Origin of the sequence: Streptomyces sp. NPDC001380 (genome assembly GCF_042895785.1) — a bacterium.
In the GTDB taxonomy this organism is placed as follows: Bacteria; Actinomycetota; Actinomycetes; order Streptomycetales; family Streptomycetaceae; genus Peterkaempfera.
Window position 1 is genome coordinate 57672 of record NZ_JBIAWP010000006.1, and the last position, 51708, is coordinate 109379.

Here is a 51708-nt window from a genome sequence, read left to right on the forward strand (position 1 = left end):
ACTGCGTGCGGGCCGCTCGCGTCTCCGCCCCGGGTGCACCGGTGCAGAAGTAACAGACTACCCGCACCCGAACGGGTACTTGTCATCCGTGCCGGGATCGCCGCACCCTGTTTCCATCGGATGCGTGGCGCACCCCGGTGTGCGACGCTGCCCGCACAGCGCTTTCGATCCTCATCGAGGAGGCAGAGCCCATGTCTCATGCCGCCCGCCGCGTGCCGGCGTTCACCCTCAACACCGACGGCCGCCCCCACCCGACGGAGAACGCGCTGACCGCGCTGACCGTCGTCTTCGGCCTCATCGCCTTCATCACCGCCTTCTTCCCCGGCCTGCACCTGCTGACCTCCTGGACCGGTCTGGCGGGCATCATCACCGGGGCCTGGGGCCAGTACGTGTCGGCCACCACCGCGGAGCGGTTCCTCCTGGTGATCTTCCTGGGGGCCAGCGCCGTCGGCTTCTACCTCGGCCTCTCCCACGGCGGGCTCTTCGGCGGGCTCTGGTAGCCGGCCCGGCTCCTCCCCGGGCGGCACCCCCGCACCCCGCACCCCCGCACCCCGGGCTGCCGGCGGTGCGGTCCCGCACGTGCCCCGCCGTCCGCGACGGGGTGCGTGCGGACCTGCGGGCACTAGGCTCTCGGCCCACCGCCGCCGCCCGAGGAGGAGCGACCGAGCCATGAGCCTGCGCCTGGGAACGATCAGCCGGGAGGAGCACCTCGCCTTCGTCAGGAGCCGGCCCTCCGTCAGCCACATGCAGGTCCCGTCGTGGGGCGACGTGAAGTCCGAGTGGCGCTCCGAGTCGGTGGGCTGGACCGACGAGGAGGGCCGCACCGTCGGGGCGGGCCTGGTCCTCTACCGGCAGCTCCCCCGGCTCAGGCGCTTCCTGGCCTACCTCCCCGAGGGGCCCGCCATCGACTGGTTCGACCCCGACCTCGGGCGGTGGCTGGACCCCCTGCTCGCCCACCTGAGGGCGAAGGGCGCCTTCTCGGTCAAGATGGGCCCGCCGGTGGTCGTCAGGCGCTGGGACGCACCCGTGATCAAGGACGCGATAGCCGGCGGCCGCGCCCGGCGGCTGCGGGACGTCGAGCCGAGCTGGTACGAGCCCCGGGCGTTCGACGTGGCCGAGCGGCTGCGCCGGGCGGGCTGGCTGCAGGGCGAGGACGGCGGCGCCGGCTTCGGCGACGTCCAGCCGAGGTACGTCTTCCAGGTGCCGCTGGCCAACCGCTCGCTGGACGACGTGCAGCGCGGCTTCAACCAGCTGTGGCGGCGCAACATCAAGCGGGCGGAGAAGGCGGGCGTCGAGGTCGTCCGGGGCGGCTACGACGACCTGCCCGTCTTCCACGACCTGTACGTGGTCACGGCGGAGCGCGACCGCTTCGTCCCCCGCCCGCTCTCCTACTTCCAGGGCATGTGGAAGGCGCTCACCGCCGAGGACCCCAACCGGATGCGGCTCTACCTGGCGCGCCACGAGGGCGAGGCGCTGGCGGCCACCACCATGCTCACCGTCGGCGAGCACGTCTGGTACTCCTACGGCGCCTCGGCCGACCACCGGCGCGAGGTGCGGCCCTCCAACGCCGTCCAGTGGCGGATGATGCGCGACGCGTACGCCCTGGGCGCCACCGTCTACGACCTGCGCGGCATCAGCGACACCCTGGACGAGAACGACCACCTCTTCGGCCTGATCCAGTTCAAGCTGGGCACCGGCGGCCAGGCCACCGAGTACCTGGGGGAGTGGGACTTCCCCCTCAGCAAGGTCCTCCACAAGGCGCTCGACCTGTACATGTCGCGCCGCTGAACCCGCCCGGCGGCGGGAGGGGCGGCGGCCCGGGTCAGGCGGGCGGCCGCTCCCCGGCGGGCGGGGCGAACCAGTCGCCGTCCCCGCCGTCCGGCGCCCAGGCCGCGTAGGAGGCCTGCTCCCGCGCCCAGCGGGCCTGCCCGAGCACGAAGCGGTCCGGGGCCCCGTCCAGGACGCCGCCGGACGGGTCGTCGCTGCCGTCCCAGCGCACCGGGTCGCGCTCCGGCAGCAGGATGTCCCGGACCACGACCGCGCACAGGTACAGCGTGCCCAGGACGTGCACGACCACCACCAGGTCGTACACGTTGACCGGGATGCCGTGCTGCTTGGAGTCGGAGGTGTACGCCAGGTACATCCACACGCCGAGGAAGTACGCGACCTCGCACGCCTGCCAGATGAGGAAGTCGCGCCACCGGGGCCGGGCGAGGGCGGCGAGCGGGATCAGCCAGAGCACGTACTGCGGCGAGTACACCTTGTTGGTGACGACGAACGCGGCGACGACCAGGAAGGCGAGCTGGGCGAAGCGCGGGCGGTGGGGGGCGGAGAGCGCCAGCCAGCCGATGCCGAGGCAGCACAGGACGAGGAGCACGGCGATCGCGGTGTTGAGCAGGCCCAGGCCGAGCGCCTGGCCGCGGATCTGCTCCGCGACCAGCCAGAGGGAGCCGAAGTCCTCCCCGCGGGACCTGCTGAAGCCGTAGAAGGTGGCCCATCCGTCGAGGTTCCACAGCATCACGGGGACGTTCACCAGCAGCCACGCCGCGACGGCGCCGCCGAGCGTCTGGAGGAAGGCCCGCCACCGGCCCGTCCGCCAGCAGAGCACGAGCAGCGGTCCGAGCAGCAGCACCGGGTAGAGCTTGGCCGCGGTCGCCAGGCCGATCAGGACGCCCGCCGCGACCGGCCGGCGCGCCGACCAGTAGGCCATGCCCACCGCCGTCAGGGCGACGGCCAGCAGGTCCCAGTTGATCGTGGCGTTGAGGGCGAGGGCGGGTGCGAGCGCCAGGAGCAGGGCGTCCCAGGGGCGGCGGCGGTGGGTGCGCATCACGGCGACCACGGCGACCACCGCGCAGACCATCAGCATGCCGGCGTTGACCAGCCAGAACCACTGCTCGCGGTCGGGGACGAGGGCGCCGGAGCGGGGCGTGAGCCAGGCCGCGACCTGCATGAAGAGCCCGGTGAGCACCGGGTACTCCAGGTACTGCATGTGGGGGTCCCGGCTGCCGTCCGCGCCCGCCGGGATCATGTCCCGGTAGGGGAGGAGGCCCTGGGCGAAGCCGCGCCCCGAGAAGAGGTGCGGGATGTCGCTGTAGCAGGCGTGGGTGTACTGCGTGGTGGCGCCGTAGAACCAGCCGCTGGAGTAGCAGGGCGCCTTCTGCACCATGCCCAGCACGAAGACGGCGACGGCGGTCAGCGCGAGGACCCGGCCGGGGGTCCACCAGGAGACGCCGAGCAGGGCGCGGCGGCCGGGCGGGCCGCCCAGCACCTCGCTGCCGGCCGCGGCCACCGGGTCCTCGTCGGCGGGGACGACCACGGTGTCGGCGGGCGGCCCGGACGGCTCGGGCTCCGCGGATTCGTCATGCACGCTCGACCTCATGGCCGCCATACTGCCGCACGATCCGCGGCGCGGACCCGGCTACCCGGCCACGGGTCGCGGGGCGGGGCGGCCGCGGTGCGCTCCGTCCCGGAATGCCCGGTCCCGGACCGCCGCGGCCCGGGGCGGCCGCGGTCGCGGGCGCGCCCCGGGCCGTCGGCGGGGTCCGGCGCCCGGTCCCGGAAGACGCCGCGGCCGCGGCGGACGATGTCCGCCGCGGCCGCTCGTGCGCCTCGGGAGGGGACCCGCCGGCTCAGCCCGTCGGCGTGCTGCTGCCGCCGCCGAGGAGGCCGCCGTTGCCGTTGCCGCCGCCGGGCCTGCCGCCGGTGCTGCTGACGGTGGGCGTGGGGTCCGGGCTCTGCGTGGGCGTGGAGCTCGCGCCGCCGGTGCCGCCGCCGGTGAGCAGGCCGCCGGTCCAGCCGCCGTTCCCGTTGCCGCCGCCCCTCGTCTTGGTGGGCAGGACGGTCGGGGACGCCGTGGGGGAGGAGCTCGGCGGGGCGGTGGACGCGGACGCCGAGGGGCTCGGCGCCTCGGTGGTCGGGGCCGTGGTCGGGACCGCCGTGTTCGGGGCGCCGACCTCGTCGACCTGGATGCCGTCGAGCGTGCCGGGCACCGGGAACGGCACCTCCGGGACGCCGTTGAGGGCGGCCTTCATGTAGCGGGTCCAGATGTCGGTGGGGTAGGAGCCACCGTGCACCGAGTCCTTCGGGTTGCCCGTGCCGAGGCCGTTCATCGACAGGAGGCCGCCCTTGCCCGGCTGTTCGCGCCACATGGCGACCGCGGTGGAGAGCTGCGGGGTGTAGCCGACGAACCAGGCCGAGCGGTTCTCGTCGGTGGTACCGGTCTTGCCCGCGGCCACACGGCCGAGGCCCCTGGCGAGGAATCCGGTGCCGCCGTCCTTCGCGATGACGTCCTTGAGCACGTCGGTCACGGTGTCGGCGACCGCGGGGTCCATGGCCGTCCTGCTCTGCGGCGCCTCGAACCCGGGCTGCTTGACGCCGTCACGGGTCACGGCAATCACCGAGTAGGGGTCCCGCTGGGTTCCGCTGGCGGCGAAGGTGGCGTATGCGTCGGCCATCCGGATGGGGCTCGGGGTGGAGGTGCCGATGGAGAAGGAGGCGTTGAGAGTGGCCAGGCTCTCCTCGCGGAGGCCCATTTTGATCGCCATCTCCTTGACCTTGGCCAGTCCGACGTCCTCGCCGAGCTGCACGAAGGGCGTGTTGATGGAGTAGAGCATCGCCTTGCGGAGGTCGATGTACCCCCACGCCCTGGGGCTCTCGTTGGTCTGGAGGAAGTAGGAGCCGTCCTTGTTCCTGACGTAGTTGCCCTGGGTGTCCCGGATCTTGATCTGGTCGTTGCCGTTGTAGCGGCTCTCGGGGGTGATCCGGGTGGGCCTGCCGTCCGTCAGGCGGGTCTGCACGCCGTACTGCATGGCGGAGGCCAGGACGATCGGCTTCATGGTGGAGCCGATCGGGACACCCGAGGCGTCGGCGTTGTTGAAGGAGTGCGTGATGGCGTCGGGCCCGCCGTAGAGGGCGACGATCATGCCGGTCCTGGGGTCGACGGAGGCGGCGCCGACCTGGACGTGGCGGTCGAACTTGGGGCGCTTCTTCTCGTCGAAGGCGGTCGAGACCTTCTTGACCGCCGCCTCCAGCGCGTCGACCTTCCTGCGGTCGAATGTGGTCTTGATCGTGTAGCCGCCGCGGGCCAGTTGCTGCTCGGAGATGCCGTGGGCCTTGAGGTACTTCGTGGCGGTGGCCACCAGGTAGCCGCGCTGGCCGCTGAGTCCGGCGGCGGCCTGCCGCTTGACCGGCTCGGGGAAGGTCTTGCACTTCTCGCGGTCGGCCTGGGTCAGGTGGTTGAACCGGACCATGTTGTCCAGGATGTCGTTCCACCGCCGCACGGCGCGCGCGTGGTTGGCCGCGTTGAGCGAGGGGTCGTAGTAGCCCGCGCCCTTGAGGAGGGCGGCGAGCATGGCGGCGTGGCAGGCGTCGAGGTCGTTGGCGTCCATGTTGTAGTACGCCTTGGCGGCCGCCTGGACACCGTAGCTGTCGCGGCCGAACCAGCTGGTGTTGAGGTAGCCCTCGAGGATCTCGTTCTTGGTCGTGGTCTTGTCGACCTTGAGCGTGATGAAGAGTTCCTTGATCTTCCGGGTGACCGTCTGATCCTGGCTCAGATAGGCGTTCTTCACGTACTGCTGGGTGATGGTGGAGCCGCCCTGGGTCTCCCCGCCCTTGGCCATGTTCAGGACGGCACGGGCGATGCCCTTGGGGTCGATGCCGTGGTCGCTCCTGAAACTCGCGTTCTCCGCGGAGATCGCGGCGTCCTGCATCGCCGTGCTGATGCGGTCGAGGTGGACGATCTGCCGGTTGGTCGTACCGGTCCGGGCCAGTTCGTGGCCGTCGGCCCACTGGAAGATGTTGTTCTGCTGCTCGACGGCCTTGCCGAGGAGGGGCACCTCGGTGCGCGAGTACGCCACACCGATCGCCGCCATCGAGCAGCCGGAGAAGATCAGGAAGGTGCTGAGCACCTGCTTCCACGAGGGGAGCCAGCGGCGCACGCCGCTCCTGCCCCAGCGCGGGTAGTCGATGAAGCGCTTCGGGGGCGGGGTGCGGCCCGCTCTGCCGGCGGGCGCCGCTGCGGCGGAGCCGGCGCGGCGCCCGCCGCGCTTGGCGGCCTTCCGCATCTCGGCCCGGGTCATCCGGGGCTGCTGCGCGGTGGGCTGGGGGGCGCCGGGCTGACCGCCGCCGGGGCGCGGGGCGGCGCGGCGGGGCGCGCCGGGCCCGCCCGGGGCGCCCGGCCCGCCGGGGGCTCCGGGACCGCCCTGCCGGGGCGGACGCGGGGGGCCGCCTGCGGGACCACCGGCGTGAGGGGGGCGGCCGCCGCCGGCGGAGCCGCCGGGGTACGGGGGGCGGCCGCCGCCGGCGGGCTGACGCCCGCCTCCGGGCTGCGCCCCACGGCGTCCAGGGGCGTTGCCGTCGCCGTGCGGCGGTTTGCGCCGGTGTTCGCTCATGCTCCAGCTACTCCTCGGCCAGGCGCTCAGGCCTGAAGGCGGTAGTCCATGTCGACTCCCCGCAGGCGGTGCGAGCGCCTGCGGGATTCCCCCGAATCACCTGCCGTCCGGACCTGTGCTGCCCGGCACGGCGGAATGCACCGGGGACAATGACGTCCCGTACTCCGCTTCGGTTCCCCGTTCCCCAGTGCACAGCGGACAGCGTACGCAGGCGCCGCACCCCACCGATCGGGCATCGTGTGATATTTCCGGCAAAGCGGTCGCAGAACATTACCCGCCCGTTGCCCTGCCGGGCTCCCGGGGGCCCCGCGCCCGCCTTGTGATCGCTTTCACCCGCCGCTCCCCCCGCCGAGGCTTGCTCTGGGGAGCGCACCGGCCTATGGTGCTCGATATATCGAGCCGATACATCGCGGCGGCATATCGCCCCGATGCACCGGCTCGCGGCACGGGCCCCGGAGGGAGGCGAGGCGGAGATGAGCAGGCGCTCGGGAATCCTGGAGTTCGCCGTGCTCGGCCTGCTGCACGACGCCCCGATGCACGGCTACGAGCTGCGCAAGCGGCTCAACGTCCTGCTGGGCTCCTTCCGCGCCTTCTCGTACGGAACGCTCTACCCCTGCCTGAAGAGCCTGGTGGCCCAGGGCTTCCTGGTGGAGGACAACCCGGACGAGCAGTACGTGCCCGCCACCGCCCTCAACGGCAGGCGGTCGAAGATCGTCTACCGGCTGACCCCGGAAGGGAAGCAGCGCTTCGAGGAGCTGCTCTCCGACTCGGGTCCCGACGCGTGGGAGGACGAGCACTTCGGCGTCCACTTCGCGTTCTTCGGCCGTACCGACAAGGCCGTCCGGATGCGCGTCCTCGAGGGGCGCCGCAGCCGGCTGGAGGAGCGCCTCGAGCGGATGCGCACCTCGCTCGCCCGCACCCGCGAGCGGCTGGACGACTACACCCTCGAACTGCAGCGGCACGGCCTGGAGTCCGTGGAGCGGGAGGTCCGGTGGCTCAACGAGCTCATCGAGACCGAGCGCGCCAACCGGAGCGGCCGGAGCAGCCCCGACCTGCCACCAGACCGGCCGGAGCGCTGACGACGCGACAACGCGACGACCGACGCCGAGGTCGGAGCGCAGGAGCGGCAGGGGGGACTGCCTGCGACTGCAAGGAGGACGGGCCCGAACAGGCCATGCCGCACCGGACCGTCCGTGAAGCAACCAAGCTGAGGACCGCCACAAGGCGGTGGTCCTCTTGAGAACACAGGGAGCAACCGGAATGGGTTCGGTTCGCGTAGCCATCGTCGGCGTGGGGAACTGCGCCGCCTCGCTGGTGCAGGGCGTCGAGTACTACAAGGACGCCGACCCGGCCTCCAAGGTCCCCGGCCTGATGCACGTCCAGTTCGGCGAGTACCACGTCCGCGACGTCGAGTTCGTCGCCGCGTTCGACGTGGACGCCAAGAAGGTCGGCCAGGACCTGGCCCACGCCATCGTCGCCAGCGAGAACAACACCATCAAGATCTGCGACGTGCCGCCGACCGGCGTCACCGTGCAGCGCGGCCACACCCTGGACGGCCTCGGCAAGTACTACCGCGAGACCATCGAGGAGTCCTCCGAGGAGCCCGTGGACGTCGTCCAGGTCCTCAAGGACCAGCAGGTCGACGTGCTGGTGTGCTACCTGCCCGTGGGCTCCGAGGACGCCGCGAAGTTCTACGCGCAGTGCGCCATCGACGCCAAGGTCGCGTTCGTCAACGCCCTCCCGGTCTTCATCGCCGGCACCAAGGAGTGGGCGGACAAGTTCACCGAGGCCGGCGTGCCGATCGTCGGCGACGACATCAAGTCGCAGGTCGGCGCCACCATCACCCACCGCGTGATGGCGAAGCTCTTCGAGGACCGCGGCGTCATCCTCGAGCGCACCATGCAGCTGAACGTCGGCGGCAACATGGACTTCAAGAACATGCTCGAGCGCGACCGCCTCGAGTCGAAGAAGATCTCGAAGACCCAGGCCGTCACCTCGCAGATCAAGGACCGGGACCTGGGCGCCAAGAACGTCCACATCGGCCCGTCCGACTACGTGGCCTGGCTCGACGACCGCAAGTGGGCGTACGTCCGCCTCGAGGGCCGCGCGTTCGGCGACGTCCCGCTGAACCTCGAGTACAAGCTCGAGGTCTGGGACTCCCCGAACTCCGCCGGTGTGATCATCGACGCGCTGCGCGCCGCGAAGATCGCCAAGGACCGCGGCATCGGCGGCCCGATCCTCTCGGCGTCGTCGTACTTCATGAAGTCCCCGCCGGTGCAGTACTTCGACGACGAGGCCCGCGACAACGTGGAGAAGTTCATCCGCGGCGACGTCGAGCGCTGAGCGCAGCGAGGCGTCCGGCCGTGTGCTGAGCGCCGAGCGCAGCGAGGCGTCCGGCCGTGTGCTGAGCGCTGAGCGCAGCGAGGCGTCCGGCCGTGTGCTGAGCGCCGAGCAACGGGCTCTCCCCGAGGGGCCCCCGTCCGTGCAGGTCACGGGCCGGGGGCCCCTCGTTCGCGTCCGGCAGGGCGGCGGCGTGCCACTCTTGGCGGGTGGCGATCACCGACGGGCCCGCCTCCGTGCCCACCCCGCAGCAGGCAGCCGGACCCACCGGACCACCCGGGCAGCAGCCCCGCCGGGCGGGGCCGGCCGCCCTGTTCCGGATGCGGGACTTCCGGCGGCTGCTGACCGTACGGGTCCTGTCGCAGTTGTCGGACGGCGTCTTCCAGGTGTCACTCGCCTCGCATGTGATCTTCTCCCCGGAGCGGCAGGCCACCCCCGCCGCCATCGCCTCGGCGCTGGCCGTCATGCTGCTGCCGTTCTCCCTGGTCGGACCGTTCACCGGGGTCCTGCTGGACCGCTGGCGGCGTCGGCAGGTGCTCTTCCTGGGCAACCTGGGCCGGTTCGTCCTCGGGCTGGCCACCGCCGGGCTGGTGCTGGGCCGGGCGCCGGACGGGCTGTTCTTCGGCGCCGCGCTGCTGGTGACGGCCCTCAACCGGTTCATCCTGGCGGGACTGTCGGCGGCGCTGCCCCGGGTGGTGGACGACCGCCACCTGGTGACCGCGAACGCCGTCTCCCCCACCCTGGGCACCGTGGCCGCGACCGCCGGCGGCGGCGCCGCCTTCCTCGTCAACCTGGTGCTCCCGCACGGCACCGCCTCGGACTCCGTGCTGGTGGTGCTCGCCGCCCTGCTCTACCTGGGCGCGTCGCTGGCGGCCCTCCGCATGGCGCCCGACCTGCTCGGCCCGGAACACCGCCCGGACCGGCCCGCGCTGCGGCAGGCCGTCGGCGAGACGGCCCGCGGCCTGGCGGACGGCGTGCGCCACCTGGTGCGCGACTGCCGCCCCGCGGTCCACGCGCTGGCCGCGGTGACGGTCACCCGCTTCTGCTACGGCGTGCTCATCGTCGTGGTGCTGATGCTCAGCCGCTACACGTTCAACGACCCGGCGGACGAGGCCGGGGGCATGGGCACCCTCGGCGTCGCCGTGGGCGTCTCGGGGGCGGGCTTCTTCCTCGCCGCCGTGGTGAGCCCGGCGGCGACGCGGCGGCTCGGGGTGGCGGGCTGGATGACGGCGTGCCTGGCGGCGGCCGCGCTCTTCGTCCCGGGCCTGGGCCTGTTCTTCGCCCTCGTGCCGACGCACGCGGCGGCGCTGCTGCTGGGGGTGATCACCCAGGGCGCGAAGATCTCCACCGACACCATCGTGCAGAGCTCGGTGGAGGACGACTACCGGGGCCGGGTCTTCGCCGTGTACGACGTGCTCTTCAACGTGGCGTTCGTCGCGGCCGCGGCGCTCACCGCCGCGGTGCTGCCCCTGTCGGGCCGGTCGCCGGCGGTGGTGGCGGGCGTGGGGGTGCTGTACGCGCTGACGGCGGTCCGGTACGCGCGGGCGGCGCGACGCACCCCGCCGCCGCGGCCGCACGGGGAGCACCCCGCCACCGGGTGAACGGGCGGGAACGGGGTCGGAGGCGCTACGGTGCTGGACTCGAACGGCCGCCGCAGCGTGCCGCCAGACGACGGGGGATCCCATGACCGCACCACCGCCACCGCCGCACAACCCGTACGCCGGGCCCGGCGTGCCGCCACCCGGCCCCTACGGCCCTCCGCAGCCGCAGGCCCCTTACGGCTACCCGCCGCAGGCACAGCCGCCGCAGCCGCCGTACGGCGCCCCCCTCCCGCCGGCGTACGGCCAGGGCGGGCCCTTCCCCGCCCCGCCGCAGCCGTACGGCGCCCCCGTCCCGCCGCCGCAGCCGCCGTACGGCGTCCCCGGCGGCCACCCACCGCCGGTTCCGCAGCCCCCCGCGGGGCGGTCCCCGCGCCGTCTGACGGGGGGACTGGTCAAGTTCGGCGTGCTCCTGGTGATCGCGGGCGGCTTCTTCGTCTGGCACCTCGTCACCAAGGACAGCGACCCGGACTACGCGGACGTCGGCGACTGCGTGCACCAGGTCGCGTCGGACGACGTCGAGGTCGTGCCGTGCAGCGATCCCAAGGCCGCGTACAGGGTGCTGGCCCGCTACACCGGGACCTCCCTGACGAGCAGGTGCGACGACGTGCCCGGGACCTCGGCCGCCTTCAGCGGCAGCAAGGGGAGCCGCAGGCACCGCAGCCACTACGTGCTCTGCCTCGGGCCCCGCACGCCCGGGGCCGGAGCAGCCGCACCGGGCGGCTCCTCCTCCGGCGACACGTCCTCCGGGGGGACCGGATCCGGCCTGCCCGGCGTCACCTCCCCGTGAACCGCGCTCCGGACCGGGGATGACGGGTCGTCGCACCGTCACGATTCGGCCACCGGACGCCCTTCCTGCCCGATTCCGCCCACCGCGTGCCGGCACGCACTCCTATCGTTCGGGGCTGCGACCCGCCGCCACGGACACGAGGGATCCATGACCACACCGCCCCCCCTGCAGCCTCCGAGCCCCGTCCCGGCGGGCCAGAACCCCTATGCCTCACCCGTACCGCCGCAGGCCCCCGCGCCCGGGTACGGCTTCCCGCCGCCGGGCGCACCGGCACCCGACCCGGGCTTCACCCCGCCCGCGCCGGCACCGGCGCCCGGGTACGGCTTCCCGCCCCCCGCGGGGGCGCCGATGCCGGGCGCGGGCTTCCCGCCGCCTCCCGGCCAGGGGCCGGTGTGCCGGTTCTGCGGCTCGGTGCCGGCGGTCGACGCCACCGTCCGCGGCCACCAGGGGATGGTGGTCATCATGCGGTTCCTCAAGCTCAGGGGTCCGTTCTGCCGCACCTGCGGCATCGCCGCACACCGGGACATGACCAGCAAGAGCCTCTGGCAGGGCTGGTGGGGCATCGGGTCGATGATCATCAACCCGATCACGATGCTGCTGAACCTGCCCCAGCGGGCAAAGATCAACAAGCTGCCTCCCCCGCTGCCCGGCGCCCCCGGCATGCCGATGAACCCCGGCAGGCCGATCTTCGCGCGCCCCGGCTCGTGGGTGCTGGTGCTCCCGGTGGCCCTGCTGGCCCTCATCCTGCTCGGTGCGGGCCTCGACCTCGCCGACGAGCCCTCGTCGGCGTCGGTCGGCGACTGCATGCACAACAGCGGCTCCGGGGTCAGCCCCGACATGCACATCGTGGACTGCGGCAGCACGCAGGCCGAGTTCCGGATCGTGGGCAAGATCGACGACGCCACGGACATCCAGCGGTGCGAGAAGTTCGCCGACCAGGGCGCCCGGAGCGGCTACTACCAGCAGCAGGGGTCGTCGAAGTTCGTGCTCTGCCTGGCCCCGAACAAGTAGTCCCGGACCCGTGGTCCCGGACGGCCGGCCCCGGACCGTCAGCCCCGCACGGGCGGAGCCGTCCGGGAGGGCCGGTGGGGGAGGGCCCGCCCGGGAGTGCCCGGAGGGCCGGGCCGCGCCTGCACGGCGCGGCCCGGCCCTCCGGCGTGCTCAGGCCTGCCGGCCGGCCCACCACTCCTTGAGCGCGGCGACGGCCGCCTCGTGCTCCATGGGGCCGTTCTCCAGGCGCAGGTCCAGCAGGTGCCGGTAGGCCAGGCCGACCTCCCGGCCCGGTGCGATGCCCAGGATCTCCATGATCTGGTTGCCGTCCAGGTCGGGCCGGATGGCGTCCAGCTCCTCCTGCTCCCGCAGCCGCCCGATGCGCTCCTCCAGCGTGTCGTAGGTGCGGGAGAGGGCGGCGGCCTTCTTGCGGTTGCGGGTGGTGCAGTCGGAGCGGGTCAGCCGGTGCAGGCGCTCCAGCAGCGGCCCGGCGTCGCGGACGTAGCGGCGCACGGCCGAGTCGGTCCACTCACCGCTGCCGTAGCCGTGGAAGCGCAGGTGGAGCTCGACCAGCCGGGAGACGTCCTCGGTCAGCTCCTTGGAGTACTTGAGCTCCCGCATCCGCTTGCGGGTCATCTTGGCGCCGACCACCTCGTGGTGGTGGAAGGAGACCCGGCCGTCGGACTCGAAGCGCCGGGTGCGGGGCTTGCCGATGTCGTGGAGCAGCGCGGCGAGGCGCAGCACCAGGTCGGGCCCGTCCGTCTCCAGGGCGATGGCCTGCTCCAGCACGGTCAGGGTGTGCTCGTAGACGTCCTTGTGGCGGTGGTGCTCGTCCCGCTCCAGGCGCAGGGCCGGGAGCTCCGGCAGCACGTGGTCGGCGAGGCCGGTGTCGACCAGCAGCTTCAGGCCCTTGCGGGGATGGGGCGCGAGGAGCAGCTTGTTGATCTCGCCCTGGACGCGCTCGGCGGAGACGATGGTGATCCGCTCGGCCATGGCGGTCATCGCGGCGACGACCTCGGGTGCCACCTCGAAGTCGAGCTGGGCGGCGAAGCGCGCGGCGCGCAGCATCCGCAGCGGGTCGTCGGAGAAGGACTCCTCCGGGGTGCCCGGGGTGCGCAGCACGCGCGCGGCGAGGTCCTCCAGCCCGTGGTGCGGGTCGACGAACACCCGGTCCGGCAGGTCCAGGGCCATCGCGTTGACGGTGAAGTCGCGCCGGACCAGGTCCTCCCCGATGGTCTCGCCGTAGGTCACCTCGGGCTTGCGCGAGGTGCGGTCGTAGGCCTCGGACCGGTAGGTGGTGATCTCGATCTGGAAGCTGCCCTGCGGGGTGTCCTTGCGGGCGCCGACCGTGCCGAACGCGATGCCGACGTCCCAGACGGCGTCGGCCCAGCCCTTCACGAGCCTCAGCACCTGCTGGGGACGGGCGTCGGTGGTGAAGTCGAGGTCGTTGCCGAGCCTGCCCAGCAGCGCGTCGCGCACGGAGCCGCCGACCAGCGCAAGCCGGAAGCCCGCCTCGGCGAAGCGGCGGGCGATGTCGACGGCGACCGGTGCGACCCGGAGCAGCTCCCGGACACCGCTCTCCTGGGCCTCGGAGAGGGCGCGCGGGGCGGGGGCGGCGGTCGCTGCGGCGGGTTCGGGGCTGCCGGGAATGTTGACGTTAGGCACGACCCACAAGGGTACGTGCCCGCGCCTCCGGCCCGCCGCCGTGTTTCCCCGGCGGGGGCCTCCCGGGCCGCATCACCGGGGCCGCCGGACCGTCGTTACCATGCCAGGGCGCGGCATCGCGCGGCACCCTGGACGGAGCACGGCCCCGCACGGACGGCGCAGGGCCTGTGAGGATGCACGGGGCCCCTGTACGGCGCGCACGGAACCGGCGGCGCACAGGAAGGCCTGCAACGGCACACAGGCCCCGTGCAGCGCGCGCGGGACACGGCACGACAGGCACGGCACAGCACAGCACAGCACGGCACAGCACAGCACGGCACACAGGACACGGCACCGGCGGGGCCCGCAGCAGTGGCAGCGGCGACGGCGAAGAGAACGGCGAGGGCGAGGCGCGTGGGCGAGGCAGCACGGTACGCGGGGAGGTCGGGCCGCGGCCTGCGGCCGGGCAGTGCGGCCGGGCCGCTCCGCCGCGGCGCCGCACTGGCGGGCGCCTGTGCGCTGGCGCTGTTCGGGGGCACCGCGGCGGCCCCCGCCGCGCAGGCCGGCACCGTGCCCGGTGCCGCGCCCGTCCTCGCGCCGCAGGCCGGACCGGCCGCCGCCGTTCCCGCGGCCGCGGCCTCCGGGGCCGGCCGGCTGCCGGGCGCCAGCAGGCCGTCCGCCCGCTACCCGGTGTCCCTCGCGATCGGCTCCGTCTCGCCGTCCCACCTGTCCGGGCGCGACGCGAAGGTCACCGTCAGCGGCACGGTGACCAACGGGGGCAGACGGGTCGTGCACGGCGCCGCCGTCGGGCTGCGCACCGGTACCGGGCAGCCGCTGCGGATCCGCAGCCAGATCGCGATCGTCGCCGGCCGCACCGACCCGGTCATGGGGGACGGGCAGGCGGTCCCCGGGGTCGGCTCCGCCCTCGCCGACCTGGCGCCGGGCGCCACCCGGCCGTTCACCGTCACCGCCAAGGCGTCCCAGCTCGGGCTCTCCGACAACGGGGTGTACGAGCTGGCCGTCGACGTCCACGGCCCCGCCCAGGCGGCGGGCGCCCTCCCGGGCACGCTGGGCATCGCCCGCACGTTCCTGCCGTACTACCCGGCCCCGGGGGACATCCCGCGGACGCGGATCGCCACCGTGTGGCCGGTCACCGGCGCCCCGCAGCTGGTCCCGCAGACCCTCGCGGACACGACGCAGTCGCCGGTACCGGTGCTGCGCGGCGACGGCATGGCGGAGGAGCTGGCGCCCGGCGGCCGGCTGAACGAGCTGGTGACGGCGGGCGGCAGCCTGTCGAAGGTGACCTGGGCGGTCGACGGCGACCTGCTCGACACGGCCGCCGCCATGCAGAAGCCGTACCAGGTGCAGAACAAGGGCACCCAGGGCGAGGCCGCGACCCGGGCGGACACCACCCCCGGCACCGGCGGCGACCGGGCCGCGACCTGGCTGGCCATGCTGCGCAACGCGGTCCGGGGCAACGAGGTGGTGGCCCTCCCGTACGCCGACCCGGACCTGGCGTCGGTCGCGCACCACGGCCGCGGCGTCGCGGGCCTGGACACCGCGCTGAAGCGCTCCGTCGCGGCGGGCGACGTGACCACCGAGTACCAGCTCGCGACGGACGCCCGCAACGACGTGGCCTGGCCCTACCAGGGCCACGTCGACCCGCAGGTGGTCGGGACGGCCCGCACCACCGGGAGCCGCGTGCTGCTGGTGAACGGCGCCGACATGCCCGAGGCCGGGTCGGTGACCCACACCGCCAACGCCGCGCGGCCCATCGGCGGCGGCATGACGGCGGTGGTCTCCGACGCCGCCGCCTCCGGCCTCTTCACGGGGAACCTCGGCACGCAGGCGGCACGGCGGCTGGCGGTGCAGCGGTTCCTCGCCGAGACCCTCACCATCACCCTGGAGCAGCCCAACCTGCAGCGCAGCATCCTCGTGATGCCGCCGCGGGGCATGTCCGCGGACGCGGCCGACACCCTGGCCGAGGCCCTGTCCCAGGCGACCGCCGGCAAGTGGGCGACGCAGGCGACCCTCGGCGCGGTGGCCCGGGCCCCGAAGGACCCGGCCGCCACCACGCGGGTGCCCTCCGCCGCCCGGTACCCGAGGGCAGCGCGCGCGACCGAGCTCTCCCACGCGGCGCTGTCGCAGATCATGGGCACGCAGGGCGGCCTCGACCGGCTGATGGAGGTCCTCACCCAGCCGGAGCGGGTCCGCGGCCCGTTCAACCGGGCGATACTGCGGGCGACGTCCACGGCCTGGCGGACCGACCGCTCCGACGGCCGGGCCTACCGCGACGGCGTCGGGGGCTACCTGGGGACGCTCACCTCCGCGGTGCGCCTGGTGAAGAAGAGCGACACCACCCTCTCCGGCGACTCGGGCATGATCCAGGTCAGCGTCGAGAACGGCCTGACCCAGCCCGTCCGCAACCTGGAGGTCCGGCTCACCGCGGTGCCGTCGACCTACCTGACCGTCTACCGGCCGACGCCCGAGACGCTGGACATCGACAGCGAGGTGAAGAAGTCGGTCCGGTTCCCGGCCAAGGCCTCGGTCAACAGCACCGTCCACATGACCGCCCAGCTGTGGACCACCGGCGACGATCCGCAGGCGTACGGGGACCCGGTCGAGTTCGACCTCAAGGTGACCGACGTCAGCAGCGGCGTGCTCTGGGTCATCGTCGGCGGCGTGGTCCTGGTGCTGCTCGCGGGCGTGCGCATCTACCTCCAGCGGAGGAAGCGCGGCGACGACGGCACGGAGCCCGCCTCCGAGGGCGCCGAGCAGCCCGACGGCGGCGCGGACCCGGCCGGGCCCCGGCCCGGTACCGTCGGGGAGGACTCCCCCCGGGACGACGCCCGCGCCGGGGGCTCCCGCGCCGAGGGCTCGGCGGCCGGCGGCGGCGAAGACGCGGAACACCCGGCCCGCAATGAGAAGGTGGGGCCCTGAACCCCGCAGACAGCCCGACCTGACCAGCGAAGAGGTGGCATGAGCGCGCCGCGCGACGACAGAGCACAGGACCGCGTCCCCCAGGGCCGGCCCGGCGCCGCCGCCCCGGCGCCCGGCGCGGACCCGTACCTGCAGGACACCTACGGCCGGGACCCGTACGCGGCGGACCCGTACGGCCAGGCCGACCCGCTGCAGGACCCGTACGGAGCCGGGGCCCGCGCCGGGGACCCGTACGCGGCCGCGGCGCAGCCCCAGGCCCCGGCCCAGGGGCAGGCCGGGTACGTGCACGGCGGGTACGCCCAGGACGGGTACGGCGGGGCGCCCCGGGCCCAGGGCGGGCACCCGCAGGAGGGGTACGCCCAGGAGGGGTACGCCCAGGACGGGTCCGCGCAGGACGGGTTCGCGCAGGACGGGTACGCGCAGGACGGCCGGGGCGGCTCCGCCTGGGACAGCGAGACCACCGAGTACGTCGGCATGGACGGCCTCCTCGGCGGGCCCGCCGGCCGCGGCAGGGCCCGGGAGGAGTACACCGGGTCCGCCTACGAGGCCGGCGTCGCCGAGGAGTACGCCCCCAACTGGTACGGCGAGGCCTCCGGCGACCTCCACGCGGAGGACAGCGGGACCGTGCCGCTGATCGCCGTCGAACCGCCGCTGGAGGAGGAGGCCGAGGAGGCCCGGGGCGGGGACGGGGCGCCGCGCAAGGGCGGCAAGGTGTCCGGCCTGCTGAACTCCAGCGCCGTCATGGCCGCCGGCACCCTTGTTTCACGTGGAACGGGCTTCCTCCGCACGATGGTCATCGCGGCGGCCATCGGCATGGGCCTCACCGGAAGCTCGTACACCGCCGCCAACACCCTCCCCACGCTGCTGTACATCCTGGTCGGCGGCGGCGCGCTGAACGCCGTCTTCGTCCCCCAGCTCGTGCGGAGCATGAAGAACGACGAGGACGGCGGCACCGCCTACGCCAACCGCCTCCTCACCCTGGTGGTCGTCGGCCTGGCCGGCGTGGTGTTCCTGACCGTCCTCGGCGCCCCGCTGCTGGTGCGGATGGTCTCCAACTCGATGATGCAGAACCCCGCCAGCGCGGAGACGACGGTCGCCCTGGCCCGCTACTGCCTGCCCACCATCTTCTTCATGGGCGTCCACGTGGTGATGGGGCAGATCCTCAACGCCCGCGGCCGCTTCGGCGCGATGATGTGGACCCCGGTCCTCAACAACATCGTGGTGATCTTCACCTTCGGGATGTACATCTGGGCCTTCGGCACCTTCTCCACCACGAAGGTCCAGCCCGGGACCATCTCCCCCGAGGGCATCCGGCTGCTCGGCATCGGCACCCTGCTCGGCCTCGCGGTCCAGGCGCTGGCGATGATCCCCTACCTGCGGGCCGCGGGCTTCCACTACCGCCCCCGGTTCGACTGGCGCGGCCACGGCCTCGGCCACGCCGCCCGGCTCGCCCGCTGGACCTTCCTCTTCGTCCTGGTCAACCAGGCGGGCTTCCTGGTCGTCACCCAGCTCGCCACGGCCGCCGAGAAGGTCGCCAAGAGCCGCGGCTTCGAGAACGTCGGCCTCGCCGCCTTCTCCAACGCCCAGCTGCTGTGGCAGCTCCCGCAGGCCGTCATCACCGTCTCCGTGATGAGCGCCGTCCTGCCCCGCATCTCCCGGGCAGCCTCCGACGGCGACGCGGGCGCCGTCCGCGACGACATCTCCTACGGCCTGCGGACCTCGGCGGTGGCCGTCGTCCCCGCCGCCTTCCTCTTCCTCGCACTCGGGCCCTGGATCGGCTCGGCCATCTACGACATCGGCGGCGACCACGGCGGCCGGTCGGCCGGCTACATGCTCTCCGCCTTCGCCCTCGGCCTGATCCCGTACTCGGCCCAGTACGTGCTGCTGCGCGGCTTCTACGCCTACGAGGACACCCGCACCCCCTTCTCCAACACGGTGTGGGTGGCGGCGACCAACGCCGTGGCGTCCGTCCTCTGCTACCTCCTGCTGCCCAGCCAGTGGGCGGTCACCGGCATGGCCGCCGTCTACGGCCTGGCCTACGTGGTGGGCGTGACCGTGGCCGTGCCCAAGCTGAAGCGCCGGATCGGCGACATCGACGGCAGGCGGGTCGGACGGACCTACAGCCGCCTGATCGCGGCCTGCGTGCCGTCCGCCGCCGCCGCCCTCTGCACGGCCCTCGCCGTCTCCCACCTGCTCTCCGGCTGGGTCGGCAGCGTCGTCGCCCTGCTCGTCGCCGTGGGCGTGCAGCTGGCGGTCTTCGTCGCCGCCGCCCGGGTGCTGCGGGTCGAGGAGGTCAACTCCATGGTCGGCATGGTCCGGGGGCGTCTCGGCCGCTGAGACACGCGCGTGCGGGCCCCGGGACCGGGTAGTCGATCCCGGGGCCCCTTTGCGTGCCGAGGGTCCGGACCGGGATGATCTCCTCCTACCCGGAAGCACCCGGGCCGGAGGTCTTCCGGTCACCCCAGGGCAACGTTCCCGACGTCCCACCGGTCGTACTCGGACAGGGAGACTGGGCACAATTGGCCTGGACGGCTTTGACATCATCCGGGGCGACGCAAGGGGAGGCAGGACGACGGTGGCGGATCGCACCAGGGCCGCCGTCGACGTGGTGGCCGAGGACGGCGCGGACGGTACCGCCGCCGCCCCCGGCAGCGCGGGCGACGGACGGACGGCCCCCGGCAGTCGGCATCAGGAGTCCGCCCGATCGGGCGAGGAGGGCACGGAGGACACCGTCGCGGCCCCGGCGCAGGGCACGCCCGGCACGCCCCGGACGAACGGCACGCCCCGGACGAACGGCGCGGCCCAGGTGAACGGCGCGGCCCGGGTGAACGGCGCGGCCGCCACCGCCGACGACACGCGGACACCGGGGACGGACGGGCCGGACGACCCGGTGCCCACCCTGCGTCCCGCACCCGTGAGGCACAGCGGCGACAAGGTCGCGGGCCGCTACCGGCTGGAGGAGTGCATCTCCCAGGCCGGCGTCTTCACCAGCTGGCGCGCCGTCGACGAGAAGCTGCGCCGCGCCGTCGGCATCCACCTGCTCGCCGCGGGGCACGAGCGGTCCCGCGCCGTGCTCGCCGCCGCCCGCTCCGCCGCGCTCCTGGGCGACCCGCGGTTCGTGCAGGTCCTCGACGCCGTGACCGACGGCGACCTGGTCTACATCGTCCGCGAGTGGCTGCCCGACGCCACCGACCTGGGCACCCTGCTGGCCGCCGGCCCCATGGAGCCCTACGAGGCCTACCGCATGGTGCGCCAGGTGACCGAGGCGGTCGCCGCCGCGCACCGGCGCGGCCAGTGCCACCTGCGGCTCACCCCCAAGTGCGTGCTGCGCACCGACAGCGGCCAGTACCGGATCAACGGCATCGCCGTGGACGCGGCGCTGCACGGCCTGAGCGACGAGGAGGCGGAGCGGGACGACACCCGCGCCGTCGGCGCGCTGCTGTACGCGGCGCTGGCCCACCGCTGGCCGTACCCCGAGGACCGGTACGACCTGCAGGGCATGCCCCGCGAGATCGGCTGCGTGCCACCGGACCAGGTGCGGGCCGGCGTGCACCGGGGCCTGTCCGAGATCGCCGTCCGGGCGGTCTGCGACACCCCGCCGCGCCACCTGGAGCCCATCACCACGCCCGACGAGCTGGCCGCGGCCGTCGCCGCGGTGCCGAAGCCGCGGCCGCCGGACCCGGAGCCGGTGGTGGCCCCCTCCTACCCGTCCACGTACCCGAAGCCCGCAGCCGCCGACCACGTGCGGACGGCCTTCCACGCGCACGCGCCGACCGCTCCGGCGCCCGCGGGGGCGCGGCCGCGGCGGAGCGGCGGGCGCGGCACCCGGGTCGCCACCTGGGGCGCCTTCCTGGTGCTGCTGGCGGCCGTCGGACTCGGCAGCTGGCTGCTGGCCGACCGGATGCGCCACCGGGGCGAGGACTCGGCCGGCACCCGGACCCAGTCCACCGAGGTGCAGAAGGGCGGTGGCGGGACGCAGTCCAAGGCCCCGCCCAGGCCGCTGACGATCGCGGGGGCGACGGAGTTCTCCCCCCTCGGTCCGCCCATATCCGGGGACGAGGTCGGCCTCACCCACGACGGCAGGCCCGGCACCGCGTGGATCACCTCGCACTTCAAGGGGCAGCCGAGGTTCGGCAACATCTCCTACCGCGCCGACGGCAGCGGGATCGTGGTCGACCTCGGCAGCGTGCAGGACGTCTCCGTGGTGAGGGCCACCATGTACGCCGCCGGACAGGAGGTCGACGTCCGCGCGGCCGCGGAGAGCGCCACCGCCGTTCCCGCCACGCTGGACGGCTTCCCCCGGACGCTGCAGAGCACGACCGTCGCGGGCAGGCTGCTGACGGTGCGGACGGCCGCCCCGGTCCGGACGCGCTACGTCCTGATCCACATCACCTCGCTGCCGCCCGAGGGCCCGGGGAGGTACCGGGGCGGCATCGCCGAGATCAAGGTGCTCGGCTGAGCACGGACCGGGGCTGACGGATCCGGCGGCAGGTGGCAGGGTTGGAGCGCAGCCGAGGACAGGGGGAGGTGCCGATGGAGGGCTCCGTGCCGTCCGCCGACGACTCCTCCCCCCGTGTCCCCGCCGCCGCGGCCGCCACCGCCGACGGCGGACCGGGGGCGCTGCGGGGCCTCCCGGACGCCGAGCTCCTCGCCCGCCACGTGGCCGGCGACCCGCACGCCTTCGGCGAACTCGTGCAGCGGCACCGGGACCGCCTGTGGGCGGTGGCCCTGCGCACCCTCGGGGACCGCGAGGAGGCCGCCGACGCCGTGCAGGACGCGCTGATCTCCGCCTTCCGCGCCGCCCACTCCTTCCAGGGGCGCTCCGCCGTCACCACCTGGCTGCACCGCATCGTCGTCAACGCCTGTCTGGACCGCGTGCGCCGCTCGGCGGCCCGCCGCACCACACCGCTGGACGACGACCACCGGCGGATCGACGCCCTGCTCGGTGCGGACGAGGCGGCGGACGCCCCGGTGGTCCGGGGCGAGCTCCGCCGGGAGCTCGCCTCGGCGCTGGCCGAGCTCCCCGCCGAGCAGCGCAGTGCGCTCGTCCTGGTCGACATGCAGGGCTACCCGGTGGCCGAGGCGGCGGAGATGCTCGGTGTGCCGGTCGGCACCGTCAAGAGCCGCTGCGCGCGCGGCCGGGCCCGTCTGCTGCCCCTGCTGAAGCACCTGCGGGACGCGGCCGACGGTCCGCCGGCCGGTGTTTCACGTGAAACAGGCGCCCGTACCGCCCCGGGGCCGGCCTCCCGCGCGGACGGCCCGCCGCCGGACCGGCGCCCCGGGGGTGTCCGCTCCGGCGGGGGAGGGAACCTTCCGGGCGGCGGCCCCGTCCCAGGGAGGACCGCGGCTCTCCCGACCGGAGACGTGACCGCAGGAGGAGGTGCAGCACCCGCATGACGCCGATCGATCCGGGCGACGGCCCGACCGGGCCGCCTCCCCGCAGCGCCGCCGACACCCCCGAACCGGTCTCCCATCCCGCCGTCGAGGAGATCGCGGACCTCACCGAGGACCTTCTCCCGCCGCAGGACGCCGATGCCGTGCGCGCGCACCTGGACGGCTGCGCGGAGTGCGCCGACACCAGGGACGCCCTGCTGGAGATCCGCTCCCTCCTGGGCGACTCCGGAACCCCCCGGATGCCCGCAGACGTCGCGGGCCGCATCGACGCCGCGCTCGCGGCGGAGGCACTGCTCGCGTCCGCCCCCCGCGGCGACGCGGACGCCCGGGCCGCGGCACTCGCAGCGGCGCCCGGAGCCCCCGACGGACCCGCGGGCCGTGACGGCGCGGAGCGCCCTCCGGACGCGGCCGCGCAGGACGGGGAGACCCGTCCGGCACCGGTGCCCGGCATCCCGGCGGCCGCAGGCGCCGCCCGGCCCGCCGGCACCGGTGACGGCGGGACGGCCGCCGGAGGCGGCAGGACCCGGCCGCCCGGCCGCGCCGAGTCCGGACCCGGGTCCGCAACGCCGGGTGCCCCGGGGCCCGGGCGGCGCGCCCGCCGGCGCCCTGCACGCGTCCTGCTCGCCGCCGCCGCGCTGGCCGTGGTCGCCGGATTCGGCGGCCTGCTGCTGAACGGCTTCACCGACGACGGGGGCGGCAGCACCGCCGACTCCGCCGCCTCCGCCGTGCGGGCGGACGGCAAGGCGGGCGCGCCCGCCCGCTCCGCCCCCGGCGGGGCGCACGCCCTGCAGGCCCCGCAGCCCCGGGGGGCCGCTCCCCGCGCCGGCGGCACCGGTACCGGAACCGAGTACACCGAGCAGGACCTCGGGCCGCAGATCATGCAGCTGGTGGGGGCCCGGATCCCGGCCCCGTCCGTCTCGCCCCTGCCCAGCGCCCAGGCGGGCGCCTCCTCCGGACCCCGTCCCCAGGCGGCGGACGGGACCGTCCGGTCCGGGTCCCCCACGGGCCCCGGAGCCGCCGCGGGGGCCGGTCCGGCGCCGGGGTCCCGGGGGGAGGACGCCCCGTCGCTCCCGGTCTGCGTGCTGCAGGCCACCGGCCGCGCCGACGACCGGCCCGTGGCGACCGACCTCGGCACCTTCCGGGGCGACCCGGTCGCCGTCGTCGTGTACCCGGCAGACGGTGACGGGGACCTGGAGGTGTTCCTGGTCGACGCCACCTGCGACCTGCGCGCGCCCGCCGCACCGGGCACGGTCAGGCTGCACCGGACCGTCACCGGGCGCTGAGCGGCGCCGCGCCGCAGGCCGTCCGCGGCGCGGGTGGCCCCGCCTCCTGCGGGAATGCGAGAGGATGGGGGACCGTTGTCCCGGGCGGCGGAGCAGACCGCCCTCCCGCAGACCTCGCGGGCCGCGATGCGAACCAGGAGATGCAGTGAGCGACGTCCGTAACGTGATCATCATCGGCTCCGGGCCGGCCGGCTACACGGCGGCCCTGTACACCGCGCGTGCGTCCCTGAAGCCCCTGGTCTTCGAGGGCGCGGTCTCCGCCGGCGGCGCCCTGATGAACACCACCGAGGTCGAGAACTTCCCCGGCTTCCGCGACGGCATCATGGGCCCGGACCTCATGGACAACATGCGCGCCCAGGCCGAGCGGTTCGGCGCGGAGCTCGTCCCCGACGACATCGTCTCCGTCGACCTCACCGGCGACGTCAAGACCGTCACCGACTCCGCCGGCACCGTCCACCGCGCCCGCGCCGTCATCGTGACCACCGGCTCCCAGCACCGCAAGCTCGGCCTCCCCCGCGAGGACGAGCTCTCCGGCCGCGGCGTCTCCTGGTGCGCCACCTGCGACGGCTTCTTCTTCCGCGACCAGGACATCGCCGTGGTCGGCGGCGGCGACACCGCCCTGGAGGAGGCCACCTTCCTCTCCCGCTTCGCCCGCTCGGTCACCCTGGTCCACCGCCGCGACACCCTGCGCGCCTCCAAGGCGATGCAGGAGCGCGCCTTCGCCGACGAGAAGATCTCCTTCGCCTGGAACAGCGCCGTCGAGGCCATCCACGGCGACCCCAAGCTCTCCGGCCTGACCCTGCGCGACACCGAGACCGGCGAGACCCGCGAGCTGTCCGTGACCGGCCTGTTCATCGCGATCGGCCACGACCCCCGCACCGAGCTGTTCAAGGGCCAGCTGGAGCTGGACGAGGAGGGCTACCTCAAGGTCGAGGCGCCCAGCACCCGCACCAACCTGGCGGGCGTCTTCGCCGCCGGCGACGTCGTGGACCACACCTACCGGCAGGCCATCACCGCCGCCGGCACCGGCTGCTCCGCCGCGCTGGACGCCGAGCGCTACCTCGCCGCCCTCGCGGACAGCGCCCCCGAGCACACCCGCGAGCCCGAGCAGGCCGCCGCCCTCTGACCCCGCCCGGGCAGCGGCCCCTGTTCCACGTGAAACACCGCGCGGCGGTCCCGAAACAGATCGCGACCGCCGCGTGTTGTCCCTGTGAGACCGCGCGATCCTCCCCGCGTCGCGCATCCCCCGACACACCCGAGGAGTCCCTGTGGCCGGCGCCACCATCACCGTGACGGACGACACCTTCGAGACCGAGGTCCTGAAGAGCGACAAGCCCGTACTCGTCGACTTCTGGGCCGCCTGGTGCGGCCCGTGCCGCCAGATCGCCCCGGCGCTGGAGGAGATCGCCGCCGAGTACGGCGACCAGATCACCGTGGCCAAGCTGGACATCGACGCCAACCCGGCGGTGCCCGCCAAGTACGGCGTCCTCTCCATCCCGACCCTCAACGTCTACCAGGGCGGCGAGGTCGTGAAGACCATCGTCGGCGCCAAGCCGAAGGCCCTGCTGCTCAAGGACCTCGCGCCGTTCATCTCCGAGTGACGGCACCCGTCCGCGCGCGATGACACCGGCCCGTACCGGCCGGTGACCGAGGCGGCCGCCCTTCCGGGCGGCCGCCTCCCGCATGTCCGGCAGCCCTCCCGGCCGGTCCGGCCCTCGCGGACACCTGGCCGTCCGGCAGCCCGATGTGGGCCCCAGGCGGTGGGGGGACTCCCTTCCGACGGGCGGGAGCCGTCTCCGGCGGCAGGCGGCACGGCGGCAGACGGCACGGCGGCCCCGGAGGGCGGACCCGCTAGAGCGGTCGCAGTGCCGGCTCCTTGCGGGCCCCGCCGAGGAGCCGCTCCAGGGCGACCTCCACATCGCCCTTCCACGACAGGGCAGACCGGATCTCCAGCCGCAGCCGGGGGTGCCGAGGGTGCGGACGCACCGTCTTGAAGCCGACCGCCAGCAGGTGGTCGGCGGGCAGGATGCAGCCCGGCGCCTCCCACCGCGCGTCGCCGAACGCCTCGACCGCCCGGAAACCGCGCCGCAGCAGGTCCTTGGCGACCGTCTGCACCAGGACCCGGCCCAGCCCCTGCCCCTGGTAGCCGGGCACAATCCGGGCGGTGATGAGCTGCACGGCGTCGGGGGAGACCGGGCTGGTGGGGAAGGCCAGCGACCGGGGCACGTAGGCGGGCGGTGCGTAGAGCACGAAGCCGACCGGCACGTCGTCCACGTGGACGATGCGGCCGCAGGACCCCCAGTCGAGCAGGACCCCCGAGATCCAGGCCTCCTTCTCCAGCTCCGGCCGGCCGCCCTTGACGGCCGCCTCCCCGGTCACCGGGTCGAGCTCCCAGAAGACGCAGGAGCGGCAGGGCAGCGGAAGGTCGGCGAGGTTGTCCAGCGTCAGCGGAGCGATCCTGCGGCCCATGGTTCACACCCTCACGCGGACGCCGCGCGGAGCGCGGGCAGCCACCGCGGCGGCACCGCTCCGGCCGCCGCCCCCGGCGCGCCCGCCCGCCCCGACGGGGTGCGTGGCGGACCGGCCCGCTGACCGGTCGGCGCTCCCGACGGTGCGGCGGAACCGGTCGTCGACAAGGCCGCCGACGAACCCGCCGACACCGCCGATCCCGAATCCGATCGCCACGAGTGCCGTTCTCGACAGGGCGTGCATGTCCCCTCCAGGGAGATGGGCTGAGCTGTCACCCGGTACGGCGTTCTCCGGCGCATCCTACCGAGCGTCCGTGCACCCGGGCAGAGCGTGAACCCCGGTGCCACCCGCCCGGCGGGGGAGGGGAGGACCTCCGGGGAGGCCGGGGCCGGCGGGCGGACGCGCCGCGGCCAAGGGAGGAACGCCGCAACGGAGAGGCGGGGCACGGAGAAACGCGGCACGGAGAGGCGGGGCACGGAGAGGCGCGGCACGGAGAGGCGCGGCACCGAAGGAGCGCGGCACCAGAGACGCGCGGCAACGGAGAGGCCGGCCCGGTTCCACGTGAAACACGTGCACCGGACCGGCCCCGACCGGTCGGACCATCAGACCGACGTCACCGCCACCGCCCTGCGGCGGCTACTCGGCGGAAGCGCCCTGCTCCTCGCCCCGGAGCGACCCCTCGCCCGGCGCCAGGCTGTCGAGGATCCGGTTCAGATCCTCCATCGAGGCGAACTCCACCACGATCTTCCCCTTGCCGATCTTCCCGTTGCGCTGGCCGACCTCGACCTTCACCCGCGTCTCGAAGCGGTCCGAGAGGCGGGTCGCCAGCTCGCCGAAGGCAGGGGAGATGCGGCCGCCGGGGCGGGGGCTGCTCCGCCGGGTGCGCTGCCCCATCGTGCGGACCATCTCCTCGACGGTGCGCACCGACAGCCCCTCGGCATTGATCCGGGACGCCAGCTTCTCCTGCTCCTCCAGGTCGTCGAGCTGCATCAGCGCCCGGGCGTGCCCGGCCGAGATGACACCCGCCGCCAGCTTCCGCTGGACGACGGGGGACGCCTTCAGGAGGCGCAGCGTGTTGGAGACCTGGGGACGGGAGCGGCCGATGCGGTCGGCGAGCTGCTCGTGGGTGCAACCGAAGTCCTTGAGCAGCTGGTCGTAGGCGGCCGCCTCCTCCAGCGCGTTGAGCTCGGCGCGGTGGAGGTTCTCCAGCAGGGCGTCCAGGAGCAGCTTCTCGTCCTCGGTGGCCCGCACGATGGCGGGGATGCGCTCCAGTCCGGCCTCGCGGGAGGCACGCCAGCGGCGCTCACCCATGATGAGCTCGTACCGGTCGGGACCGGTCTGCCGGACCACCACCGGCTGCAGCAGGCCCACCTCCCTGATGGAGGTGACCAGCTCCTGCAGCTTCTCCTCGTCGAAGACCTCTCGGGGCTGACGGGGGTTGGGGGTGATCGCGTCCAGGGGGAGCTCGGCGAACCGGGCCCCGGACACCGGGGCCAGCGCGGAGGCCGGCCCGGGAGCGGCAGCGGGGGCGCCTGCGGCGGGTACGGCCGGTGCGGCGGGACCGCCGCCCGCCGGCTCCGTGCCGCGGGCCGCCTCGGCGGCGGCCTTCGCCGCCACCGTGCCGCGGCCGGCCGGGAACACGGGGACCGCGGTGGGCGACGCGGCCCCGGGGGAGATCAGGGTCCGGCCGTTCGGCAGGGGGTGCCCGACCGCCCCGGCCGCGGCCGGGGCCGGGGCCTCCGGCTGTGCGGGCGGCCGCTCCGTGTCGGCCCCGCCCGCCGCTGGCGGGATCAGTGCTCCGAGCCCTCGGCCCAGACCCCTGCGACCACTCACCGGTTGCCCTCCATCGTGCTCTGCTCGTGCGCCGGCCCGGCCTGCACGCCGGAACCGTACTCCTGGCCCTGCGGTTCTGCCGGTCCGGCCGGCGCGGCGGCGCGGAGCGCCAGCTCCCTCGCCGCCTCCAGGTAGGACAGCGCCCCGCTGGAGCCCGGATCATAGGTCAGGACCGTCTGACCGTAGCTGGGCGCCTCCGAGATCCGTACCGAGCGGGGGATCGCGGTGCGCAGCACCTCCTTGCTGAAGTGGCTGCGGACCTCCTCGGCGACCTGGGCGGCCAGCCGGGTCCGTGCGTCGTACATGGTCAGCAGGATGGTGGAGACGTGCAGGTGGGGGTTGAGGTGCGCCCGCACCAGCTCGACGTTGCGCAGGAGCTGGCCGAGGCCCTCCAGGGCGTAGTACTCGCACTGGATGGGGATCAGCACCTCACGGCCGGCCACCAGGGCGTTCACCGTCAGCAGGCCCAGCGAGGGCGGGCAGTCGATGAGCACGTAGTCGAGCGGCTGCTCGTACGCCTCGATGGCGCGCTGGAGCCTGCTCTCCCGGGCGACCAGCGAGACCAGCTCGATCTCGGCGCCCGCCAGGTCGATGGTGGCCGGGACGCAGAAGAGCCCTTCCACCTCGACCACCGGCTGCACCACGTCGGCCAGCGGCTTGCCCTCCACCAGCACGTCGTAGATCGAGGGGACCTCGGCGTGGTGGTCGATGCCGAGCGCCGTGGAGGCGTTGCCCTGCGGGTCGAGATCGACGACCAGCACCCGATTGCCGTGGAAGGCCAGCGAGGCGGCCAGGTTGACCGTGGTCGTCGTCTTGCCGACGCCGCCCTTCTGGTTGGCGACCACGATGACCCTGGTCTGCGCCGGCCGCGGCAGCCCTTCCCCGGTCCGGCCCAGCGTCTCCACGGCGAGCTGCGCGGCCCGCCCGATCGGGGTGTCGACGACGGGTCCGGCATCCATCGGCACGGGAGTCTCGGAGTCCTGCATGGGCGCCAGTGTTTCACGTGAAACAAGGCGACTGCGTCCGGGGGACGGGTCCGCCCCGGGGTGGCGCACGGGGGAGGCGGGGCGGCTCTCGATGCGGGGGCCCGGAAGCGGATCCGGGCGACGGCCCGCCCACAGCGCGGCTGCGGCGGCTGAATCCACGGGGTCGGTCACAGGCTGAGCGCCCTGGACGTCGGACGGCAAGGGTGGGCTCCCCTCTCCGGGCCGGTCGGAAGCTGAGGTCTCGGACACGCTGGTCCTCGACGCATCATCGCGCAGCAGCGGGCGCCCGGGGGCGGGATGCGGGTGTTCCGCCCTCTCCGCAGCCGGATCTTCACCCGGAGGGGCGGCAGCGGGGGCCGCAGCCCTGTTGCGGCTCAGGATTCCTGGAAGCAGGGAACGACGTTTCACGTGAAACACCATGCCCGTTTTGTCGCATATTTGAGGGCGCGACACTCCGGACCGTACGGCAAAGGGCGGCAGCCGCACCTGCGGCCACCGCCCTGTCCGTCGCCCCGCGCCCTCAGCGGCGCCGCTTCCCGCCCCCGCTCCGGCCGCCCGTGGAGCCCCGTCCGGCGGAGGCGCCCCGCCCGGCCCGGGCGGCCCTGGCCCGCCGGGTCGCGGCACGCACGCCTCCCGGGCTCTCGCCGACCCGGACGCGGACCACGTGGGTCGGCGTCTCCACCGTCCCCGCCCCGGCCTGCACGACCGACCACTCCACCGCGCCGAGCCGGGTCAGCGCGGCACGCGCCTCGGCCAGCTCCTGCTCGGCCGTGTCGCCCTTCAGCGCGAGCATCTCCCCGTACGGACGCAGCAGCGGAAGGCCCCAGCCCGCCAGCCGGTCCAGCGGGGCCACCGCGCGCGCAGTCACCACGTCCACCGAGAGCCTGCCGATCATCTCCTCGGCCCGGCCGCGCACCACCGTGACATTGGCCAGGCCCAGCTCGCGGACCGCCTCCTCCAGGAAGGTGGTACGGCGCAGCAGCGGCTCCAGCAGGGTCACGGAGAGGTCCGGCCGGGCCAGCGCCACCGGGATGCCCGGCAGTCCGGCGCCGGAACCGACGTCGCAGAGCGAGCCCTCCTCGGGAAGCACCTCCGCCAGCACCGCGCAGTTGAGCACGTGCCGCTCCCACAGCCGGGGCACCTCGCGGGGGCCGATCAGGCCGCGCTGGACCCCCGCCGTCGCGAGCAGGCCGGCGTACCGCACCGCCGCGTCGAAACGGTCCCCGAAGACCTTCCTCACAGCCGGCGGGGCCTCGGGCAGACCCTCCCCGTCCCCTGCGGCAGGCGTCCCTGTCTCCATCCCAGCCTCTTCCCTCACCGGACCCGCCGACTCACCGGGCCCACCGACTCACTCTGTCCACCCATTGCGCCACCCGCTGCGCCCACCGGCGCGCCGCCTCCTCCGGCCCTGCGCCCGTCCGGCGGACGGGCCCGCCACCGGGCGGACGGAGGAACGGCCTGCGAGGACTCCTGCCCACCGCACGCGTTCCACGTGGAACGCCGCCCGCACCGCGCCGGCGCCCGCGGTCCCACGGCACGACGGCCCCGCCCGCACAAGGCGGACGGGGCCGTCGGCGCGCCTTCCACGGCGGTCCCGGGCAGCCGCCTCAGGCCGGCAGCACGACGACGCGCCGCTGCGGCTCCTCGCCCTCCGACTCGCTGCGCAGGCCGGCCGCCGCCACCGCGTCGTGCACCACCTTGCGCTCGAAGGGGGTCATGGCGGAGAGCCTCACCGGCTCGCCCGTCTCCTTGGCCTGGAGGGCCGCCTTGCTCCCGATCTCCGCCAGCTCGGTCCGCCGACGCGCCCGGTACCCGGCGATGTCGAGCATCAGCCGGCTGCGCTCGCCGGTCTCCCGGTGGACGGCCAGCCGGGTCAGCTCCTGGAGCGCTTCGAGCACCTCGCCGCCCTGGCCGACGAGCCGCTGCAGGCTGCGCTGGGCACCGGAGCCCTCACCCACGATGGAGACCGAGGCGCGCTCGCCCTCGACGTCCATGTCGATGTCACCGTCGAGGTCGGCGATGTCCAGCAGGCCCTCGAGGTAGTCCGCCGCGATCTCGCCCTCCTGCTCCAGCCGGGCGATCAGGTCGTTCTTGGACGGGGAAGCGGGCGCGGGGGCGTCCGCGGCGGCGGAGGTGGTGGTGCCTTCCGTCACGGAGTGACTCCTTCGGAGAAGAGGGGGACGAAGATCAGGGGGTAGCGGTCAGGACTTCTTCTTCGGCCGCTGGCCGGCCGGCTGCGGCGTCCGCCTGCCCGGCTGGCCGGGACGCTTGCCGCCGCCCGGTGCGGCCTTGGCCGGGGCGCCCTGCGCCGCGTCGGCGGTCCCGGCGCCGGCGGTGTCCTCGGAGGTACGGCCCGTCGGGGCGGCCTGCTGGCGCTGCGCCTTGGTCTGACGCTTGGGCTGCTGGCGGACGACCGGGGCGGCCGGGGCCTCGGGCTGGACCGGCTCCGCCTTGCCGCCCTTGACCAGGGAGGTGAGGCCGCTCTTGGCCGGGGTGCCGTCGGCGTTCAGCCTGCCGGCCTTCTTCAGGCGGTCCTGGCGCTCCGTCCAGGCCTTGCTGCCGGGGGTCGGGTTGCGGCGGATCACGAAGAGCTGCTGGCCCATGGTCCAGACGTTGGTGGTCAGCCAGTAGACGAGGACACCGACGGGGAAGTTGATGCCGAAGACCGCGAACATCACCGGGAAGACGTACATCAGCATCTTCTGCTGCTGCATGAACGGCGTCTTCACCGTGAGGTCGACGTTCTTGGTCATCAGCTGGCGCTGGGTGACGAACTGCGACAGCGACATCAGGATGATCATCGTGATGGTCACGACGCGGACGTCGGTGAGGGATGCGCCGAGCTGCGCGACCTTCTCCGCGGAGTCGGTGAACTTCACGGAGAGCGGGGCACCGAAGACGTGGGCCTTCTGGGCGCTGGCCAGAAGGGTCTGGTCGATCACACCGACCGGCTGGTTCTTGGCGATGTGGTTGAGGACCTGGTAGAGCGAGATGAAGAACGGCGACTGCACCAGGATGGGGAGGCAGCTCGAGAAGGGGTTGGTGCCCGCCTCCTTGTAGAGCTTCATCATCTCTTCGGACTGGCGCTGCCGGTCGTTCTTGTAGCGCTCCTGGATGGCCTTCATCTTCGGCTGGATCGCCTGCATGGCCCGGGTCGCCTTGATCTGCTTCACGAAGAGCGGGATCAGGCAGATCCGGATGACGATCACGAGCGAAACGATGGAGAGACCCCACGCCCATCCCGTGTCCGGCCCGAAGAGATGGCTGTACAGCGAGTGGAACTGGACGATGATCCAGGACACCGCCGTGTAGAGAGGACTCAGGATCGCGTCCACGAATCAGGCTCCTTGGGCATTTGGCGTGGGCGCCGGGTTGTCGACCGGGCCGGAGGTCTGGGGGGCGGCCGGGCACTGGGGGTCCCGGCCCGCGAGGCGGTCGCGCAGGATCCGGTGCCACACGGGCCGCCGGCGCGGCGGGACGTGGTCCACACCTCCCGGGGACCACGGGTTGCAGCGCAGGATGCGCCAGGCGGTGAGGGCGGTCCCCTTCACCGCTCCGTGCACCCGGATCGCTTCGTAGCCGTAGCGGGAGCAGGAGGGGTAGTACCGGCAGACGGGGCCGAGCAGCGGGCTGATGGTCCACTGGTAGACCCGGATCAGCCCCATCAGCAGGTACTTCATCGCCCTGCTCCCGTCGGCCCGATAGCGGTCGTCTCCGTCCTGAGCAGCCGCCGCAGGGCTGCGTCCAGGTCGCGTTCCAGGTCCGCGTGGTCCGCCGTCCCCGCAGGGGGCAGCGCGCGTACCACTATCAGGCTACCTGCGGGCAGCAGGGTCAGACGCTCCCGGACGAGGTGACGCAGGCGACGCTTCACGAGGTTCCGCACGACCGCCGGACCGACGGCCTTGCTCACGACGAAACCCGCACGCGTCGGGGGAGCAGTCTCCCCCGACGCGTGCGGGCCGAAGTCGTCGCGGCCGCCGGCCGTCCGCCCCTCCGTGCCACCCCGTGCGAGGTGGACGACGAGCAGGGGCCTGCCGGCACGGCGTCCGCGTTTCACCGCGATCGCGAAGTCCTGGCGCCGCCTCAGCCGGTTCTCGGTGGGCAGCACAACATGACCCTGGAAGCCGGATCAGGCGGACAGGCGCGCGCGGCCCTTGCTGCGGCGGGTGGCCAGGATGGCGCGGCCGGCGCGGGTGCGCATCCGCAGCCGGAAGCCGTGGGTCTTCGCGCGGCGGCGGTTGTTCGGCTGGAAGGTGCGCTTGCTCACTCGGGGACTCCAGGGATCAATCGTAGGGTGGCGGGGCGTCGCCTGGCCGTCACCGTGCGTCCGCGCGATCCCCCTCGCAAGAACCTGGGGAACAAGGCGTTTCACGGCGTCTGCGCTGCTGCACCTGGTACGTACGGGTGACCCGCGGGCATGCGGCAGCGGCCATCGACAACTCGACCTGGTTACGGTACGCGGAGCGGGGACCGCGGGTCAAACCGGGTGAGGGCGCGCCGTCCGGGACACCCCCGGACACCTCGCGCCGCCGCGCCCCGCTGTGCACAGCCTGTGGACAACGACTTGAACCGAGGCGGCGCCGCTGATTACCGTTGCAGGATCTGTCTGCGTTTCCCAGGTTTCCCAGGTTTCCCAGGTTTCCCAGGTTCCCCAGGTCCCCCAGTCAACCCAGATCTCCCCGTGACTCCCGCATCCCGCCGGCCCGTGTCCCCGAGCGCCTCCCGCAACCAGCGGAGGACAGGCCCCGGGGCGGCGGCCCGGGGCACCGGGCCCCGACCAAGACCACCCCAGAGGTGGGACGAGAAAGCGTGCACCAGTGGCTGATGTCAACAGCGATCTCGCTCCTGCCTGGGCGAAGGTCGTCGAGCGGCTGGACGGCGACGCGGGGGTCGGGGACAGCGACAAGATGTGGCTGCGGCGCACCCAGCCGATGTGGATGATGCACGACACGGCCCTGCTGGCCGCGCCGAACGAGCGCGCCAAGCAGGTCCTGGAGGGCCGGCTGCTGCCGCTGCTGAGCGAGATCCTGGGCAGCGAGTTCGGCCGGCCCGTGCGGATCGCCGTCATGGTGGACGCCAACGCGGTGCCCCCGGCCCCCCTCGCCGCGCCGGCCACCGCCGAGCCCGAGCAGGCGCGCCCCGAACCGCCCCGGTCCGAGCCGGTCAGGTCCGAGCCGCCCCGGTCCGAGCCGCCCCGGTCCGAGCCCCCGCGGCAGGAGTACCGGGACGACGCCGACCGCGACTACCGCCCCGCGGGCGAGGGCACGGGCTGGCCGCCCCACACCCGCCAGCCGCAGGACGGCGGCTGGACGGGCTGGCCCCCCGGCGGTCCGCGCGTCGGCTACGAGCAGCTCCGCTACGACGGCGGCTACGACCAGCGGCCCGCCCCGTACGACCAGCGGCCCGGGTGGGCCGACCAGGGAGGCTGGGCCCCCGGCGGCGGGTACGGCGGCTCCCCCTACCCCCAGGACCGCCGCGGCTACGACGACGACCACCGGACGGACCGGGCCGACCGCGGCGACCGCGTCGGCGGCCACGAGCGGGGCGAGTGGCCCCCGCTCTCCGAGCGTCCCGCCGGGTCCGGCGACGCCTTCCGCCAGCTCCCCCCCGAGCCGTCCCGCGGCGGCCGCGACGCCCGGGACACCCGCGGCGGCCAGGGGGACCTGCTGGGCGGGCACCTGCTGGGCGGCGAGTACGGCGAGGGCCAGCACCCCGGCGGGCGGGGCCCGGCCGGCCCCGAGGGCGACGGCCGGCACCAGCCGGAGCGGCAGTCCGACGGCGGCCCCGGGACGGGACCCCTCCCGGCCGTGCGGCCGTCGGGGACGCCCGCGGCGGCCCCGCCCGCGGCCGGGGCACATGTACCCGGGGCACATGTACCCGGGGCACACGTGCCCGGCGCACACGTGCCCGGGGCGCCCCTGCCGGGCGGCCCCCTCGCCGGCCAGGGCGCCGGCGGCCCCCGCAAGGACGAGCCCGCCGCCCGGCTGAACCCCAAGTACCTCTTCGACACCTTCGTCATCGGTGCCAGCAACCGGTTCGCGCACGCAGCCGCCGTCGCGGTGGCCGAGGCGCCAGCCAAGGCGTACAACCCGCTCTTCATCTACGGGGAGTCCGGCCTCGGCAAGACCCACCTGCTGCACGCCATCGGCCACTACTCGCGGAGCCTGTACCCGGGCACCCGCGTGCGGTACGTGAGCTCGGAGGAGTTCACCAACGAGTTCATCAACTCCATCCGCGACGGCAAGGCGGACGCCTTCCGCAAGCGCTACCGCGACATGGACATCCTGCTGGTCGACGACATCCAGTTCCTGGCGAGCAAGGAGTCGACGCAGGAGGAGTTCTTCCACACCTTCAACACCCTGCACAACGCCAACAAGCAGATCGTGCTCTCCTCGGACCGACCGCCGAAGCAGCTGGTCACGCTGGAGGACCGGCTGCGCAACCGCTTCGAGTGGGGCCTGATCACGGACGTCCAGCCGCCCGAGCTGGAGACCCGGATCGCGATCCTGCGGAAGAAGGCGATCCAGGAGCAGCTGAACGCCCCGCCGGAGGTGCTGGAGTTCATCGCCTCCCGCATCTCGCGGAACATCCGCGAGCTGGAGGGCGCGCTGATCCGGGTCACGGCGTTCGCGAGCCTCAACCGGGCGCCGGTGGACCTGGAGCTCACCGGCATCGTGCTGAAGGACCTCATCCCGGGCGGTGAGGAGGCCGGCCCGGAGATCACGGCGAAGACCATCATGGAGCAGACCGCCGCCTACTTCGGGCTCGGCGTCGAGGACCTCTGCGGCTCGTCCCGCAGCCGGGTGCTGGTCACGGCACGGCAGATCGCCATGTACCTGTGCCGGGAGCTCACCGACCTGTCGCTGCCCAAGATCGGTGCCCAGTTCGGCGGCCGCGACCACACGACCGTGATGCACGCCGACCGGAAGATCCGGTCCCTGATGGCGGAGCGGCGGTCGATCTACAACCAGGTCACCGAGCTGACCAACCGCATCAAGAGCTGACCGGACCGGGGCCGGCGGCCCCAGGGGGCCGCAGCTGCGGCCCGACGACAGCGCGGCCCGGCCGCACCGCGGTCCGACGACAGCGCGGCCGGGCCGCGGCCGGAACCAGGCGCACCGGAAAACGGATGCGCCGGAAAACGGATGCGCCGGGATCGGGGCCGACAGAGGCCCGCGGAGGGGCGACGGGAGAGTTCTCCCGTCGCCCCTCCGCCGTTCGGCGGAGCAATCCGCTTTCGTACGGACGCCCGTCCATTCGAACGTTTCCGGTCGGCGGCCGGGAATTCCACAGGAGGCGGTGCCGTCGGCCGTCCACACCCTGGGGAGCCCCCGGTTGTCCCGATCTCCTCCACACCCTGGCTCCCAGTAGGCTCATCCCCCCAGCTCACCCGCCTGTGGGCTTGTGGGGAACCATTGTCCACAGGCTGTGGACGACTGGCGGGCCGTCAACACCTCGCCGAGGTTGTCCACCGCCCGTCCCCAGGACCAGCCGGTTTGTCCCCAGGTTCTCCACAGCGACGTCCACAGTTCGGCAAGCCGGGAGGGCCTTTCACCGGTGCGTGTGAAAGCGGTCACATCATGGGGGAGGTGTAGCCGGTGGGTAACCTGGGTAAAACCTGTGGGCGACGCTGGGGAGAACCTGGGGACCGCTGTGGAAGCGCTGTGGGGAAACCGGCCCCGTCCACAGAAACGGCCTGTTCGTCCACCGCGCCGCCCACAGGACCAGTGGACAAAAAAGGGGCCCTGAGCTGCCCTGACAGGGTTTTCCACCTAATCCACAGCCCCTACTACTACCACCACCTATAGATCTCCCCGACTTTCCTCTAACAGGGGGCGGGGCGCCGATCTGTGGACGACGGCCGTGCGACATCCGTTCACCCCTCCTCCGGCCCGTCTGCCCCAGGTGTCGGCGGAGTGCGTCAGACTGTTCTCCGGCAGCAGGAGCGAGCCCGGTCCCCAGGAAGCCCCCAGGGGTGGGGACGGCCGGTCCGCGGAGAACAGAGCAGGGACACAGGAGGCGGTGACCGGTGAAGTTCCGGGTGGAGCGTGACGTCCTGGCGGAGGCGGTGGCCTGGGCTGCGCGCAGCCTCCCGGCGCGGCCGCCGGTGCCCGTCCTCGCGGGCCTGCTGCTGACGGCCGAGGAGAACAGGCTGAGCCTGTCCGGCTTCGACTACGAGGTCTCGGCGCGGGTCGAGGCGGAGGCCGATGTCGAGGAGGCCGGCACCGTCCTGGTCTCCGGCCGACTGCTCGCCGACATCTCCCGCGCACTTCCCAACAGGCCTGTGGAGATCTCCACCGACGGCGTGCGGGTCAGCGTGGTCTGCGGGTCCTCCCGGTTCACACTCCCCACCCTCCCTGTGGACGAGTACCCGGCGCTGCCGCAGATGCCCACCGCCACCGGCACGGTCTCCGGCGAGGTCTTCGCCGCCGCCGTCTCCCAGGTCGCCGTCGCGGCGGGCCGCGACGACACCCTCCCGGTGCTGACCGGCGTCCGGGTCGAGATCGAGGACGACCGGATCACCCTGGCCGCCACCGACCGCTACCGCTTCGCCGTGCGCGAGCTGCTGTGGAAGCCGGAGCAGCCGGGCCTGTCGGCGGTCGCCCTGGTGCCCGCCAAGACGCTCCTGGACACCGCCAGGTCGCTCGGCAGCGGCGACGTGGTCTCCATCGCGCTGGCCTCCGGCAAGGAGGGCGGCGGCGAGGGCCTGATCGGCTTCGAGGGCGCCGGGCGCCGCACCACCACGCGGCTGCTGGAGGGCGAGTTCCCGAAGTTCCGCAGCCTCTTCCCGACCGAGTTCAGCGCGGTCGCCACGATCGTCACGGCGCCGTTCGTGGAGGCCGTGAAGCGCGTCTCCCTGGTTGCGGAGCGCAACACCCCCGTCCGGCTGGGCTTCGAGCAGGGCGTGCTCACCCTGGAGGCGGGCTCCGGCGACGACGCCCAGGCCACCGAGCGGATCGACGCGGACCTGGAGGGCGACGACATCTCCATCGCCTTCAACCCGGCGTACCTGCTGGAGGGCCTGTCGGCGATCGACTCCCCCGTGGCGCAGCTGAGCTTCACGACCTCGACCAAGCCGGCGCTGCTCAGCGGCCGGCCGTCGGTCGACGCCGAGGCGGACGAGGCCTACAAGTACCTGATCATGCCGGTGCGGCTCTCGGGCTGACCCGCCGCCGCACACCCGCGGGCCGCGCCTCGGCGGCCCGCGGGTCCACAGCCTGGGGACGACCGGGCCGTCGGCCTGGAATGCCGTCCCGCAGGGCAGGCGTTTCCCCGACGGCCCCTGCCCGCGGGGGAGCCGGACCTCCCCCGGCGTAGGCTCTGAGGTGCGGCAACGGGGCCGTCGTCAGGCACGTCGACACACGTAAGGACTTGTCATGGAGCTCGGTCTCATCGGTCTCGGCAAGATGGGCGGGAACATGCGCGAGCGCATCCGCCGCGCGGGCCACACCGTCGTCGGGTACGACCGCAACCCCGACCTCGCCGACGTCCACAGCCTCCAGGAGCTGGTGGACAAGCTCCAGGGCCCCCGCGTCGTCTGGGTCATGGTCCCGGCGGGCGAGCCGACCCAGCAGACCGTCGACCAGCTCGCCGAGGTGCTCTCGCCCGGCGACGTCGTCGTCGACGGCGGCAACTCCCGGTGGACCGACGACATCGCCCACGCCGAGGCGCTCGCCGCCAAGGGCATCGGCTTCGTCGACGCGGGCGTCTCCGGCGGCGTCTGGGGCCTGGAGAACGGCTACGCCCTCATGGTCGGCGGCGAGGCCGAGCACGTCGCGCGCGTCCAGCCGGTCTTCGACGCCCTCAAGCCGGCCGGCGAGTACGGCTTCGTGCACGCGGGCAAGGTCGGCGCGGGCCACTTCGCCAAGATGGTCCACAACGGCATCGAGTACGCCCTGATGCAGGCCTACGCCGAGGGCTGGGAGCTCCTGGAGGCCGCCGAGGTCACCACCAACGTGCACGAGATCTTCCGCTCCTGGAAGGAGGGCACGGTCATCCGCTCCTGGCTGCTCGACCTGGCCGTCCGCGCCATGGACGAGGACGAGCACCTGGAGGGCCTGCGGGGCTACGCCGAGGACTCCGGCGAGGGCCGCTGGACCGTTGAGGCCGCCATCGACCACGCGGTGCCGCTGCCCGCCATCACCGCCTCCCTCTTCGCCCGCTTCTCGTCCCGCCAGGACGACTCGCCGCAGATGAAGATGATCGCCGCGCTGCGCAACCAGTTCGGCGGCCACGCCGTCACCGCCGTCAGCGACCACAAGGGCGCGGACGCCCCGGGCGCCGACGTCGAGCCGCCGGCCGTCTCCTGACCCGTCCGCACCCACCGGAGAGGAAGCCAGCGCGGGCGCAGACCCCCGCGCGCACCGCACACCATGCACGTCGCGCACCTGTCGCTCGCCGACTTCCGCTCCTACGCCCGGGCCGAGGTGTCCCTCGACCCGGGCGTGACGGCCTTCGTGGGCCCCAACGGCCAGGGCAAGACCAACCTGGTCGAGGCCGTGGGCTACCTCGCGACCCTGGGCAGCCACCGGGTGGCCGCGGACGCCCCGCTGGTCCGGCTCGGCGCCGAGCGGGCCGTGGTGCGGGGCAGCGTCGTCCAGGACGGCCGGTCGACCCTCATCGAGCTGGAGATCAACCCGGGGAGGGCCAACCGGGCCCGGATCAACCGCTCGTCCAACGTCCGGCCGCGCGACGTGCTGGGGCTGCTCCGCACCGTGCTGTTCGCTCCGGAGGACCTCGCCCTGGTCAAGGGCGACCCGGGGGAGCGGCGCCGCTTCCTCGACGAGCTGCTGACCGCCCGCACCCCCCGGCTGGCAGGCGTCCGGCAGGACTACGAGCGGGTGCTCAAGCAGCGCAACGCCCTGCTGCGGACCGCCGCCATGGCCCGCCGGGCGGGCGGCGGCCGCGCGGACCTGTCCACCCTAGACGTCTGGGACGGGCACCTGGCCCGCGCGGGCGCCGAGCTGACCGCGTTCCGGCTCCAGCTCGTGGCGGCGCTCCAGCCGCTGGTGGAGAAGGCGTACGAGCAGCTCGCCCCGGGCGGCGGGCCCACCGCGCTGGAGTACCGCAGCTCGGTGGAGGGCCCGGTCCCGGCCTCCCGCGAGGAGGCGTACGAGGCGCTGGGGGCCGCACTGGCCGCCTCGCGCCGCCAGGAGGTCGAGCGGGGGGTCACCCTGGTCGGCCCGCACCGGGACGACCTGCTGCTGAAGCTGGGTCCGCTGCCCGCCAAGGGCTACGCGAGCCACGGCGAGTCCTGGTCGTACGCCCTCGCGCTGCGGCTGGCCTCGTACGAGCTGCTGCGCGCCGACGGCGGGGAGCCCGTGCTGGTGCTGGACGACGTCTTCGCCGAGCTCGACAGCCGGCGCCGCGACCGGCTGGCGGAGCTGGTCGCCCCCGGTGAGCAGGTGCTGGTGACGGCGGCGGTGGGGGAGGACGTGCCGCGCGCCCTGGCGGGGGCCCGCTTTGCGGTGGCTGACGGCGACGTGCGCCGCGTCACCGGTGGGTGACGGAGCCGCTGCGGCCCGGTCCGGGCGCCTAGTCTGGAACGCTCGACCGCCTGTGCCCGGCCCCGGGGCCGCACCCGGGAACCGCGCGGCAGGCCGGGGAAGGAGACCGCTCCCGTGACCGACGCGCACCCCCGCGACGCAGGCGACGCACCCGCCGGGCGGCCCTCCGTGCCGCCCCGGCCCGCCGGCGGCACCCCGCCCGGCTCCTCCTCCGGCCCGGCCTCCTTTGGCCCCGCCCCCGCCCCGTCCGCTTCGGCTCTCTCGGGTGTGGACCTGGCCCGGGTCGCCCTGCGCGCCGCCAAGGAGCAGGCCCGCGAGCGCGGCGAGCAGGTGCGGCAGAAGAAGGAGTCCCGCCGCGGCGGACTGCGCAGCGGCGCCCGCGCCGACGGCCGCGACCCGGTGCCGCTGGGCGCGGCGATGCGGCAGCTGATCACCGAGCGGGGCTGGGAGACGCCGACGGCGGTCGGCGGCGTGATGGGCCGCTGGCCGCAGATCGTGGGGCCGGAGATCGCCGCCCACTGCGCGCCCGAGCACTTCGACGACGACGCCCGCGAGCTGGTGGTCCGCTGCGACTCCACGGCGTGGGCCACCCAGCTGCGGCTGCTCGCGGCGCAGCTGCTCGCCCGGCTCAACGGGGAGCTGGGGCACGGCACGGTGAAGCGGATCAAGGTGCAGGGTCCGGCGGGTCCGCCCCGCCGGTACGGCAGGCTGCGCGCACCCGGGAGCAAGGGTCCGGGGGACACCTGGGGCTGAGGGGGCCCGGGCGCCGGGACGGCCGCCCCGCCGGAGCCGCTGAGTGCCCTTTTGAGCGCAGTTGGCCCCCCGTCCGAGTATCGGGACATGTGCGGAGGGGATTCAGAGCGGCACATCCGCGCTCAGGGGCTGGCAAAAGCCCGTCTCTGTCGGTGGTACCGGTAGACTGGAGCCAATACACCGCCGCTTGCGGTTCTGAGACGAACGCCGTGGCCGCGTCGACGCCTGCCCGCCGGGTGGGGATGCGGCCCGCGCTGTGCCAGAAAGGGCGCTTCGTGGCCGATTCCGGCAACCCCCACCAGTCCTCTGAGACCTCCGACACCACCCCCGGCAACGGAACGTCGTACGACGCCAGCGCGATCACGGTCCTCGAAGGGCTCGAAGCCGTCCGCAAGCGCCCCGGCATGTACATCGGCTCCACCGGCGAGCGCGGCCTGCACCACCTCGTCTACGAGGTCGTCGACAACTCCGTCGACGAGGCCCTCGCCGGCTACGCCGACACCATCGACGTGACGATCATGCGCGACGGCGCGGTGCGCGTCATCGACAACGGCCGCGGCATCCCGGTCGACGTCGAGAAGTCCACGGGCAAGCCGGCCGTCGAGGTCGTCCTCACCGTGCTGCACGCCGGCGGCAAGTTCGGCGGCGGCGGCTACGCCGTCTCCGGCGGCCTGCACGGCGTCGGCGTCTCGGTCGTCAACGCCCTCTCCAGCCGCGTCGCCGTCGAGGTCCGCCGGGACGGCCACCGCTGGACGCAGGACTACAAGCTGGGCGCCCCGACCGCCCCGCTGGCGAAGAACGAGGAGACCGGGGAGACCGGCACCTCGGTCACCTTCTGGGCCGACCCGGACATCTTCGAGACCACCGAGTACTCCTTCGAGACGCTGTCGCGGCGCTTCCAGGAGATGGCCTTCCTCAACAAGGGCCTGACCATCTCCCTCACCGACGAGCGCCCCGAGCACGTCGACGAGGAGGGGCGGCAGCTCTCGGTCCGGTACCACTACGAGGGCGGCATCTCCGACTTCGTCCGGTACCTCAACTCCCGCAAGGGCGAGCTGGTCCACCCCACGGTCATCGACTTCGAGGCCGAGGACAAGGACCGGATGATCTCGGTCGAGATCGCGATGCAGTGGAACAGCTCCTACACCGAGGGCGTCTACTCCTTCGCCAACACCATCCACACCCACGAGGGCGGCACCCACGAGGAGGGCTTCCGCGCGGCGCTGACCGGCCTGGTCAACCGCTACGCGCGCGACAAGAAGCTGCTCCGCGAGAAGGACGACAACCTCACCGGCGAGGACATCCGCGAGGGCCTCACCGCGATCATCTCGGTGAAGCTGGGCGAGCCGCAGTTCGAGGGCCAGACCAAGACCAAGCTGGGCAACACGGAGGCGAAGACCTTCGTGCAGAAGGTCGTGCACGAGCACCTCAACGACTGGCTGGACCGCAACCCGGCCGAGGCCTCGGACATCATCCGCAAGTCCATCCAGGCGGCCACCGCCCGGGTGGCGGCCCGCAAGGCGCGCGACCTGACCCGCCGCAAGGGCCTGCTGGAGAGCGCCTCGCTGCCGGGCAAGCTCTCGGACTGCCAGAGCAAGGACCCGTCCGAGTGCGAGATCTTCATCGTCGAGGGCGACTCCGCCGGCGGCTCGGCCAAGTCGGGCCGTGACCCGCGGGTCCAGGCGATCCTCCCGATCCGCGGCAAGATCCTCAACGTGGAGAAGGCCCGGATCGACAAGGTGCTGCAGAACACCGAGGTCCAGGCGCTGATCTCGGCCTTCGGCTGCGGCATCCACGAGGACTTCGACATCGAGAAGCTCCGGTACCACAAGATCGTGCTGATGGCCGACGCCGACGTCGACGGCCAGCACATCCGGACCCTGCTCCTCACCCTGCTCTTCCGCTTCATGCGGCCGCTGGTCGAGGCGGGCCACGTCTACCTGGCGCAGCCCCCGCTCTACAAGATCAAGTGGGGCAAGGACGACTTCGACTACGTCTACTCGGACCGCGAGAAGGACGCCGTCATCCGGGCGGGCGCCGAGGCCGGCCGCCGACTGCCCAAGGACGACGCCATCCAGCGCTTCAAGGGCCTCGGCGAGATGAACGCCGAGGAGCTGCGCGTCACCACCATGGACGCGGAGCACCGGGTGCTGCTGCAGGTCACCCTGGAGGACGCCGCCCGCGCCGACGACCTGTTCTCGGTCCTGATGGGCGAGGACGTCGAGGCCCGCCGCTCCTTCATCCAGCGCAACGCCAAGGACGTCCGCTTCCTGGACGTCTGACCCCCCACCCCGGTCGGACCCCCAGGACAGCAGCGCGCGAAAGGAAACTGACCAGCAGTGGTCGACGACAACCGCCCCGACGGCGAGCAGCCGGACACCTCCGAGACGATGCCCTCACCCGACCAGTTCGTCGGCGGCGCCCTGCGCATCGAGCCGGTCGAGCTCGAGACGGAGATGCAGCGCTCCTACCTCGACTACGCGATGAGCGTCATCGTGAGCCGGGCGCTGCCCGAGGTCCGCGACGGCCTCAAGCCGGTGCACCGCCGCGTGCTCTACGCGATGTACGACGGCGGCTACCGGCCCGAGAAGGGCTACTACAAGTGCGCCCGCGTCGTCGGCGACGTCATGGGCAACTACCACCCCCACGGCGACTCCTCGATCTACGACACCCTGGTGCGCCTCGCCCAGCCGTGGTCGATGCGGATGCCGCTGGTCGACGGCAACGGCAACTTCGGCTCCCCGGGCAACGACCCGGCCGCCGCCATGCGGTACACCGAGTGCCGGATGGCGCCGCTGGCGATGGAGATGATGCGCGACATCGACGAGGACACCGTCGATTTCACGCCCAACTACGACGGCCGCTCCCAGGAGCCGACCGCCCTCCCGTCGCGCATCCCCAACCTGCTGGTCAACGGCGCCACCGGCATCGCGGTGGGCATGGCCACCAACATCCCGCCGCACAACCTGCGCGAGGTCGCCTCCGGCGTCCAGTGGTACCTGGAGAACCCCGAGGCCTCCAACGAGGAGCTGCTGGAGGCCCTGATCCAGCGGATCAAGGCCCCGGACTTCCCCACCGGCGCCCTGATCGTGGGCCGCCGCGGCATCGAGGACGCCTACCGGACCGGCCGCGGCTCGATCACCATGCGCGCGGTGGTCGAGGTCGAGGAGATCCAGGGCCGCCAGTGCCTGGTGATCACCGAGCTGCCGTACCAGGTGAACCCCGACAACCTCGCGCTGAAGATCGCCGACCTGGTGAAGGACGGCAGGGTCGCCGGCATCGCCGACGTCCGCGACGAGTCCTCCTCGCGGACCGGCCAGCGGCTGGTCGTCGTCCTCAAGCGGGACGCGGTCGCCAAGGTCGTCCTCAACAACCTGTACAAGCACACCGACCTGCAGACCAACTTCGGCGCCAACATGCTGGCGCTGGTCGACGGCGTGCCGCGGACCCTGTCGCTGGACGGCTTCATCCGCCACTGGGTGAACCACCAGATCGACGTGATCGTCCGGCGCACCCGCTTCCGGCTCCGCAAGGCCGAGGAGCGCGCCCACATCCTGCGCGGCCTGCTCAAGGCCCTGGACGCGATCGACGAGGTCATCGCCACCATCCGCCGCTCCAACACGGTGGAGGAGTCCCGCAGCGCCCTCATGCGGCTGCTGGAGATCGACGAGATCCAGGCGAACGCCATCCTGGAGATGCAGCTGCGCCGCCTCGCCGCGCTGGAGCACCAGCGGATCACGGCCGAGTACGACGAGCTGATGGCCCGCATCGGCGAGTACAACGAGATCCTGGCCTCCCCGGTCCGGCAGCGCGGCATCGTCTCCGCCGAGCTCGCCGCGATCGTCGAGAAGTACGGCGACGACCGGCGCAGCCAGCTGATCCCCTTCGACGGTGACATGTCCATCGAGGACCTCATCGCCGAGGAGGACATCGTCGTCACCATCACCCGCGGCGGCTACGTCAAGCGCACCCGCACCGACCTGTACCGCTCGCAGAAGCGCGGCGGCAAGGGCGTGCGCGGCGCCCAGCTCAAGCAGGACGACATCGTCGACCACTTCTTCGTGACGACGACCCACAACTGGATCCTCTTCTTCACCAACAAGGGCCGGGTCTACCGGGCCAAGGGCTACGAGCTCCCCGACGCCGGCCGCGACGCCCGCGGCCAGCACGTGGCGAACCTGCTGGCCTTCCAGCCGGACGAGCACATCGCCCAGGTGATGGCGGTCCGCACCTACGAGGCGGCCCCCTACCTCGTCCTCGCCACCCGTGAGGGCCTGGTGAAGAAGACCCCGCTGAAGGACTACGACTCGCCCCGCTCCGGCGGCCTGATCGCGATCAACCTCCGCACCGACGAGGCCGGCCGCGACGACGAGCTGATCGGCGCCGAGCTGGTGTCGGCCGACGACGACCTGCTGCTGGTCAGCAGGAAGGCGCAGGCCATCCGGTTCACCGCGACGGACGAGGCGCTGCGGCCGATGAGCCGCGCCACCTCGGGCGTCAAGGGCATGTCCTTCCGCGACGGGGACGAACTCCTGTCGCTGAACGTCGTCCGCCCCGGTACCTTCGTGTTCACGGCCACGGACGGCGGCTACGCCAAGCGGACCCGCGTGGACGAGTACCGCGTCCAGGGCCGCGGCGGTCTCGGCATCAAGGCGGCCAAGACCGTCGAGGACCGCGGCACGCTGGTCGGCGCGCTGGTGGTCGAGGAGACCGACGAGATCCTCGCCATCACGCTGTCGGGCGGAGTGATCCGCACACGGGTCTCGGGCGTCCGTGAAACCGGACGTGACACCATGGGCGTCCAACTGATCAACCTCGGAAAGCGCGACGCCGTCGTGGGCATCGCCCGCAACGCGGAGGCCGAGGAGGAGGACCAGGACGAGACCGCGGACGGCACCGTTCCGGCCGACGGCGTCACGCCGGAGGCTGACGGGACCGGAAACGGGGCAGTCGACAACGGGGGAGACAGCAGCGGAGACGAGACGACGGCGGACGGCACCACCGACCCGTCCTGAACCTCGCCTCCCAGCCGGCACGGCCGGACGGCACCGCGGCACCCGCCGCGGACGCCGTCCGGCCGGTCGGCTGACAGCCGTCGGGCGCCCCGCCCGGCGGTGGGACCATCTGGACCGACCAGGGCGGAGACAGCCGGCCTGGAGGGAACTGCGGGAGGACCAGGGTGAGTGGAGCCACGGGCGCTGCGGGCGGCGGAGCCGCCGGGGGCCGCAAGGGGTCCGCACAGGCCGGGAGCCAGGGCGGACACCAGGCGCCCGGCGGAGCGCGCCGTCCGTCCGGTGAGCAGCCGGCGGCCTCGACCTCGCTGATGCCCCCGGTGGCCGACGCCCGGCCGGGCGGCCCTGCCCCCGCGCCGGGACAGGGCGCCGCCGGCGGCTACGGCTATCCTCCCCAGCCCCCGCAGACGCCCCCCTCCGGCGGCGCCGCGGCGGCGTCCGCCCCGGCGGCGGGGAACGCCCCGACGGGCTACTCGCAGCCCACCACGTACACCAAGGGGCAGCGCACCCCGCCCCGGGGCACCCACACCGGCGGGACGGCCGCCCCCCGCCGGTCCGCCGCGGCCGCGGGCCCGGGCTCGGCCCGCACCCGCAAGGCCCGGCTGCGGGTGACCAAGGTGGACCCCTGGTCGGTGATGAAGGTCAGCTTCCTGCTCTCCATCGCCCTGGGCGTCGTCACCATCGTCGCGTCGTGCGTGCTCTGGATGGTGCTCGACGGCATCGGCGTCTTCGACTCCGTCGGCGGCACCCTCAAGGACGTGACCGGCTCCGACAGCAGCCAGGGCTTCGACCTGCAGTCGTTCCTGAGCTTCGGCAAGACCTTCATGTTCAGCACGATCATCGCGGTCGTGGACGTGGTCCTGCTGACGGCCCTCGCCACGCTGGGCGCCTTCATCTACAACACCGTCGCCGACTTCACCGGCGGTGTGGAGCTCACCCTCGCCGAGGAGGAGTGACCTCCTGCCCGGCCCCCGCCGCGGGCCCGGACCGGCACCCGCCGGTCCGGGCCCGCGGTGCGTCGGGGGCCGCGTCGGGGGCCGTGGCGGGCCGGAGGGGGAGGGCGGCACTTTGCGATGGTGGGGTCGTGCGGCACGCGGGGATACGGATTTGGGCGTTCGGCCCTCGATCCGCTAATCTTTCAGTGCAGCGCGGGGCTATAGCTCAGACGGTTAGAGCGCTTCCCTGATAAGGAAGAGGCCACAGGTTCAAGTCCTGTTAGCCCCACCGCGTGAAGGACCCCGGGAGGTTTCCCGGGGTCCTTCGGCATGTGCGGCCGGCGCGGCCGCCCGGCCGCTGCCGCGACACGGACGGGGGTCCGGGTGCTCAGTGCGCTGCGCCGGCTCGGCAGGGTGTTCATGCTGCTGTCGGGCGTCGTCTGGTTCGGCCGCCGCGTGGTGGTGGGACACGGTTTCGTGAGGGTCGCGTCGGCCGCGATCCTCCTGGCCATGGCGGTGACCGCCGCCCTGGAGGGGTGGGACGCCGTCCGCCCGCGCCGTCGGCGGAGGAAGGCCCGCGAGCGTGACGGCGGCGGCTGACGCGTGCTGCTGACGGCGGGTCGGCGGTCGGGGGCCGCCAGGACACGGGTGTGTATCATCGGCCGCACGGCGGTTGCCACCACGGCCGCCCGTTTACGCACTCGCACACACGCGGACCCCGCAGGACCGGCCGGACCCATGGACGGCCGGGTCGGCCCGGCGGAGCCCCACACGCTAAGAAGGACGAGGTCGCGCGGTGAAGAAGCTCCTCCTGATCGCCCTGGCCGCAGTCGGCGGTTACTTCGTGTACCGCCAGGTCCAGGCGGACCGCGCCGAGCAGGACCTGTGGACCGAGGCCACCGACCCGGTCCCGGCCGGCGCGGGCGCCCGCTGAGAAGCGGCACCCCCACAGACACCGGACGACCCCGGCCCCTGCGGCCGGGGTCTTGCCGTCTCCGCGCGGGGCGGGTCCGCGTCGTCCCCGAGGCCGCTGTTTCACGTGAAACAACGCCCGCCCGGGACACCTCCGGTGCGGCCCGTCCGCCGCTCCGGGAGACCGCGCCGGACACCTGCTCAAGTTTGGGCCGCGGACCGGGTACCCTGGTGCGCGGCGGATCCTGCGGGACCGCCGAGGGGCCTTAGCTCAGTTGGTAGAGCGCCGTCTTTGCATGGCGGATGTCAGGGGTTCGACTCCCCTAGGCTCCACAGCGTCATCGAGCCCCGGTCTGCACCGTGCAGACCGGGGCTCGGCCGTATCCGAAGGGGGCCCCGTGGCCGGGTCGGTCGTCCTGCTCCTCCTGCTCCTCCTGGTCGTGGTGGCGGTGCTCGGCGCCGCCCACGTGTACCTGTGGCGGCGCCTGGTGCGCGACGTGACCGCCTCACGCCCGCTGCGGCGCGCCGGCGCGGTCGCGGCGGCGGCGCTGACCCTCCTGGTCCCGGCCACGCTCGCCGGCACCCGCCTGCTCGGGCCGCTGCGCTCCGCCTGGCTGGCCTGGCCCGGCTTCCTGTGGATGGCGCTGCTCTTCTACCTGGTGCTGGCCCTGGCCGTCCTCGAGCTGCCCCGCCTGGTCCTGATGAGGACGGCCGGCCGCTCCCGGCCCGCGGCCGCCGACCCGCAGGAGGAGCGGGTGCCGGTACCGGCCGTGGCGGGCGGTCCGTCGGCCGGGCCGGCCGTGGCGGGCGGCGCGGCCGGGGGTGCCCCGCCGGCGGACGTCGCGGGCCCCCGGGCCTCCGGGGACGGGCCGGGCACCCGGGAGGCCCCGGCCCCCGCACCCATGGGCCGCCGCCTGCTGATCGCCCGCGGCGCCGCGCTCGCCGCCGGTGCGGCGGCCGCCGCCACGGTCGGCCACGGGCTGTACCGGGGGCTGGGCGCACCCGACGTGAAGGTGGTCCGCATCGGCCTGAAGCGCCTGGATCCGCGGCTGGCGGGCTTCCGCATCACCATGGCGAGCGACATCCACCTCGGCCCGATCCTCGGCCGCTCCCACACCGAGCGGATCGTCCGCCTGGTCAACGCCACCTCGCCCGACGTGGTGGCCGTGGTGGGCGACCTGGCCGACGGCTCCGCCGCCGAGCTGGGCCCGGCCGCCGAGCCCCTGGCGCGGCTGACGCCCCGGCACGGCGCCTTCTTCGTCACCGGCAACCACGACTACCTCTCCGGTGCGGACGCCTGGATCGAGGAACTGGCCGGCTTCGGGGTCCGGACCCTCCGCAACGAGCACCTGGAGATCGCCCGCGGCGCTGCCGCCTTCGACCTCGCGGGCGTCAACGACGTCACCGGCGCCTCCCACCACGACGGACCGGACTTCGACGCCGCACTGCGCGACCGCGACCCCTCCCGGGCGGTGGTCCTGCTGGCCCACCAGCCGGTGCAGGTGCACGAGGCCGTGCGGCACGGCGTGGACCTCCAGCTCTCCGGCCACACCCACGGCGGGCAGCTCGCCCCCTTCAACCTTGCGGTGCGGCTCCAGCAGCCCGTCGTCGCGGGCCTCGCCCGCATGCCGGGCGGCGGCGGCCGCCCGGACACCCAGCTGTACGTCTCGCGGGGGGCAGGCGCGTGGGGTCCGCCGGTCCGGGTCGGCGCGCCGCCGGACATCACCGTGATCGAGCTCCACCCGGCCTGAGCGTCCCCCGGGGCGCCGGCCACCGCGCGCGGACCGGTGCCGGCCGTCGCCGGCACCGGTCCGCGGGCGGCGCGGTGCGGCGCGGTGCGGCGCGGTACGGCGGGGTGCGGCGGGGTGCGACGCGACGGGGCGCGGTACGGCGGGGTGCGGCACGGAAGGGGGAGGCCGGGATCGTCGGGGCCGCCGCCGGGGTAGCAGCCCTCCATGGACCACAGCCCGCAGCTGAACTGCCTGGTCACCGGCGCCACCGGCTACATCGGCGGCCGCCTGGTGCCCGAACTGCTCTCCGCCGGCCACCGGGTGCGCTGCCTGGCCCGCACCCCCTCCAAGCTCCGCGACCAGCCCTGGGCCGGCCGGGCGGAGGCCGTCAGGGGCGACGTCACCGACCCGGAGTCGCTGCGCTCCGCCCTGGAGGGCATGGACGTCGCCTACTACCTCGTGCACGCCCTGGGCACCGGCAGCTCCTTCGAGGAGACCGACCGCCGAGCCGCCCGGGCCTTCGCCGACGCGGCCCGCGAGGCCGGGGTGCGGCGGATCGTCTACCTCGGCGGCCTCGCCCCGTCCGGGGTCCCCGAGGAGGAGCTCTCCCCGCACCTGCGCTCCCGCGCCGAGGTGGGCCGGATCCTGCTCGACTCCGGCGTGCCCACCGCCGTGCTGCGCGCCGCGGTGATCCTGGGCTCGGGCTCCGCCTCCTTCGAGATGCTGCGGTACCTCACCGAGCGGCTCCCCGTCATGGTCACCCCGAGCTGGGTGAACACCCGCATCCAGCCGATCGCGGTGCGCGACGTGCTGCGCCTGCTGGTGGGCGCCGCGACGCTGCCGCCGGAGGTGAACCGCACCTTCGACATCGGCGGCCCGGAGGTGCTGACGTACCGGGAGATGATGCAGCGGTACGCGGCAGCCGCGCATCTGCGCAGCCGGGTGATCCTGCCGGTGCCGGTGCTCACCCCCCGGCTGTCGAGCCACTGGGTCGGCCTGGTCACGCCCGTGCCGAACTCGATCGCCCGGCCGCTGGTGGAGTCCCTGCGCCACGAGGTGGTCTGCACCGAGCACGACATCACCCGGTACGTGCCGGACCCGCCGGGCGGCCCGGTCGGCTTCGACCGGGCGGTCGAGCTCGCGCTGAAGCGGATCCGGGAGGCCGACGTCGCCACCCGCTGGTCGTCCGCGTCGGTGCCGGGCGCCCCCAGCGACCCGCTGCCCACCGACCCGGACTGGGCCGGCGGCAGCCTCTACCGGGACGAGCGGGAGCTGCGGGTGGACGTGCCGCCCGAGGCCCTGTGGCGGGTCATCGAGGGCATCGGCGGCGAGAACGGCTGGTACTCCTTCCCGCTGGCCTGGGCGGTGCGGGGGTGGATGGACCGGCTGGTCGGCGGGGTGGGGCTGCGCCGGGGGCGGCGCGACCCGCAGCGGCTGCGGGTCGGCGACTCGCTGGACTTCTGGCGGGTGGAGGAGGTGCAGCCGGGCCGGCTGCTGCGGCTGCGGGCCGAGATGCGGCTGCCGGGGCTGGCGTGGCTGGAGCTGTCGTCCGAGCCCGACGGCGAACAGGGCTCCCGCTACCGGCAGCGGGCGCTGTTCCACCCCCACGGGCTGGCGGGGCACGCCTACTGGTGGTCGGTCGCGCCGTTCCACGCGGTGGTCTTCGGCGGGATGGCGCGCAACATCGCGGCCCGGGCCGCCGCGGGGCAGGAACCGGCGAAGGCCGGGGCCGCCGCCTGCTGACGGACCTGCCGGCAGGGGATCCGCACCCGCCGGCAGGGGCGGGACCCGGCGGTCCCCCGGGGCGGCCCGAAGGGCCGCCGCCACGCGCGTACGGCACGCCCGGCACCGTGCCGTCGCCCGGCACTGCAGCGGAGGTGCACGGCAGCGGTACGCGGCGGCCCGCGCAGGCGCTGGTCCGGGGCACCGCCTGCGCGGGCCGCCGACCGTGCCGCCGCCGACCGTGCCGCCGCCGACCGGTCTGCCGCCGACCGGGAACACGGCGGCCCGGTCGGTCCCGCCGGTCCCGCCGGTCCGGACGTGCCGCGGGGGGGGGGGGGGGGGCCCCCCCCCCCCCCCGCCCCCCCCCCCCCCCCCCCCCCCCCCCCCCCCCCAGGGGGCCCCCCCCCCCCCCCCCCCCCCCCCCGCGGCCCCCCCCCCCCCCCGCCGCGCCGCCCCCGCCCCCCCCCGGCCCCCCGCCGCC

38 protein-coding genes and 2 tRNA genes are annotated in these 51708 nt (G+C 74.0%); 28 read left to right on the forward strand and 12 right to left on the reverse strand.

What is annotated here, in order from left to right; genetic code table 11:
* The first annotated feature begins 191 nt into the window (after positions 1-191).
* Both ACFY07_RS09615 and ACFY07_RS09620 read left to right on the forward strand, forming a co-directional pair.
* Entirely contained in the window at positions 192-500 is a 309-nt protein-coding gene (locus ACFY07_RS09615) for a hypothetical protein (protein WP_230649124.1), read from the forward strand.
* Positions 501-669: 169 nt separating this feature from the next.
* Positions 670-1788, forward strand: coding sequence for a lipid II:glycine glycyltransferase FemX (locus ACFY07_RS09620; RefSeq protein WP_390868156.1), 1119 nt, complete (start codon positions 670-672; stop codon positions 1786-1788).
* A 34-nt stretch (positions 1789-1822) separates the two neighbouring features.
* On the opposite strand, the gene ACFY07_RS09625 is transcribed toward ACFY07_RS09620, so the two are convergent.
* Positions 1823-3379, reverse strand: a complete 1557-nt coding sequence (locus ACFY07_RS09625) for a glycosyltransferase family 87 protein (RefSeq protein WP_390868157.1) — start codon at positions 3377-3379, stop codon at positions 1823-1825.
* A 250-nt stretch (positions 3380-3629) separates the two neighbouring features.
* Positions 3630-6077: a transglycosylase domain-containing protein gene (locus ACFY07_RS09630; RefSeq protein ID WP_390868158.1), complete on the reverse strand. Its 2448-nt coding sequence runs from the start codon at positions 6075-6077 to the stop codon at positions 3630-3632.
* A 785-nt stretch (positions 6078-6862) separates the two neighbouring features.
* Here ACFY07_RS09630 and ACFY07_RS09635 point away from each other — a divergent pair.
* The 5 genes from ACFY07_RS09635 to ACFY07_RS09655 all read left to right on the forward strand — a co-directional run bounded on the left by ACFY07_RS09635 (position 6863) and on the right by ACFY07_RS09655 (position 12128).
* Positions 6863-7468, forward strand: a complete 606-nt coding sequence (locus ACFY07_RS09635; RefSeq protein WP_230649127.1) for a PadR family transcriptional regulator — start codon at positions 6863-6865, stop codon at positions 7466-7468.
* 181 nt (positions 7469-7649) lie between these two features.
* Positions 7650-8732, forward strand: coding sequence for an inositol-3-phosphate synthase (locus tag ACFY07_RS09640; protein WP_230649128.1), 1083 nt, complete (start codon positions 7650-7652; stop codon positions 8730-8732).
* Positions 8733-9049: 317 nt separating this feature from the next.
* Complete coding sequence (locus tag ACFY07_RS09645) at positions 9050-10330, forward strand: MFS transporter (RefSeq protein WP_390868301.1); 1281 nt, start codon at positions 9050-9052, stop codon at positions 10328-10330.
* Positions 10331-10412: 82 nt separating this feature from the next.
* A complete protein-coding gene (locus tag ACFY07_RS09650; protein ID WP_390868159.1) occupies positions 10413-11117 on the forward strand; it encodes a hypothetical protein in 705 nt (234 codons plus the stop codon).
* Between the two features lie 147 nt (positions 11118-11264).
* Positions 11265-12128 (forward strand): hypothetical protein, encoded by an 864-nt coding sequence (locus tag ACFY07_RS09655; protein WP_390868160.1) that lies wholly within the window; start codon positions 11265-11267, stop codon positions 12126-12128.
* Positions 12129-12278: 150 nt separating this feature from the next.
* On the opposite strand, the gene ACFY07_RS09660 is transcribed toward ACFY07_RS09655, so the two are convergent.
* Positions 12279-13670 (reverse strand): CCA tRNA nucleotidyltransferase, encoded by a 1392-nt coding sequence (locus ACFY07_RS09660; RefSeq protein ID WP_390868302.1) that lies wholly within the window; start codon positions 13668-13670, stop codon positions 12279-12281.
* Positions 13671-14165: 495 nt separating this feature from the next.
* On the opposite strand from ACFY07_RS09660, the gene ACFY07_RS09665 reads away from it, so the two are divergent.
* From ACFY07_RS09665 to trxA, 7 genes are all read left to right on the forward strand, one after another.
* Entirely contained in the window at positions 14166-16691 is a 2526-nt protein-coding gene (locus ACFY07_RS09665; protein WP_390868161.1) for a DUF6049 family protein, read from the forward strand.
* Positions 16692-16730: 39 nt separating this feature from the next.
* Positions 16731-19028 (forward strand): murein biosynthesis integral membrane protein MurJ, encoded by a 2298-nt coding sequence (gene murJ / locus ACFY07_RS09670; RefSeq protein WP_390868162.1) that lies wholly within the window; start codon positions 16731-16733, stop codon positions 19026-19028.
* A 238-nt stretch (positions 19029-19266) separates the two neighbouring features.
* Positions 19267-21150, forward strand: coding sequence for a serine/threonine protein kinase (locus ACFY07_RS09675; protein WP_390868163.1), 1884 nt, complete (start codon positions 19267-19269; stop codon positions 21148-21150).
* 41 nt (positions 21151-21191) lie between these two features.
* Positions 21192-22088, forward strand: coding sequence for an RNA polymerase sigma factor SigM (gene sigM / locus ACFY07_RS09680; RefSeq protein ID WP_390868164.1), 897 nt, complete (start codon positions 21192-21194; stop codon positions 22086-22088).
* A complete protein-coding gene (locus tag ACFY07_RS09685) occupies positions 22085-23368 on the forward strand; it encodes an anti-sigma factor (RefSeq protein WP_390868165.1) in 1284 nt (427 codons plus the stop codon). The genes sigM and ACFY07_RS09685 overlap by 4 nt, the downstream gene beginning before the upstream one ends.
* 145 nt (positions 23369-23513) lie before the next feature.
* Entirely contained in the window at positions 23514-24494 is a 981-nt protein-coding gene (gene trxB / locus ACFY07_RS09690; RefSeq protein WP_390868166.1) for a thioredoxin-disulfide reductase, read from the forward strand.
* A 142-nt stretch (positions 24495-24636) separates the two neighbouring features.
* Complete coding sequence (gene trxA / locus ACFY07_RS09695) at positions 24637-24969, forward strand: thioredoxin (protein ID WP_230649137.1); 333 nt, start codon at positions 24637-24639, stop codon at positions 24967-24969.
* A gap of 250 nt (positions 24970-25219) precedes the next feature.
* Here the strand turns inward: trxA and ACFY07_RS09700 are convergent, their stop codons facing one another.
* The 9 genes from ACFY07_RS09700 to rpmH form a co-directional block, all read right to left on the reverse strand.
* Positions 25220-25837 (reverse strand): GNAT family N-acetyltransferase, encoded by a 618-nt coding sequence (locus tag ACFY07_RS09700; protein WP_230649138.1) that lies wholly within the window; start codon positions 25835-25837, stop codon positions 25220-25222.
* A 636-nt stretch (positions 25838-26473) separates the two neighbouring features.
* Positions 26474-27670, reverse strand: coding sequence for a ParB/RepB/Spo0J family partition protein (locus ACFY07_RS09705; protein ID WP_390868167.1), 1197 nt, complete (start codon positions 27668-27670; stop codon positions 26474-26476).
* The gene (locus tag ACFY07_RS09710) at positions 27667-28629 is read right to left on the reverse strand and encodes a ParA family protein (RefSeq protein ID WP_374228106.1); all 963 of its coding nucleotides are present in this window, start codon (positions 28627-28629) and stop codon (positions 27667-27669) included. Before ACFY07_RS09710 ends, ACFY07_RS09705 begins: the two co-directional genes overlap by 4 nt.
* Positions 28630-29176: 547 nt before the next feature.
* A complete protein-coding gene (gene rsmG, locus ACFY07_RS09715) occupies positions 29177-29956 on the reverse strand; it encodes a 16S rRNA (guanine(527)-N(7))-methyltransferase RsmG (RefSeq protein ID WP_390868168.1) in 780 nt (259 codons plus the stop codon).
* A 307-nt stretch (positions 29957-30263) separates the two neighbouring features.
* Positions 30264-30809, reverse strand: coding sequence for a protein jag (locus ACFY07_RS09720; protein WP_390868169.1), 546 nt, complete (start codon positions 30807-30809; stop codon positions 30264-30266).
* A 48-nt stretch (positions 30810-30857) separates the two neighbouring features.
* Positions 30858-31991 (reverse strand): membrane protein insertase YidC, encoded by a 1134-nt coding sequence (gene yidC, locus ACFY07_RS09725; protein ID WP_390868170.1) that lies wholly within the window; start codon positions 31989-31991, stop codon positions 30858-30860.
* A 3-nt stretch (positions 31992-31994) separates the two neighbouring features.
* A complete protein-coding gene (gene yidD / locus ACFY07_RS09730; RefSeq protein WP_230649143.1) occupies positions 31995-32336 on the reverse strand; it encodes a membrane protein insertion efficiency factor YidD in 342 nt (113 codons plus the stop codon).
* Positions 32333-32764, reverse strand: coding sequence for a ribonuclease P protein component (gene rnpA / locus ACFY07_RS09735; RefSeq protein WP_230649144.1), 432 nt, complete (start codon positions 32762-32764; stop codon positions 32333-32335). The genes yidD and rnpA overlap by 4 nt, the downstream gene beginning before the upstream one ends.
* A gap of 21 nt (positions 32765-32785) precedes the next feature.
* Positions 32786-32923 (reverse strand): 50S ribosomal protein L34, encoded by a 138-nt coding sequence (gene rpmH / locus ACFY07_RS09740; RefSeq protein ID WP_003975051.1) that lies wholly within the window; start codon positions 32921-32923, stop codon positions 32786-32788.
* Between the two features lie 550 nt (positions 32924-33473).
* Between rpmH and dnaA the strand changes: the two genes are divergently transcribed.
* The 14 genes from dnaA to ACFY07_RS09810 all read left to right on the forward strand — a co-directional run bounded on the left by dnaA (position 33474) and on the right by ACFY07_RS09810 (position 51248).
* Positions 33474-35660, forward strand: a complete 2187-nt coding sequence (dnaA, locus tag ACFY07_RS09745) for a chromosomal replication initiator protein DnaA (RefSeq protein ID WP_390868171.1) — start codon at positions 33474-33476, stop codon at positions 35658-35660.
* Between the two features lie 1025 nt (positions 35661-36685).
* A complete protein-coding gene (gene dnaN, locus ACFY07_RS09750; protein WP_230649145.1) occupies positions 36686-37822 on the forward strand; it encodes a DNA polymerase III subunit beta in 1137 nt (378 codons plus the stop codon).
* Positions 37823-38033: 211 nt separating this feature from the next.
* On the forward strand, positions 38034-38966 hold the full coding sequence (gnd, locus tag ACFY07_RS09755; protein ID WP_390868172.1) for a phosphogluconate dehydrogenase (NAD(+)-dependent, decarboxylating): 933 nt from the start codon (positions 38034-38036) through the stop codon (positions 38964-38966).
* A 63-nt stretch (positions 38967-39029) separates the two neighbouring features.
* Positions 39030-40163: a DNA replication/repair protein RecF gene (gene recF / locus ACFY07_RS09760; RefSeq protein WP_230649147.1), complete on the forward strand. Its 1134-nt coding sequence runs from the start codon at positions 39030-39032 to the stop codon at positions 40161-40163.
* 267 nt (positions 40164-40430) lie between these two features.
* A complete protein-coding gene (locus ACFY07_RS09765; RefSeq protein WP_230649468.1) occupies positions 40431-40916 on the forward strand; it encodes a DUF721 domain-containing protein in 486 nt (161 codons plus the stop codon).
* Between the two features lie 242 nt (positions 40917-41158).
* Entirely contained in the window at positions 41159-43198 is a 2040-nt protein-coding gene (gyrB, locus tag ACFY07_RS09770; protein WP_390868303.1) for a DNA topoisomerase (ATP-hydrolyzing) subunit B, read from the forward strand.
* 108 nt (positions 43199-43306) lie between these two features.
* Positions 43307-45931 carry a DNA gyrase subunit A gene (gyrA, locus tag ACFY07_RS09775; RefSeq protein WP_304944780.1) on the forward strand — a complete coding sequence of 875 codons (2625 nt, stop codon included), beginning with the start codon at positions 43307-43309 and terminating at the stop codon, positions 45929-45931.
* 164 nt (positions 45932-46095) lie between these two features.
* Positions 46096-46884 carry a DUF3566 domain-containing protein gene (locus ACFY07_RS09780; protein WP_390868173.1) on the forward strand — a complete coding sequence of 263 codons (789 nt, stop codon included), beginning with the start codon at positions 46096-46098 and terminating at the stop codon, positions 46882-46884.
* A 194-nt stretch (positions 46885-47078) separates the two neighbouring features.
* Positions 47079-47152 (forward strand) — tRNA-Ile (locus tag ACFY07_RS09785).
* A 95-nt stretch (positions 47153-47247) separates the two neighbouring features.
* The gene (locus ACFY07_RS09790; RefSeq protein ID WP_390868174.1) at positions 47248-47463 is read left to right on the forward strand and encodes a hypothetical protein; all 216 of its coding nucleotides are present in this window, start codon (positions 47248-47250) and stop codon (positions 47461-47463) included.
* Positions 47464-47659: 196 nt separating this feature from the next.
* Complete coding sequence (locus tag ACFY07_RS09795) at positions 47660-47797, forward strand: DLW-39 family protein (protein WP_175607691.1); 138 nt, start codon at positions 47660-47662, stop codon at positions 47795-47797.
* A gap of 238 nt (positions 47798-48035) precedes the next feature.
* Positions 48036-48108: transfer RNA gene (locus ACFY07_RS09800), tRNA-Ala, on the forward strand.
* Between the two features lie 65 nt (positions 48109-48173).
* Positions 48174-49526: a metallophosphoesterase gene (locus ACFY07_RS09805; protein ID WP_390868175.1), complete on the forward strand. Its 1353-nt coding sequence runs from the start codon at positions 48174-48176 to the stop codon at positions 49524-49526.
* 204 nt (positions 49527-49730) lie between these two features.
* The gene (locus ACFY07_RS09810; RefSeq protein WP_390868176.1) at positions 49731-51248 is read left to right on the forward strand and encodes an SDR family oxidoreductase; all 1518 of its coding nucleotides are present in this window, start codon (positions 49731-49733) and stop codon (positions 51246-51248) included.
* Positions 51249-51708 lie beyond the last annotated feature (460 nt).

What these genes read in the sequence shown, in the direction of transcription:
- ACFY07_RS09615 (WP_230649124.1), top strand. Translation starts at nt 192, where the DNA reads ATGTCTCATGCCGCCCGCCGCGTGCCGGCGTTCACCCTCAACACCGAC.
- ACFY07_RS09635 (WP_230649127.1), top strand. Translation starts at nt 6,863, where the DNA reads ATGAGCAGGCGCTCGGGAATCCTGGAGTTCGCCGTGCTCGGCCTGCTG.
- ACFY07_RS09650 (WP_390868159.1), top strand. Translation starts at nt 10,413, where the DNA reads ATGACCGCACCACCGCCACCGCCGCACAACCCGTACGCCGGGCCCGGC.
- ACFY07_RS09810 (WP_390868176.1), top strand. Translation starts at nt 49,731, where the DNA reads ATGGACCACAGCCCGCAGCTGAACTGCCTGGTCACCGGCGCCACCGGC.
- gyrA (WP_304944780.1), top strand. Translation starts at nt 43,307, where the DNA reads ATGCCCTCACCCGACCAGTTCGTCGGCGGCGCCCTGCGCATCGAGCCG.
- yidD (WP_230649143.1), bottom strand. Translation starts at nt 32,336, where the DNA reads ATGAAGTACCTGCTGATGGGGCTGATCCGGGTCTACCAGTGGACCATC.
- ACFY07_RS09630 (WP_390868158.1), bottom strand. Translation starts at nt 6,077, where the DNA reads ATGACCCGGGCCGAGATGCGGAAGGCCGCCAAGCGCGGCGGGCGCCGC.
- ACFY07_RS09620 (WP_390868156.1), top strand. Translation starts at nt 670, where the DNA reads ATGAGCCTGCGCCTGGGAACGATCAGCCGGGAGGAGCACCTCGCCTTC.
- ACFY07_RS09655 (WP_390868160.1), top strand. Translation starts at nt 11,265, where the DNA reads ATGACCACACCGCCCCCCCTGCAGCCTCCGAGCCCCGTCCCGGCGGGC.
- ACFY07_RS09710 (WP_374228106.1), bottom strand. Translation starts at nt 28,629, where the DNA reads ATGGATGCCGGACCCGTCGTCGACACCCCGATCGGGCGGGCCGCGCAG.
- ACFY07_RS09700 (WP_230649138.1), bottom strand. Translation starts at nt 25,837, where the DNA reads ATGGGCCGCAGGATCGCTCCGCTGACGCTGGACAACCTCGCCGACCTT.
- recF (WP_230649147.1), top strand. Translation starts at nt 39,030, where the DNA reads ATGCACGTCGCGCACCTGTCGCTCGCCGACTTCCGCTCCTACGCCCGG.
- ACFY07_RS09625 (WP_390868157.1), bottom strand. Translation starts at nt 3,379, where the DNA reads ATGAGGTCGAGCGTGCATGACGAATCCGCGGAGCCCGAGCCGTCCGGG.
- rsmG (WP_390868168.1), bottom strand. Translation starts at nt 29,956, where the DNA reads ATGGAGACAGGGACGCCTGCCGCAGGGGACGGGGAGGGTCTGCCCGAG.
- gnd (WP_390868172.1), top strand. Translation starts at nt 38,034, where the DNA reads ATGGAGCTCGGTCTCATCGGTCTCGGCAAGATGGGCGGGAACATGCGC.
- gyrB (WP_390868303.1), top strand. Translation starts at nt 41,159, where the DNA reads ATGCGGCCCGCGCTGTGCCAGAAAGGGCGCTTCGTGGCCGATTCCGGC.
- ACFY07_RS09640 (WP_230649128.1), top strand. Translation starts at nt 7,650, where the DNA reads ATGGGTTCGGTTCGCGTAGCCATCGTCGGCGTGGGGAACTGCGCCGCC.
- ACFY07_RS09645 (WP_390868301.1), top strand. Translation starts at nt 9,050, where the DNA reads ATGCGGGACTTCCGGCGGCTGCTGACCGTACGGGTCCTGTCGCAGTTG.
- murJ (WP_390868162.1), top strand. Translation starts at nt 16,731, where the DNA reads ATGAGCGCGCCGCGCGACGACAGAGCACAGGACCGCGTCCCCCAGGGC.
- ACFY07_RS09685 (WP_390868165.1), top strand. Translation starts at nt 22,085, where the DNA reads ATGACGCCGATCGATCCGGGCGACGGCCCGACCGGGCCGCCTCCCCGC.